Raw genomic sequence first — 54847 nt, 5'->3', positions numbered from 1 at the left:
GCCGATCCAGCAGGCGCATTACCTGATGGGGGCCGACCCGCTGCTGCTGAGCTTCATCGTGGTTATCATCGGGGGCTTGGGCAGCCTGCCCGGCACGGTGGTCGCCGCCATCTTCATCGGGCTCAGCGACGGGATCATCTCGGTCTTCTTCTCACCGACGCTGGCCAAGATCCTCGCCACGCTGCTGGTGGGCCTCGTGCTGGTCTTCCGCCCGCAGGGCCTGTTCGGGACGCGCGCGGCATGAGCGCCACGGCGAAGTCCCTCACCCTGCATCTCGGCCTTCTGGCGGTGCTCTTCGCGCTGCAATTCGTGCTGCCCGCCTATCACCACGGCAACCTTGCCCGGATCATGGTGCTGGCAAGCTATGCGGTGGGGTACAATATCCTCTTCGGCTATACCGGCCTGCTGAGCCTCGGCCACGCGCTGTTCTTCGCCGCCGGCATGTACGGCATGGGGCTGACCATCCAGCACGCGGGGTTCACCCCGGCGCCCGCCCTGATCGTCGGTATCCTTGCCGGGGCAGTGGTGGCGGCGGCGCTGGCCCTGCTGGCGCTGCGGACGACCGGCGTGGCTTTCCTCATCGTGACGCTGATGTTCGCGCAGGCCGGGTACCTGACGATCCTCTATTTCGGCGAGTACACCCGCGGCGACGAGGGCTTCGTCATCCAGGCCTTCGACCGGATGCTCTGGGGCATCGACCTCAGCAACCCCGAGAACCGGTATTTCGCCGCCTGGGGCCTCTTCGCCGTCTGCCTGCTGCTTTGCCTGCGCCTTGTCCGCGCGCCCTTCGGCAAGACGCTGGTGGCGATCCGCGAGAACGAGGAGCGGGTCCGGATGCTGGGTTACAACACCTTCGCCCACAAGCTGGGCGCGATGGTGATCTCCGGCACGATCTCGGCCGCGGCGGGGGCGTTCTATGGCCTGCTCTTCGGCTATGCCGGGGCGAGTTTCGCCAGCGTGCAGTATTCGATCTTCCCGCTGCTCTGGGTGCTCTTGGGCGGCGCGGGCACCGTGCTTGGACCCTTCGTCGGCACGCTCTTCATGTTCTACCTGATCGACCTGAGTTCAGGCGTCACCACCGCCTACCTGCTGATCGTTGGCGTGGCGCTTGTGCTGCTGACCCTCTTCGCGCCGCAGGGCCTGACGGGCGAGCTGCGCCGCCGGGTCTGGAGGTGGCTGCCATGACGCTGCTGTCCACGCGCGGCCTGTCGAAGCATTTCGACGGGCTGAAGGCCGTGACGGATGTGGATTTCGACCTCGAGGAGGGCGAGGTGCGGGCGCTGATCGGCCCGAACGGGGCGGGCAAGACGACGCTGGTGGGCATGATCTGCGGCCGCATCCCGCCCTCTTCCGGCACCGTGCAGTTCGACAATGCCGACATCACCGCGCTGCCCGCGCACAAGCGCATCCTGCGCGGCATGGCCTATACGTTCCAGATCACCTCGGTCTTCGCCCGCCTGCCCGCCGCCGAGAACGTGGCGCTGGCCGCCCGCCGCCGGTTGCAGGGTGAGGCGGTCGACGAGGCCGTCGATGACGCCCTCAACCGCGTCGGCCTGCTGGACCGCCGCGACGAGGAGGCGGGCAACCTCAGCTACGGCCACCAGCGCCTGCTGGAGATCGCCATGGGGCTGGTGCAGCGTCCGCGCCTCCTGATCCTCGACGAGCCGACCCAAGGTTTGGCCGACAGCGAGATCGACGCCTTCAAGGCGCTCATCCGCGAGTTGTCCGCCGAGGCCACGATCCTGCTGATCGAGCACAACATGAGCGTGGTGATGGAGACCGCCGACCGGGTGACGGTGCTCAATTTCGGCGAGGTGCTGGCCGAGGGGACGCCGCAGCAGATCCATGAAAACGATGCCGTGCAGGCGGCCTACCTGGGGACCGGATGATGCTGGAGCTGGACGCCGTCAACGCGGGCTATGGCCGGGCACAGGTGCTGCGGGACCTGTCGCTCAAGGTCGAGGCCGGTGAAATCCTCTGTCTTCTCGGCCGCAACGGCGCGGGCAAGACGACGACGATGCAGGCGATCATGGGCCTTCTGCCGCTCATGTCGGGCCGCGTGATGCTCGACGGCACCGACGTCAGCAAACTGCCCCCGCACGAGGTGCCGCGCCACGGGATCGGGTATATCCCGCAGGGCCGCCGCCTCTTCTCCGGGCTGACGGTGGCGCAGAACCTCGAGATCGGCCTGCGCGTGCGCGGCTCGGGCAAGGAGGTGCTGGAAGAGGTGCTCGACCTCTTCCCCCGCCTGCGCGAGCGCATGGACCAGAAGGCGCAGACCCTGTCGGGCGGCGAGCAGCAGATGCTGGCCACCGCCCGCGCGCTCTGCCTGCGGCCCAAGGCGCTGCTGCTGGACGAGCCGACCGAGGGGCTGCAACCCTCGATGATCGAGGCGATCCGGCAGGTGATCGTCAAGATGCGCGCGGCGGGCGTGGCGATCCTGCTGGTGGAACAGCGGGTCGATGCGGTGCTGTCGGTGGCCGACCGGGTGGCCTTCATCGAGAACGGCCGCAACGGCGAGGTGATGCCGGCCGAGGCGCTGCGCCGCGATCACAGCATCGTCGACCGTTACGTGGGCGTCTGAGGGCGGGCCGCGCGTTGTTGCAAGACTTCGGTTAATCTTTCGGCAGATGGTGCGCGCCACGGCGCAATCCTGTCTTTGTGTTGACTGTCTATCGCGGGTGCCGCACCATCCCCGCCAGCAAGACGAACAGGGAGAGACACGTGGCCGCCTATCACCGGCCCGACACGCTGCAGGGCGCGCTCGACGTGCTGGCGGAAAGGCCGGTCACGATCGCTGCGGGCTGCACCGACCTGTTCCCGGCCACGCAGGGGCGCACGCTGACCGGGCCGGTGCTGGACATCACCGGCATCCCCGCGCTGCGCGGTGTCACGCGCGAGGAGGGCGCATACCGGATCGGCGCCGCGACGAGCTGGACCGACGTGATCCGGGCCGAGTTGCCACCTGCGTTCGACATGCTGAAACAGGCTGCGCGCGAGGTGGGATCGGTCCAGATTCAGAATTCCGGCACCGTCGCCGGAAATATCTGCAACGCCTCTCCGGCCGCCGACGGGATGCCCTGCCTGGCGGCACTGGATGCGCAGGTGGAGATCGCCACCACGAAAAACACGCGCACGCTCCCCCTTTTACACTTTGTTAACGGTCCGCGCCGAACGGCGCTGGAGCCGGGGGAGCTGGTCACCGCCATCCTCATCCCCGAGGCGGCCACCCGCGGCACCTCCCGCTTTCTCAAGCTGGGCGCGCGGAAGTACCTGGTGATCTCGGTCGCCATGGTCGCGGTGCGGCTGGATATCGACGGCGGCACCGTCCAAGATGCCGCCCTCTCGGTCGGCGCCTGCAGCGCCGTCGCCACGCGCCTGACCGACCTCGAGGCCACCCTCACCGGTCAGCCCGCCGAGGCGCTGGCCGACCGGATCACCGACGCCGCCGTCGCCGCCGCCCTGTCGCCCATTGACGACATCCGCGCCGATGGCCCCTACCGCGCCCATGCCGCCGCCGAACTGCTGCGCCGGGCCGTGGATGACCTCACCCAACCCGCACGGGCCGCCGCATGAACCGCGCCACCGCCACCATATCCCTCACCGTCAACGGCGATCCGGTCACGCTGCCCGCCGACCCCTCCCGCCGCCTGTCCGAGGTGCTGCGCGAAGGGCTGGGCCTGCGCGGCACCAAGGTGGGCTGCGACGCGGGCGATTGCGGGGCCTGCACCGTGCTCATCGACGGCGCGCCGGTCTGCGCCTGCCTGACGCCCCTGGCCCAGGCGGGCGGGCGCGAGGTGCAGACGGTGGAAGGGCTGCACGCCACGGCGCTGCAACAGGCCTTCCTGCGCCACGGGGCGGCGCAATGCGGCATCTGCACGCCGGGGATGCTGATGACCGCCACGGCCTTCCTCCAAGACCGCCCCAATCCCACGCGCGCCGAGGCCGAGGAAGCCCTCGGCGGCGTGCTCTGCCGCTGCACCGGCTATGCCAAGATCATCGACGCCGTGCTCGACGCGGCCCCCGGAACGCCCGCGCAAATGCCCGAGGCGGGCCATGCGGTCGGCGCCCGGGTCGAACGGCTCGACGGCGGCCCGAAGGTGGCCGGCACCGAAATCTACGGCGCCGATGCCTGCCCCGAGCACACGCTGCTGGTCCGCGCCGTCCGGGCGCCCTCGGCCCCCGCGACGTTCACCCTTGGCGACATCGACACGTGGCGCGCCGCCCAGCCCGGTGAGGTGCATGTCTTCACCGCAAGGGACATCCCCGGCGCCAACATCTTCGGCACCATCCCGCCCTTCGCCGACCAGCCCGCCCTGGCCGAAACCCGCGCCCGCCTGCGGGGCGAGGCGGTGGCCATCGTGGCGGGCGAGGCGGGGGTGATCGAGGCGCTGGACCTCACCTCTTTCCCGATCACCTGGCAGGAGGCCGATGCCGGCGCGCTCGTCCACGACAACCGCCCCGACAACCTGCTCATCGCCGGCGTGGTCAGGCGTGGCGATGCCGAGGCGGCGCTGGCCGGGGCCGTTCACGTGGCCGAGGCGCAGGCCGAGACCCCCTATATCGAGCACGCCTATATCGAACCCGAGGCAGGCGTGGCATGGCTCGAAGGCGACACGCTGGTCATCCAGGCCTGCACCCAGGCCCCGGTGATGGACCGCGACGACACCGCCCGCATCCTCGGCCTCGACCCGCAGAAACTGCGGATCATCCCCGCGGCGGCCGGCGGCGGTTTCGGCTCGAAGCTGGATATTTCCCTGCAGCCGCTCATCGGCCTGGTCGCGCTCAAGACCGGCCGCCCGGCCCGCATGATCTACACCCGCGCCGAATCCATGGCCTCCACCACCAAGCGCCACCCGGCAAAGATGACCGGCCGTGCGGGGGCGGATGCCGAGGGGCGGATCACCGGCATGATCTTCGACGGCGATTTCAACACCGGCGCCTATGCAAGCTGGGGACCCACCGTCGCCGGCCGCGTGCCGGTGCACGCCTCCGGGCCCTATTACACGCCCAACTATGCCGCCGAGGCGCGGGCGATCCATTCCTACCAGCCGATCTCCGGCGCCTTCCGCGGCTTCGGCGTGCCGCAGGCGGCGATCCTGCAGGAGGCGCTCTACGACGATCTCGCGCAGAAGGCGGGGATGGACCGGCTGGCCTTCCGCCGCCTCAACGCCCTGCAGGACGGGCAGGCGACCGTCTGCGGGCAGGTGCTGCAGGGCGTCGGCATCGCGGCCTGCCTCGATGCGCTCAAGGCGCCGTGGGAGGCAGCGCTGGCCAGTGCCGACAGGGCCAACGCGGAAGGCGGCCGCTACCGTCACGGCGTCGGCATAGCGTCATGCTGGTACGGCTGCGGCAATACCGGCCTGCCCAACCCCTCGACCATCCGGGTGGGGATCACCGCGAAGGGCGAGCTCACCCTCCACCAGGGCGCCACGGATATCGGGCAGGGCTCCAACACCGTCATCACCCAGATCTGTGCCGATGCGCTGGGCCTGCCGGTGGGGCAGTTCCGGCTGATCGGGCCGGATACCGGCCTGACGCCCGATTGCGGCAAGACCTCCGCCTCGCGCCAGACCTACGTTACCGGTAAGGCGGCGCTGCTGGCGGGACAGGCGTTGCGGGCCCGCATCCTCGCGCTGAGCAACATGGCCGAGGACGCCCGTATCACCCTGACGGGCGACACCCTCACCGTCACCGACGACCGTGGCGAGCGGCATGTGGCGCTGGGGGATCTGGAGGCTGACGGGCACGGCTACGTCCTCGCCGCCGAGGAGACCTACGACCCGCCCACCAGCCCGCTGGACGAGAACGGGCAGGGCAGCCCCTATGCCGTATACGGCTTCGGGGCGCAGATGGCGGAACTGACGGTCGACATGCAACTCGGGACCGTGAAGGTCACCCGCATCACCGCCGCCCATGACCTTGGCCGCGTGGTGAACCCGCTGCTGGCCGAGGGGCAGGTGGAGGGCGGCGTGGCGCAGGGCCTCGGCCTCGCGCTGATGGAGGAATACATCCCCGGCCGCACCGAGAACCTGCACGATTACCTGATCCCCACCACCGGCGACATGCCCGAGGTGAAATCGATCTTCGTCGAGGTGCCCGACCCGGAAGGGCCGATGGGGCTGAAGGGGCTGGGGGAGCATGTGCTGATCCCCACCGCGCCCGCCATCCTCAACGCCATCCGCCATGCCACGGGGGCAAGGGTCACGAAACTGCCCGCCCTGCCGCACCGAGTGCTGGCCGCGATCCGCGAGGCGCGGGGATGACCGAGAAGCGCCGGGAGACACAGGAGAAGATCCGCTGCGATGCCTGTCCGGTGATGTGTTACATCGCCGAGGGCAAGGTGGGCGCCTGTGACCGCTATGCCAACGAGGACGGGCGGATCGTGCGCTGCGATCCGATTACCATACTGCACCGTAGGGTCGAGCAGGGCGGCGAGATCCGCCCCTTCCTTGCGACCGAGTGGGACGGGCAGGTTCTGGCGGGGGACGACGTGTTCGTCTCGGGCGTGGGCTCGGGCACGACCTATCCGGATTACAAGCCCGCGCCGTTCATCGTCAGCCGCGAGGTCGAGGGCGCCGATTTCATCACCGTGGTGACCGAGGCGATCTTTTCCTATTGCGGGGTGAAGGTGAAGATCGACACCGACCGCCACCTGGGCCACGAGGCCGCCATCGTGCGGGCCGAGGGCGAGGCGATCGGGCATGTCACCACGTCGGAATACGGCTCGCAGATGCTGTCGCTGGGCGGGGTCGAACACCTGACGGGGGGCAGCAAGGCGGAGGGGCGCGTGACCTGCGATGCGCTGCTGCGGCTGTGCAATCGCGAGGCGGTGGAGCTGACCATCGACGGGGGCGCCACGGTCGAGGTGCAGGCGGGGCAGCCGCCGGTGGTCGACGGCCACCGGGAAGAGCGGATGCGCGTCGGCTGCGGCTCGGCCACGATCGGGATGTTCGCCTCGCAATGGCAGGGGCTGGTCGACGAGGTGGTGGTGGTCGACGACCACATCACCGGCGTGGTCAGCGAGCACCTGGCGGGCAAGGTTCTGGGCTGGCCCGATACCGGCATCCGCATCAAGGGCCGGCGGTCGACGCCGGGGCGGTATTTCCAGGTGGCGCAGCCGGGACGCGGCTGGGGCGGGACGGATATCGAGGACCCGCTGACCATCCTGAACCCCTGGCTGGAGAAGAAGGGTGCGCAGCCGGGGCTGACACTTTTGATGGTGTCCACGACGGGCGAGCAGTACGGGTATTACGTGCTCGACGACGCTCTCGAACCACAGGCCGCGCCGTTGCCGGAGGCGCTTCGGCCCTCGGTCGACCTGATCGCCGAGAACTGCGAGCCGGCGCTCTGCACGGTGATGTTCCAGGCGGGGGCCGGCGGATCGCTGCGGTCGGGCGTGACGAAGAACCCGGTGCAGCTGACCCGTTCCGTACAGGCGCTGAAGACGCATGTGACCTGTGGCGGCGCGCCGGTCTATGTCTGGCCGGGCGGGGGGATCACGCTGATGGTGGACGTGACGAAAATGCCCGACGGCTCGTTCGGCTACGTGCCGACCCCGGCGCTGGTGGCGCCGCTGGAATTCACGCTGGAGCGTGAGCATTACCGCGCGCTGGGCGGGCATGACGCGCAGGTGCGCAGCGTGGCCGACGTGCTGGCGAAGGGTGGCGAATACGGCGCGGCGTTCCGGGCGGTGGGCGACACGCGGGGGCGCGGCTGATGTCCGGCGCCCAGATCACCTTCCTGCCGGACGAGCGACGGCTGCACCTGCATCACGGGCCGATCGACATGATCGCCGATGTGACCGGGCCGGGGAGGGAATCGGCGCTGGAGCGCGCGGCGAAACGGTTCGAGACGCTGCTCGAGGAGCTGGCCGCCGAACTGCCGCGGCTGCGGTCGCGCTGGGGCAAGATGCCGGAGGGGGAGACCGCCCGGCGCATGGTGCAGGCGACCTTTCCCTTCGCCTCGATGTTCATCACGCCGATGGCGGCGGTGGCGGGCGCGGGGGCGGAGACCATCCTCGCCGCCATCTGCGACGGCGAAGGGGTGGACAAGGCCTATGTCAACAATGGCGGCGACGTGGCCTTCTACCTTGCCAAGGGACAGCAGATGCAGGCAGCCGTGGCCTCGCCCACCGGCGGCTCGATCAATATCCGGCGGCGCGACCCAATCCGGGGCATCGCCACCTCGGGACGGGGCGGGCGGAGCTATTCGCTGGGCATCGCCGACAGCGTCACGGTGCTGGCCCGCTCCGCCGCGCTGGCGGATGCGGCGGCGACGCTGCTGGCCAACGCGGTCGACCTGCCGGGGCATCCGGCGGTGACCCGCGCGCCGGCCAGCGAGTTGTCGCCCGACAGCGACCTCGGCGATACGCCCGTCACCACCGACGTTGGGCCGCTGACCGACAGCGAGATCACCGCGGCCCTTGCCGCCGGCGCCGCGCTGGCCGATACCTTCCACGCCCGCGGCCTGATCCAGGGCGCGCTGCTCAGCCTCAGCGGCGTCGTCCGCGGCCTCGGGCCGCAATTGCTTCCCCATATGAAAGACCCTGCCCATGCCTGAATTCACCCTGCGCAAGACCGCGCTTTTCGTCGAGGACATCCACCACGACGGCGGCCCGGCCCCGGACCAGCCGCGCCGCCGAGCGGCCATCGCGGCGCTGGTCGCCAATCCCTTCGCAGGCGGCTACACCGCCGATCTGCAGCCGGCGATGGAGGACCTCAAGCCGCTGGGCCTGATGATGACCGAGCGGCTGATCGAGGCGATGGGCGGGCCGGACGGCATCGACGGCTATGGCAAGGCCGCCATGGCGGGCGAGGGCGGCGAGCTGGAGCATACCGCGCTGTGGCACGTGCCGGGCGGCTATGCGATGCGCGCGCGGCTGGGCGAGGCGAAGGCGATCGTGCCCTCGGCGATGAAACAGGGCGGCCCCGGCACCCGGATCGACGTGCCGCTGGGCCATATCAACGCGGCTTACGTGCGCAGCCATTTCGACGCGATGGAGGTGGGCCTGCCCGACGGGCCGCGGGCGGGGGAGCTGCTGTTCGTTCTCGCCATGTCGCGCGGCGGGCGGGTGCATGACCGGATGGGCGGGCTGACCGTGGCAGAGGTGAAGGGCGAGGACGGGTTGCGCTGATTGGGGGCCAGCCCCCTTCCCGGGACTTCGCCCGTTCACAGGCGAAACGCTCCACTGGAGCGTTTCCGGGAAGCCTGTGAACCCCCCGGGATATTGTCGCCAAGAAGAAGTTCGGGCGCCCCGGGCTTCTTCTGATGGCGGGCGTCGCCTTCGGGTGCGTGCCTCCGCTGGCACTGAAATCTTGGGCTGACCTTTCCGCCGGAACCCACTATAGGCGGGCCGAACCACATTGAAGGCCGTGCATGACCGATAAAGCCAAGACCAAGCGCCAGCCGATGTTCTCGCCCCAGGACCGGGTGAACCTGCGCTGGCTCTGGCGGACCTATCTCAGGCAGCGCGCGCCGTGGCTGGTGCTGGTGCTGGTGATGATCCTGTTCCAGGGGCTGGTCTACCAGCAGTTCCTGTCGATGACCGAGAGCGGCCTTCGGGTGATTTTCGAGAGCGGTGAGGTCGGCCGGCTGGTGATGGTCTGTGTCGGCGTGTTCTTCCTGTTCACCGTGCGCGGGCTGATGTCCTACCTCGTGCCGCTGGTGACGGTGCGGCTGTCGAACGACGCGATCTACGAGATGCGGCGCGACCTGATCGGGCACCTGATGTCGCTCGACCTGGCCTATTTCGAACGGACCAAATCGGGCGAGATCATTCACCGGCTGGTCTCGCAGACGCAGCAGCTTGGCTTGTTCTTCGGCCTGGCCACGGCAGGGGCCGTGCGGGACGCGGTGACCGTGGTGATCGTGTCGGGCTACCTGATCTGGAAGAACCCGATCCTGTTCACCACCGCCGTGGTGGTGCTGCCCTTCATCATCTGGGTGATGAATTTCGTGTCGGACCGGGTGAAGGTGGCGCAAGGGCAGGCCCAGCATGCGCTGGCCGATTACATGAACGGGATCGAGGAGACGGTGAACGGCATGCGCACCGTCAAGATTTCCAGCCAGGAGCAGGTCGAGGCCGGGCGGCTGATGAAGGGGACGGGCGCGATCCGCGACCTGATGAAACGGGTGCAGATCACGCAGGCGCTGGTGATGCCGTCGATCGACCTGAGCTCCGCCTTCGTCTACGTGCTGGTGATCGGCGGCGGCGGCTACATGGTGCTGTCGCCCGATTTCGACGTCGATGGCGCCGGGATCATCACCTTCCTGCTGGGCATGGTGATGGTGTTCGACCCGGCGCGCCTGCTGGCGCAGTATTTCGGGACGCTGCAATCAAATCTCGTGCTGCTCGACCGGGTGCGGAACCTCTATGACGAGAAGCCCGGCATCAACAATGCCGAGGGCGCCGTGACCGAGTTCGACACCGGCGGGGATATCGTGCTGGATGACGTGACCTTCTCCTATTCCGACGATCAGCCGCTGTTCGAGGGGCTCGACATGACGTTCCGCGGCGGGCAGGTCTCGGCCATCGTCGGCGCGACCGGGTCGGGCAAGACGACCATCCTGTCGCTGCTGTCGCGGCTTTACGACGTGAAGGGCGGGCAGATCCGAATCGGCGGGCAGCCGATCGAGAACCTGAAGGTCAGCCGCCTGCGTGGCGCGTTTTCCGTGGTGGCGCAGGATATCGTGATCTTCAACAACTCGATCTGGGAGAACATCCGTTACGTGAACCCCGATGCCAGTGACGAGGATGTCTGGCGCGCCGCCGAGGATGCCGAGATCGCCGACCTGATCCGCCGCCGGGGCGATGCGCCGGTGGGGCCGAAGGGGGCGCAGCTTTCGGGTGGGCAGAAGCAGCGGATCGCCATCGCTCGCGCCTTCCTGCGCGACGCGCCGATCCTGCTTCTGGACGAGGCGACGAGCGCATTGGATCAGGCGACGGAGGAGCGGATCAAGTCGGCGCTGGCGCGGCTGACCAAGGGCAAGACGACGATCGTGGTGGCGCACCGCCTGTCTTCGGTGGCCGATGCCGACCGGATCTTCGTGCTGGAGGCCGGGCAGCTCGTGGAGCAGGGCCGCCATGCGGAGCTGCTGGAAGGCGGGGGGCTTTATTCCCAGCTCTACCGGGCGCAAAAGAAGGGCTATGACGGGCGCTGAGGCCTCAGCCCGCGAGATAGAGCCCGGCATATAGAGCGATGGCCCCGGCCGCGATGGTCAGCAGCACGTTGCGGGTCCAGAGCCCGACGGCGACGGTGACCAGCGCCGCCGCAAGGCGGGGCGCATCCGTGTGCCCCTCGGTCGCCGGGGGCCAGACCACCAGCGGCGCCACAAGCCCGGGTAGGACGGCCACGGCAGTATAGCGCAGGTGCCGCAGGACCCACGCCGGCAGTTGCCGGTCGCCGATCAGCCCGATGAAGACGAAGCGGAAGAAATAGCTGCCGATGCCGAGCGCGGCGATGACGATCCAGATGGTTGCGGTGTCGATCATGCTGCAGCCTCCACCGAGGTGCGCCGTTCGACCTCGGCCCCGGTGATCATCCCGGCGATGCCGGCCACCAGAAGCCCGAGATTGTAGGGCAGGAAGGCAAGGCACAGCGCGACGGTGACCGAGACCAGAGCCGCCGCCACATGCGCCCGTGTCCGCAGGGCCGGCGCGATCAAGGCGATGAAGGTGATCGGCATGGCGAAGTCGAGCGCCAGCCATTCCGGCACCGAGCTGCCGATCAGCGCGCCGGCCAGCGTGGCGAGGTACCAGAACGGGCAGACCGGGGCGATGGTGCCGAAGAAATAGGCCATGCGCTGTGGCACGGTCCAGGCCGGCCGGGCTTCGTACTTCAGCACCGAGAGGCCATAGCTCTGGTCGACGAGGAAATAGGCGGCGCAGGCGCGTTGCCACAGCGGCGCGGGCCCGATGTACGGGGCGAGCGAGGCGGAATACATCGCCATCCGCAGGTTCACCGCCAGCGCCGAGATGATGACGATGATCGTGGGCGCGTTGTCGGTCATCAGCTGCAGGGCGGTGAGCTGGGCCGCGCCGGCGATGACGAGGATCGAAAACGTCATGGTTTCCAGCAGGTTGAGCCCGGCCTCGGTCGCCACCACGCCGAAGAGCAGGCCGAACGGGCCCACCACCAGAATGAAGGGTGAGGCATCGCGCGCACCCTGCGCGAAGATCGATTTCGTGGTTTCCGTCGGCACCTGAAAATCCTAGATTGCCCTCGATACGCTTGCCCTATCGCCAAGCGGGAGGAGTTGCAATTGCCCGTCACCGACGATCTTCCGGCCTACATCATCGCGCCAGACCCGGGCGCGCCACGGCTCACGCGCAAGGTGGAGGGGGTCGACCATGACGGTCGCCCGACGGAGATTTCCGTGGTCGAGGAGCGGCCGCTGACCATCTTTCTCAACGGGCAGGAGATCGTCACCGCGATGACGATCGGGGATTATCCAGAGTACCTTGCGCTGGGTTTCCTGCGGAACCAGGGGATGCTGGGGGCGGACGAGACGGTGACGGGCGTCGATTTCGACGAGGATCTCGAAACCGTCGTGGTGCGGACCGGGGGACAGACGAATTACGAGGAAAAGCTGAAGAAGAAGACGCGCACCAGCGGCTGTGCCGTGGGCACCGTGTTCGGCGACATGATGGAGGGGCTGGAACAGGTGCGGCTGCCCGACCTGAAGGTGAAGACCTCGGACCTCTACCGGCTGGCCTCGGTCATCAACCGGACGCCGTCGCTCTACCTCGAGGCCGGCGCCATTCATGGCACGGTGCTGTGCCGGGGCGACGAGCCGCTGGTCTACATGGAGGATGTCGGGCGGCACAACGCGGTCGACAAGATCGCCGGCTGGATGTTCTCGGAGGGGGTGAGCCCTGACGACAAGCTGCTCTACACCACCGGGCGGCTGACCTCGGAGATGGTGATCAAGACGGCGCTGATGGGCATTCCGGCGCTGGCCTCGCGGTCGGGGTTTACCGCCTGGGGGGTGGAGATCGCCCGCGAGGTGGGCCTGACGCTGGTGGGCCGGATGCGCGGCAAGCGGTTCGTGTGTCTGGCCGGTGAAGAGCGGTTGGAGCGGGATGTCGACCCCGAGAGCGTGCCGGAAGAGGACAAGAAGCACCGCCGCAAGAGTGCGGGCGCATGAAGCAGCCGCTGGGCGTGATACTGGCCGGGGGCAAGGCTACCCGGATGGGCGGGGGCGACAAGGGGCTCTTGCCGCTGGGGGAGGGCACGATCCTGGACCACGTGATGGCCCGACTGTCGCCGCAGGTGGCGGGCATGGCGCTCAATGCCAATGGCGATGCATCGCGGTTCGCGGCGCTGGGGGTGCCGGTGCTGACTGACAGCATCGAAGGGCATCCCGGCCCGTTGGCGGGGGTACTGGCCGGGCTTGACTGGGCCGCCGGGGAAGGGGCCGAGACCATCGTGACAGTGGCCGCCGACACGCCGTTTTTCCCATGCGATCTGGTGCCGCGCCTGCAACTGGCAGCGGAGGGGATGGCGCAGCCGCTGGCGCTGGCCGCGACGCCGGACGGGCGACAGCCCACCTTCGGCCTCTGGCCCGTGGCGCTGCGCGATGACCTGCGGGCGGCGTTGCAGGAGGGGCTGCGCAAGGTGGTGATGTGGACCGACCGGCATGGCGGGCGCGAGGCGCTGTTCGACGAGGCGGGCGAGCCGTTCTTCAACGTCAACACGCCCGGGGATCTCGAAAAGGCACAGGCAATGGCCGGGGGCGGGGCATGAGGCTTTACGGCGTGGTCGGCTGGAAGAACGCGGGCAAGACCGGGTTGATGGAGCGGCTGGTGTCGGAGATCATCGGGCGGGGGATCAGCGTCTCGACGGTCAAGCACGCACATCACACGTTCGACGTGGACCACCCCGGCAAGGACAGCCACCGTCACCGGGTCGCCGGGGCAAGGGAGGTGCTGCTGGCCTCGCGCAAGCGGATCGCCCTGATGCACGAGCTGCGCGACGAGGAGGAGCCGACGCTGGAGGTGCTGTTGCAGCGGCTGGGGCCGGTCGATCTGGTGCTGGTCGAGGGCTACAAGCGCGATGCGCACCCCAAGGTCGAGGCGCACCGGGCCGAGACGGGCAACCCGTTGATTGCCACCGATGACCCGACGGTGCGGGCGGTGGCCTCGGACACGCCGCTGGAGCTGGATCGGCCCGTCTTCGATCTGAACGACACCAAGGCGATTGCCGATTTCATCCTGCGCGAGGTCGGCTTGTGAACCAGTTCGATACTGTCGCCATGGTCGACTGGTCAGGTGGCAACGACACCGGCCCGCGCCCGCGCAAGGACGCGATCTGGATGGGGGTGACGCGCGACGGGGTGGATGAGGAGCCGGTCTACATTCGCAATCGTATGGAGGCGGAGCGGATCGTTGCCGGGCTGATCGAGCAGGAGCTTGCGGCGGGGCGGCGGCTGTTCGTGGGGTTCGATTTCCCGTTCGGTTTTCCGGCGGGGTTTGCCGAGCGGCTCACGGGGCGAGCCGATCCATTTGCCGTTTGGGACTGGCTGGAAAAGCGGATCGAGGACGGCCCGAAGACGAACAACCGGTTTGACCTTGCCGCGGAGATCAACGCCCGGTTTCCCGGGACCGGCCCGTTCTGGTTCAACGGTTTGAAGCGGGACATTCCCGGCCTGCCGCGGAAGAACAGCCGGGAGGGGCATGGCCTGCCCGAGCGGCGCGTGGCGGAGGAACGCACGCCGGGGGCGTTCACCTGCTGGCAGACGGGCGGCGCCGGCGCCGTGGGCGGGCAGGTGTTGACCGGGTTGCCGGTGCTCAACCGGTTGCGGCGGCGGTTTTCCGGGCAGGTGGCGGTCTGGCCGTTCGAGCCGTTGGACAGGCCTGTGGCCTTCGTCGAAATCTGGCCGGGGTTGATCAACCGGGCCGTCAAGCGCGCCGAGTCGGCGGGCGGCATCCGGGATGCCCACCAGGTGCGGCTTTTGGCGCGGGCGGTGGCGGGTTTGCACCCGGACGACCGCGATGCCATGCTGACCATCGACGCGCCGGAAGAGGGCTGGATCATGGGACTGGGCCACGAAGACAAGCTGAACCGCGCGGCGGGCGAGACGCTGAAACCGCCGCCGCTGCGCGACGATTGCTTTGCCCTGCCGGCGGGGGTGGACTGGACACCGGTGGACGAGGCGCTGGCGCTGCTGCGCGACCGGTTGCAGCCGGTGGTGGGCGTCACGCGCCGGGCGCTGGGCGAGGCGCGCGGCCAGGTGCTGGCCGAGAAGGTGGTGGCGCAGCGCGCCAACCCGCCGCAGGCGAATACGGCGGTCGATGGGTACGGGTTTGCGCATGCGTCGCTTGGCGATGGCGACCAGGTGCTGCCGCTGGTCAAGGGCCGCGCCGCGGCGGGCAAGCCGTTTCCGGGGCAGGTGCCGGAGGGGTCTGCCGTGCGGGTCCTGACCGGTGCGGCGCTGCCCCAAGGGGTCGATACGGTGATCCTGCAGGAAGACGTGCGGGTGGGCGAGCGCGAGATTGCCTTTCGCGCCGGGATCAGGCCGGGCGCCAACACGCGCAAGGCGGGCGAGGACGTGGCGGCAGGCGAGACGATCCTGACGCCGGGGCGGGTGCTGACGCCGGCCGACCTTGCGCTCTGCGCAGCGGTGGGGGTGGCGGCGTTGGCCACCTACGAGCCGCTGCGGGTGGCCGTGATCTCGACCGGGGATGAGCTGGTGGAAGCGGGCGGAAAGGCCGGCGAGGGGCAGATATACGACGCCAACCGCCCGATGCTGACCGCGCTGGTGGAGGAGTTCGGCTATCGCGCGGTCGATCTGGGCCGGGTGCCGGATGATCGCGCCGCGCTGCGAAAGGCGCTCGACCGGGGGGCGGCGGAGGCCGACGTGATACTGACGTCGGGCGGCGCGTCGTCGGGGGACGAAGACCATGTCTCGGCCCTGCTGAACGAGGCCGGCGCAATGGCGGAATGGCGGATCGCGCTGAAGCCCGGCCGCCCGCTGGCGCTCGGCGTCTGGGGCGGCACCCCGGTCTTCGGCCTGCCGGGCAACCCGGTGGCGGCGATGGTCTGCACGCTGGTTTTCGCGCGGCCCGCGATGGCGTTGATGGCCGGGCAGGGCTGGGTCGAACCGCAGGGGTTCGAGGTGCCGGCGGGGTTTTCCAAGGCGAAGAAACCGGGGCGGCGGGAATACCTGCGCGCCCGGATGCGCGAGGGGCGGGCGGAGGCGTTCAAATCCGAAGGCTCGGGCCGGATCAGCGGGCTGAGCTGGGCCGAGGGGTTGGTGGAACTGCCGGACGGCGCCGCGCAGATCGAGCCCGGCGATCCGGTGCGTTACATCCCCTTCGGCAGCTTCCGTTAGGGTTTGCGCAGGACGGCGATGTAGAACCCGTCCATCCCGCCAAGCTCGGGCCAGTAATCGGGGCGCAGGCGCAGGCCGCCTTCCTCGGTGATCCATTTCGGGTCGATGCCGGGGTGGTCGAGCGCGGCGCGGTCGACGGTCAGGCCATCGTGGCGCTGGAGCGCCTCTTCCACCTGGCATTCGCCCTCGTCGGGGAGAAGGGAGCAGGTGCAGAAGAGCAGACGCCCGCCGGGTTTCAGGAGGGTCATGGCGTGGTCGATCATCTGCGCCTGAAGGCCGATGAGTTCGCCGAATTCCGAGCCATCCTTGGCAAAGGGCAGGTCGGGGTGGCGGCGGATCGTGCCGGTGGCGGAACAGGGGGCGTCGAGCAGGATGGCGTAGTAGGGCTCGGCCTGATGTTCCAGCGCATCGCCGGTGATGAGCGAGGCGGTCAGGTCGGTGCGGTCGAGGTTCTCCTGCACGCGGGCCATGCGGCGTTCGGAAATGTCGAGCGCCGTGACCTCGGCACCCGTGGCGGCGAGTTGCAGGGTCTTGCCACCCGGCGCGGCGCAGAGGTCGAGCACACGCTCGCCCGGTTGGGCGGCAAGGAGTTTCGCGGGCAGGGCGGCGGCGGCATCCTGCACCCACCAGTCGCCTTGCTCGTAGCCTTCCAAGCGCGAGACCTGCCCGGCATTTTCGATCCGGACGGAGCCGGTCGGTAGCACTGTGCCGCCGAGCTTCTCCGCGACTTCGGCGGCATTGCCCTTGACCGTCAAATCCAGCGGCGCGCCCGCGAAATGCGCCTTCTCCATCGCGTTGACCGCGCCCTTGCCCCAGGCCTGCACCAGCGGATCGCGGAGCCAGCCCGGCAGGCGCGGGATGCGCAGATCGTTCCAGCGCCGCACATCCTCTTCCGCCACCTTGCGCAGCACCGCGTTGATCAGCCCGCGATAGTTGCTGCGCCCTTTCGGCGGAGGCGCCAGCGCCACCAACTCGTTCACCACGCCATGCGCATCGCCGCCGAGGCACAGCTCGACGGTGCCCAGCCGCAGGATGTTCTTGATGCCGAGCGGCAGGCGCTTGCGCAGGTGCCGGTCGAGAATGCGGTCGGCCCGTTCCAGCCCGCGCAGGGTTTGCGTGGCCAAACGCTGGGCCGCCGCCCGGTCCTGAACCGCCAGGCGCTGGAAGCCCTTACGCTCGGTCAGGTCCGACATGAGCTGGCCCTCGCCCGTGATCTCGTCAAGCAGGCTGACCGCGGCGGCGCGGGGGGAGCTGGGTTTCGGTGACATCGGGGCGGTCCTTGGCCTTTGCACAGGCGGGGGCTATATCAGGGGGGACAAGCCGAAGGAAGCCAAACCATGGATCCCGAAAAGAAAGACCTGCCGCCCGAAGCGCAGCGCGCGCTGGCCGAGGCCGAGGAGCGGCGGCGGCTCGCCGGAGAGCTGGAACTGGCCAAGGAACTTGGCGGACGCAAGGGGCCCGAGCCCGTGCGCTACGGCGACTGGGAGAAGAAGGGGCTGGCGATCGACTTCTGACCTGGCTCAGCGCAGGGTGAGGTCGGCGTATTCTCCGGTGCCCTGATCGGAGATGAAGCGGACGGTCTGGCCCTGCACCTTGACCGCCTGGCAATTGGGGCCGAGGCTCTTCGAGCCCCAATAGAGGTCGCGGCAGAAATAGCCCGATTGCCAGCGCCACGCGCCGCTGACATCCCGCCCGAAGGCGCGGCCGTCGATCTTTCCATCAGGCGTGACGATCAGGTTGATTCCGAACCGGGTCAGTTCGCGGTTCTGCATCAACGAGACGAAGCTGTCGCGGCTGGTCACCGGCTTGAAGCTTTCGGCAAGGGCCGGGGTGGTCAGGAATAGGGCGGAAGCGAGGGCAATCATACGCTGCATGGTTCGGGTCCATTGTTGCAATGTACCCCGGTTTACGCAGCGTCCGCCCACCCGGATCAGTTTTCGCGCAATCCCAGCACGTCGAGCATGTCGTATTCCCCCGGTTTCCGGCCCTGCCCCCACAGCGCGGCCTTGAGCGCGCCGCGGGCAAAGACCGCCCGGTCGGAGGCCACGTGGCGCAGGGTGATCCGCTCGCCCGCCGCGGCGAAAAGCACGTCATGCTCGCCCACGATGTCGCCGCCGCGGATGGCGTGAAAGCCGATATGCCCGCGCTCGCGCTTGCCGGTCATGCCGTCGCGGCCCCGGTCGGAGACGGCGTCGAGCGAGACACCCCGCCCCTCGGCCGCGGCCTCGCCCAGCATCAGGGCGGTGCCGGAAGGCGCGTCGACCTTCTGGTTGTGGTGCGACTCGATCACCTCGATGTCGAAATCCTCGTCCAGCGCGGCAGCCACCTGTTTCGTGAGCTGGACCAGCAGGTTGACGCCAAGGCTCATGTTCCCGGCCCGGATGATGGTGGCGTGGCGCGCGGCGGGTTTGAGCTTGGCGAGGTCCTCGTCGGTCAGGCCGGTGGTGCCGATCACGTGGACGCAACGCGCCTGTGCCGCCAGACCGGCGAATGCGACCGTCGCGGCCGGCGCGGTGAAGTCGATCACCGCGTGGGCCTTGGCGATCACTTCGAGCGGATCGTCGCTGACGGACACGTCGAGCGGCGCGCCGCCCATCGCGGTGCCCACGTCCTGCCCGATCCAGTCATGCCCCTCGCGCTCGATCGCGCCGACCAGCCTGGCCCGGTCGCTTTCGGCCACGGTGCGGATCAGCATCCGGCCCATCCGCCCCGAGGCGCCCGTCACCACTATGCCCGGCACATCGCTCATCTTTGTTTTCTCCCGCTTGCGTCGATGCCCTCCCTAGCGCACGGATCATCGCTTGGCAAAGCATCCCCGAAGGCTTAGATGCAGGGCATGGCAAAGAACAAGTTTCATGATGGTCCCGGCCCGTCGCAGCGCCAGCTGCGGGTTGGCGAGCTGATCCGGCGGACGCTGTCGGACGTGCTGATGCGCGGCGATATCCATGACCCCGAGCTCAACCGCCTGTCGGTGACCGTGGGCGAAGTGCGCACCTCGCCCGACCTGAAGGTCGCGACCGCCTATGTCCTGCCGCTGGGCGGCGAGGGGCAGGAGGACGTGATCGGCCTTCTGGCGCGCAACAAGGGCGAGCTTCGGCGGATCATCGGCAAGAAGCTCGAGCTGAAATACGCGCCCGACCTGCGGTTCCGCATCGACGAGATCTTTGACAAGATGGATGAAACCCGCCGGTTGTTCGAGCAGGACAATGTGCGCCGCGACGTCGAAGGGTAGCAGAATGCGCTGGCTGTTCGCGCTGTTCATGATGGCGTCCCCCGCCGCCGCGCTCGATTGCGGCAGTGTCGAGCATGGCGGGCAGGATTACACGGTTTGCCGGTTCGACGCCTCCAAGGCCGACCTGCGGCTGTTTCTCAACGATCCCGGCAGCGGCAAGCCGCTGGGCAGTTTCCGGAACGTCGAAAATTTGCTGGCCGACGAGGGGCTGCGCCTCGAATTCGCGATGAACGCGGGGATGTATCACCAGGACCGAAGCCCGGTGGGCCATTACGTCGAGAAGGGGGACGAGGCGCGCGGCGTCATCACCTCGGACGGGCCGGGGAATTTCGGGCTTCTGCCCAACGGGGTCTTCTGTATCGGCGATGGCTGGGCCGACGTGGTGGAGACCCGCCGGTTCCAGGCGGACCCGCCGGCCTGTATCTATGCCACTCAGTCGGGGCCGATGCTGGTGATCGACGGGGAGCTGCACCCGAAGTTCCTGGAGGACAGCGACAGCACCTATATCCGCAACGGGGTAGGTGTGTCGGGGGATGGCAAGACCGTCTGGTTCGCTATTTCCGAGGACGCGGTCAACTTCCACAGCTTCGGCTCGCTTTTCCGCGACAAGCTGGGCACGCCGCAGGCGCTGTATTTCGACGGCAACATCTCGCGCCTCTACGTGCCGGGGCTGAAGCGGCATGACGGCGGGTTCCCGATGGGCCCGATCGTGGGCGTGGTGGCGCCGGCCGGCAATTGACGCCGGGCGCGGGCCTTGGTAGCTCGCGTGTCTCAATCGGACGCAACGGGGCGCAGGGCGCATGGCACGCAAACGCAAGGGTCGCGACATTTCCGGCTGGCTGGTGGTCGACAAGCCCGCGGGCATGACCTCGACCGCCGTGGTCAACAAGGTGCGCTGGGCGCTGCAGGCGAAAAAGGCGGGCCATGCCGGCACGCTGGACCCGGCGGCGACCGGGGTATTGGCCGTGGCGCTGGGGGAGGCGACCAAGACGGTGCCGTATATCACCGACGCGCTGAAGGCCTACGAGTTTTCCGTGCGCCTCGGGCAGGCGACCAATACCGATGACGAGGAGGGCGAGGTGATCGCCACCTCCGACACGCGCCCCGACGACGACGCCATCAAGGCGGCGCTGGGCGCCTTCATCGGCGAGATCATGCAGGTGCCGCCGAAATATTCCGCCGTGAAGATCGACGGCCAGCGCGCCTACAAGCTGGCGCGCGAGGGCGAGGAGGTCGAGATCGAGGCCCGCCCACTCTGGGTCGAGGAGCTGGTGATGACCGACCGGCCCGATGCCGATCACGTGACGCTGGAGATGGTCTGCGGCAAGGGCGGTTACGTGCGCGCCATCGCCCGCGACCTGGGCGAGGCCTTGGGGTGTTACGGGCATGTCGCCTGGCTGCGGCGGATCTGGTCGGGGCCGTTCGAGGCGGAGGAAGGGATCAGCCTCGAGGAGATCGACAGGCTGGCCCATACGCCCGAGCTCGACGCCCGGCTGCGGCCGCTGGAAGACGGGCTGGAGGGGCTTCCGCAGGTTTCGTGTACCGAGGAGGGCGCCGTGCGCCTGCGCAACGGCAACCCCGGCATGGTGATCGCCCGCGACGTGGAATATGGCGACGAATGCTGGGCCGCGCACAAGGGGCGGGCCGTCGCGGTGGGCCGTTTCAAGGGGGGCGAGCTGCACCCCTCGCGCGTGTTCAACACCGGGCCGCTGGAGGGGTAGCCATGGCCGAGGCGCCCCACGATCCCGGCGGCAAGGTCCGCCTTCGGCTGCCCGACGGGGTGATCGGCGGGGCGACGTTTTCGGACTGCGGGCGCTATCGGCAGGCGCTGACGCGGGACTGGACGCCGGAAGGGGCGGCGCCGCGCACGGTGCTGTTCATCGGCATGAACCCCTCGGTGGCGGATGCCGAGGCATCGGATCCGACCTGCCACCGTGAACTGATGTTCGCGCAGGATTGGGGATTTACCCGTTACTTGAAGGGCAACGTGCTGGACTGGCGGGCGACGTCGCCCAAGGATATCCCGGCCGACCCGGCGCTGGCCTGCAGCCCGGCGAATATCCCGGCGCTGGTGGAAATGGCGCGGGACTCGGATCTCGTGGTGATGGCCTATGGCAAGCTGCACAAGCGGTTCGCGGGGCTGGTGGCCGAGATGATCGCCGAGGTGGCGGCGGTGGGGCGGCCGGTCAAGTGCCTGGGGCTGAACCTGGACGGATCGGCGAAGCATCCGCTTTATTTGCGGAAGGATACGCCGTTGAGGGATTTTCCGCTGCCGGGTGTGTGAGGCGTGTGTTGGATTGGGGGCCAGCCCCCGTCCCGGGGCTTCGCCCGTTCACAGGCGAAACGCTCCGCCGGAGCGTTTCCGGGAAGCCTGTGAACCCCCCGGGATATTTCCAGCCAGAAGAAGCTTGGGGGTGGCACAATTGTGCCCCGTCAGTTCGAAGGCTCGATAAGGATCGCGCGGAAGTCGTTCACGTTGGTGAGCGTGGGGCCGGTGACGACCTGATCGGCGATCTTTTCGAAGTAGCTGTGGGCGTCGTTGCGGTTGAGGGCTTTGGCGGCGTCGGGGCCCCTGGTGAGCGTGTCGGGGCCGATCACGGCGCCGGCGACCTCGGCGGCGCCATCGACGCCGTCGGTGTCGCATGCGATGGCGTGGATGCCCGGCGCGCCGTCGAGCGCGAGGGCCAGGGCGAGGGCGTATTCGGCGTTGGGGCCGCCCACGCCGTCGCCGCGGCGGGTGACGGTGAGTTCGCCGCCGGAAAGCAGGAGGAGCGGGGTGGCGTTCCTGGAGAGCTTCGCCTGCGCGGCGAGGGCCTGACGGGCGTGATCGGCGGCCACGTCGCGGGCTTCGCCTTCCAGGGCGTCGCCGAGGATTTCCACCTCGCAGCCTTCGGCGCGGGCCAACTCGGCCGCCGCGTCGAGCGACTGCGAGGGGGCCGCGTAGATCACGTTTTCCACGCGGGAGAGGCGTTCGTCGTCGGGCGCCAGCGGGTTGCCGCCCCGTTCGAGATAGGCGGTGATCGAGGCGGGGGCCGTGACCTTCCAGCGGGCGAGCGTGTCCAGCGCACGCCGGGCGTCGCCGGTGTCGCCCACGGTCGGGCCGCTGGCGATGTCGGCGGGGTTGTCGCCGGGTACGTCGGAGATCATCAGCGCCAAAATCCGGGCGGGGTAGGCGGCGGCGGCGAGCTTGCCGCCCTTCACGTCGGAGATCTGCTTGCGGATGCCGTTGATGTCGCCGATGGGCGCGCCGCTGGAGAGCAGCGCGTCGGTGAGCTGGCGTTTCTCGTCCAGCGTGATGCCGCCGGCGGGGGCGTTGAGCAGGGCCGAGCCGCCGCCGGAGATGAGCGCCAGCACGGTGTCGCCTTCGCCCAGCCCGTCGAGCAGGTCGAGCATGCGGCGCGTGGCGCGGGTTCCGGCCTCGTCGGGGACCGGGTGGGCGGCCTCGACGATCTCGATCCCCTGGCAGGGGCGGGCATAGCCGTAGCGGGTGATGACCAGCCCCTCGCAGGGGCCGTAGACCGCCTCGACCGCCTCGGCCATCCGGGCGCTGGCCTTGCCGGCGCCGACCACCACGAGCCGCCCCTCGGGCTTCGGCGGCAGGCAGGCGGCGAGGCTTTGCATCGGGTCGGCCACCTCGACCGCCCGGTCGAACAGGCGGCGCAGGAAGGGGAGGGGGTCTTGCATCGGCGGGGTCTCCTCGGGCTTGCGTTGGCGCACCCTAACGTGGCGGCGGTGGCGCTAACAGCGCAAAGCCGACAGGATGGAGGCCGGTCTCGGCAAAAAGGGGGCGCTGCCCCCTCGGCCTGCGGCCTCACCCCCGGAGTATTTCCGGAACGGTGAAATGGCAGGGGGCGCCCCCGGCCGGCGTTGGGCTCTCCGCCAGCTTGACAATTGCAGGGTGGCAAGCGACAGACGCGGCCATGATGACGACCCTTCTGCACGTGGCCCTGGGCGGCGCGATCGGCGCCTCCGCCCGCTACCTGACCTCGGTGGCGGCGATGCGGCTGATCGGGCCGGGCTTTCCGTGGGCGACGCTGTTCGTGAACGTGGCGGGGTCATTCCTGATGGGGGTGATCGTCGTGCTGCTGGCCCGCGAGGGCGGGACCAAGGCGGCGGGGCCGTTCCTGATGACCGGGCTGCTGGGCGGGTTCACCACCTTCTCGGCCTTCTCGCTGGATGCGCTGACGCTCTACGAGCGCGGGCAGGTGGCGCTGGCGGGGGCCTACGTGCTGGGCTCGGTGATCCTGTCGCTGGCGGCGATCGTGCTGGGCATGGCGCTGATGCGGGCGGTGTGGGCATGAGCGGCGTGCAGACCCTGAGCGTGGCGGAGGGCGATGCCGGGCAGCGGCTGGATCGCTGGCTGAGGCGGCAGTTTCCGCATGTGCCGCAGGGGCGGATCGAGAAGATGTGCCGCAAGGGCGAGCTGCGGGTCGATGGCGGGCGGGTCAAGGCCTCGACCCGGCTCGAGGCGGGGCAGCAGGTGCGTATCCCGCCGCTGCCGGAGCCGGGGGAGGCGCGGGTCGCCGAGAAACCCGCGGTGTCCGAGGCGGATGCGAAGATGATCCGCGCGGCGGTGATCTATCGCGACGACCACGTGATCGCGCTGAACAAGCCGCCGGGCCTGCCGGTGCAGGGGGGCAGCAAGCTGACCCGCCATGTAGATCGGATGGCCGAGGCGCTGCGCTTCGGGCTGGAGGAAAAGCCGCGGCTGGTGCATCGGCTGGACAAGGACACCTCGGGCGTTCTGATCATGGCGCGGACGCGGGCCGTGGCCGCCAGCCTGACGGAGGCGTTCCGGCATCGGGATACGCGCAAGATCTACTGGGCCGCCATTGCCGGCGTGCCGACGCCGCGGGCGGGTACGATCAGGTTCGGGCTGGTGAAGGCGCCGGGCCATGGCAAGGGCGGCGAGGGAGAGAAGATGCTCTGCCTCCACCCCGGCGAGGTGGAGCGGACGGAGGGCGCCAAGCACGCCACGACCGATTACATCGTGATCGAGCCCGCCGGCACGCGCACCGCCTGGGTCGGCCTTGTGCCGGTCACTGGGCGGACCCATCAGCTGCGGGCGCATATGGCCGAGCTCGGGCATCCGATCGTCGGCGACGGCAAGTATGGCGGGTCGGGGCAGGAGAACCTGGGCGACGGCTGGGGCGCGCAGCTGGGCGGGGAGGTGAGCCGCAAGCTGCACCTGCATGCCCGGTCGCTGACGCTGAGCCATCCGGTGACGGGGGCGCGGCTGCACCTGACGGCGCCCTTGCCGGAGCACATGGCCAGGACGTGGGAGATGTTCCAGTGGCAGCCCTCCGAGGCGCCCGAGGACCCGTTCGAGGAGATCGCATGACGACGGCGTTGAAACTGGTGGTCTTCGATGTCGACGGCACGCTGGTCGACAGCCAGGGCGATATCGTGGCGGCGATGGCCCATGCTTTCGACCGGGCCGGGCACCCGGCGCCGGCGCGGGAGGAGACGCTGGGGATCGTGGGTCTGTCGCTCGACGCGGCCTTCCCGCGGCTGGTGCCGGAGCTGCCCGCCGAGATGCATGACGCGATGGTCGAGTGGTACAAGGAGGCCTATGTGGAGCTGCGGAGCCGTGCCGGAGCAGCGGCGTCTTCGCCGCTTTACCCGTATGCGCTGGACACGCTGACGGCCCTGCACGCGCAGCCCGAGACGCTTCTGGGCGTGGCGACGGGCAAGTCGCGCCGGGGGCTCGACAAGCTGTTCGAGGCGCATGACCTAGGCCGGTTCTTCGTGACCTCGCAGGTGGCCGACCATCACCCGTCGAAGCCGCACCCCGCGATGCTGCAGGCCGCGCTGGCCGAAACCGGCGTCGAGGCGCGCGACGCGGTGATGATCGGCGATACGACCTATGACCGCGACATGGCGCTGGCGGCCGGGGTGTCGTTCATCGGCGTGTCATGGGGCTATCACGACGCGGACGACTTGACCGGCGCCGCGGCCATCCTGCGGGATTTCCGCGAGTTGCCGGAGGTTCTGACCACCATCCGGGAGGCGGCGGCATGAGCGAATGGAAGGCCAAGCGGTTCTGGAAGGAGGCGCAGGTCGTCGAGGCGGATGGCGGCTTTGCCGTCGAGCTGGACGGCCGGCCGGTGCGGACGCCGCTGAAATCGGCGATGACCCTGCCCTCGCGCGCCATGGCCGAGGCGGTGGCCGCGGAATGGGATGCGCAGGAGGGCGAGATCCGGCCGCTGAGCATGCCGGTCACCCGCGCGGCCAACGCGGCGATCGACAAGGTGACGGCGCAGCGCGAGGAGGTGGCCGAGATGCTGGCCGGCTACGGCGACAGCGACCTGCTGTGCTATCGCGCCGACAGCCCGCAGGAGCTGGTCGCGCGTCAGGCCGAGGCGTGGGACCCGCTGCTCGACTGGGCCGGCGAGACCTTCGGCGCGCGGCTGATCCCGGTGCAGGGGGTCATGCATGCCCCGCAGAACCCGAAGGCGCTGGCAAGGCTGGCGGGGCCCGTTCACGCCATGGAGCCGTTCCGCCTGACCGCGTTTCACGACCTTGTGGGGATCTCCGGCTCGCTGGTTCTCGGCCTTGCGGCGATCCACGAGGCGCGGGATATCGGCGAGCTTTGGCGCCTCTCGCGCATCGACGAAACCTGGCAGGAAGAGCAGTGGGGCATCGACGACGAAGCCCGCGCCCAGGCGGCGGTGAAAGAAAGTGATTTCTTCGCGGCGAAGCGGTTTCATGATCTTGCGCAGGCGGCATGAGTTGACGCAACCCGTTGGGTGACGCGTCGGAAACTCCATGATATGTCCATCGTTTTTCGTGATCCGGGGCTTGACGTGCGTCGATGAATCCACACAAACTTGCGGGCACTGATGGGGACTCTCCCCAAATACAGTATCGCTCCGGCCTCCGAGGGGCCGTTTAAACCGTTCTGGATAGAGCGGACAATCAGGAAGAGGTAAAAATGAAAAAATCCGTATTTCTTGGTGCGCTGACTGTCGCCGGCCTTGCGGCTGGCGCTGCTGCTGCCGGCACGTTGGATGACGTAAAGGCCCGCGGCACGCTGAACTGCGGCGTCACCACCGGCCTGGTCGGTTTTGCGGCGCCCGACGCCAACGGCGTCTGGGAAGGGTTCGATGTCGGTGTTTGCCGCGCCGTCGCTGCGGCCGTTCTCGGGGATTCGATGGCCGTGGAATTCGTTCCGACCACCGGCAAGACGCGGTTCACCGCCCTCGCTTCGGGCGAGATCGACATGCTGGCCCGGAATACCACCTGGACCTTCTCGCGCGATGTCGACCTGAAGTTCGAATTCACCGGCATCAACTACTATGACGGCCAGGGCTTCATGGTTCCCTCCGCGCTGGGCGTGAGCTCGGCCAAGGAACTCGACGGCGCCACGGTCTGCATCCAGACCGGCACCACCACCGAGCTCAACCTTGCGGACTACTTCCGCTCGAACAACATGAACTACGAGCCGGTGCCGATCGAAACCAACGCCGAAGCGCAGCAGCAGTACCTTGCCGGTGCCTGCGACGTCTACACCACCGACCGGTCCGGCCTGGCGGCCACCCGTGCCGCGTTCGAGGCGCCGGGCGACCACACCATCCTGCCCGAGACCATCTCGAAAGAGCCGCTCGGCCCGCTGGTGCGTCACGGCGATCATGAATGGGGTGACGTTGTCCGCTGGACCCTGAACGCGCTGATCGCGGCCGAGGAAATGGGCGTCACCAGCGCCAACATTTCCGACATGGCCAGCGCCGCCGGCGACAACCCGGAAATCAACCGTCTGCTCGGCACCGAGGGCAACCTCGGCGAGATGCTGGGCCTCGACGCCGACTGGGCCGTGAAGGCCATCTCGGCCGGCGGCAACTACGGCGAGCTGTTCGAGCGCCACATCGGCGAGAGCACCCCGATCGGGCTGGCCCGCGGGCTGAACGCCCAGTGGAAAGACGGCGGCCTGCTCTACGCACCGCCCTTCCGCTAAGACAGACCTTCGAAAGGGCGCGGAACATTCCGCGCCCTTTCACCACGTTCCTTCGGGATAAGAACATCGGCCCACGGCGCAGCAAGCCGCCGAAAAAAACAAACCGGGCTGAACAACGGGGACTTCCAGATGACATCAACGACCGACCCGCATACGGAGTCGTTCCGACTGTCCATGCTGATTTACGATACCCGGTATCGTTCGACCACGATCCAGGTGGTCGCGCTTATCGGGTTCCTGATCCTGATCGGCTGGCTCATTTCCAACACCGCCCAAAATCTTCAGGAGCTAGGAAAGGAACCCTCCTTCAGCTTCCTGTTCGAACCGGCCGGCTATGACATCAATCAGCGCCTGATCGAGTACACCTCGCGCAGTTCGCACCTTCGGGCCGCCTTCGTGGGGGTTCTGAACACGCTGTTGATCGCGGTGATGGGCTGTGCACTGGCGACGGTGCTGGGGGTGCTGATCGGGGTTCTCCGGCTGAGCAAGAACTGGCTCGTCGCCAAGATCATGACGGTCTATGTCGAGATGTTCCGCAACGTGCCGGTGCTGCTCTGGATCGTGCTGTTCATGGCGATCCTGATCGAGACGCTGCCCCCGCCAAGCGCTTTCCGCGGGGACGATCCGGACTCGACCATGAAGCTGTTCGAGACCGTCGCGCTGACCAATCGCGGCATCTATGTTCCCGAGCCGCTGTTCTCGCGCAGCCTGGGCGAGGTGCATCTCTTTGGCCAGTCGGCGCTGAACTTCGATGTCAGCCTCAATCTGCTGGCCATCGTTGCCGTGCTAGTCGCGGGCCTGTTCGTCTCGGGCCGCATCCGTGACCGGGCCGACGCCATCCAGAACCGGACGGGCGTGCGGCCGACGACATGGTACCTGCGGCTGGGCGTGGTGTTCGTGCCGCTGATCATCCTGTTTGTCGCGCTGGGCTTCCACCTCGGTTACCCCGAGTTGAAGGGCTTCAACTTCGGCGGCGGGACGCATATGCGCAACTCGCTGATCGCTTTGTGGCTGGCGCTGGGGCTGTATACGGCGGCCTTCGTGGCCGAGATCGTGCGCGCCGGGATCATGGCCGTCAGCCACGGCCAGACCGAGGCCGCCGCCGCGCTCGGCCTTCGCCCGCGCCGGATCATGGGGCTGGTGGTACTGCCGCAGGCGCTGCGGGTGATCATCCCGCCGCTGATTTCGCAATACCTGAACCTGACCAAGAACTCGTCGCTCGCCATTGCCGTGGGCTACATGGACATCACCGGCACGCTGATGGGGATCACCCTCAACCAGACGGGACGCGAGCTCGAGACGGTGCTGCTGGGCATGCTCATCTACCTCACGATCTCGCTGATCATTTCGATGGTGATGAACTGGTACAACAATCGCGTCAGACTGGTGGAGCGGTGATATGAGCGAGATGCATGCAGAAACCGTGGGCTACGTCCGCGACACGATGCTGCCCGAACAGGACCCGCCGGCCACGTCGGTGGGGGCCATCGGCTGGCTGAGGGAAAACCTGTTCTCGGGGTGGTTCAACGCCATCCTGACCGTGCTGGCGCTGGTCTTCATCTACTGGGTGCTGGCCGCGATCCTGCCGTGGCTCTTCTCGCCCACATGGGAGGCGACGTCGCTCAACGAGTGCCGCGAGATCCTCAGGGACATGGGCCGCGAGGGTCATTTTAGCGGCGCGTGCTGGGGCGTCATCCGCGACAGGTGGGTGCAGCTTCTGTTCGGGTTCTACCCGAGCGGCCTCTACTGGCGGCCGATCCTGGCCTTCGTCCTGCTCTTCGTGGCGCTGGGACCGGTGCTGTTCAGCGACTATTTCCCGAGCAGGATGATCTGGTTCTCGGCGCTCTATCCGTTCCTGATGCCCTGGCTGCTGTGGGGCGGGTCGATCTGGACGCCGATCCTCGTCGTCGTCGGGCTCGGCATCGGGTATGGCGTGTTCCGGGTGGTCGCTGCGGCCACCGGCAACCTGGCCGGGCTGATCGCGGCGGTGGTCGCGGCGCTGGTCTGGTGGGTCTTCATTGTCGGACCGCTCTCGGGGCTGATCCATTCGGTGATTTCCCTCGGCATCAACCAGGTCGACAGCCGCAACTTCGGCGGCTTCATGCTGTCGCTGACCATCGGGGTGGTGGCCATCGCCATCTCGCTGCCGCTGGGGATCGTGCTGGCGCTGGGCCGGCGGTCGGACCTGTTGATCGTCAAGGCGCTGTGCGTGGGCTTCATCGAGTTCATCCGGGGTGTGCCGCTGATCACGCTGCTGTTCGTGGCCTCGACGCTGCTGAACATCTTCATGCCGCCGGGCACGAATTTCGACATCATCCTGCGAGTCATCATCATGGCGACCCTGTTCGCCTCGGCCTACATGGCGGAGGTAATCCGGGGCGGCCTGGCCGCGCTGCCGAAGGGCCAGTACGAGGGCGCCGACAGCCTTGGCCTCGACTACTGGCAGTCGCAGCGGCTGATCATCATGCCGCAGGCGCTGAAAATCTCGATCCCCGGGATCGTCAGCACCTTCATCGGGTTGTTCAAGGACACGACGCTGGTGTCGATCATCGGCCTTCTGGACCCGCTGGGCCTGTCGAATGCCATCCGGGCCGATTCGGACTGGAACGGTATCGTGTGGGAGCTTTACGGCTTCATCGCGCTGCTGTTCTTCATCTTCTGCTTCGGCATGTCCCGCTATTCCATGTACCTGGAGCGCAAGCTTCAGACTGGCCATAAATAAGAAAGGATCACGCCTATGTCTGACTTGGCCGTAGATACCGAAATCGACCGCTCGCAAATGACGGTGTCCGACGACGTCGCCATCGAGATCAGCAACATGAACAAGTGGTACGGCGCGTTTCACGTGCTGCGCGACATCGACCTGACCGTCAACCAGGGGGAGCGGATCGTGATCTGCGGGCCCTCGGGGTCGGGCAAGTCGACGCTGATCCGCTGCATCAACGCGCTGGAGGAGCACCAGCAGGGCAAGATCGTGGTGGATGGCACGGTGCTGTCGAACGATCTGAAGAACATCGACAAGATCCGCCGCGAGGTGGGGATGGTGTTCCAGCACTTCAACCTGTTCCCGCACCTGACCATTCTCGAGAACTGCACGCTGGCCCCGATCTGGGTGCGCAAGGTGCCCAAGAAGGAAGCCGTGGATACCGCCATGCACTTCCTCGAGAAGGTGAAGATCCCCGAGCAGGCCCACAAGTATCCCGGCCAGCTGTCGGGCGGTCAGCAGCAGCGGGTGGCGATTGCCCGGTCGCTGTGCATGAAGCCGCGGATCATGCTGTTCGACGAGCCGACCTCGGCGCTCGACCCCGAGATGATCAAGGAGGTGCTCGACACCATGATCGAGCTGGCGCAGGAAGGGATGACCATGCTCTGCGTCACGCACGAGATGGGCTTTGCCCGGCAGGTGGCGAACCGCGTGATCTTCATGGACCAGGGCCAGATCGTGGAACAGAACGAGCCGGAAGAGTTCTTCAACAACCCGCGGAGTGACCGGACCAAGCTGTTCCTCAGCCAGATCCTCGGGCACTGAAGCGATCGAGATTTGTTGCGAAGCCCCGACCGATGTGCCGGGGCTTTTGCCGTTCGGGGGTCAGCCGGTCAGTTCGCGGGGGATGACGAAATCCACCGCCTTGCCCATGCCGGTGCCGACCTCCTCCCAACGCTCGATATCGAATTCCGCCACCAGCGTGGCGCAGGTGGGATAGTCGAAGAAGCGCGGATGCGGGGGCGGCACGGCGACGAGGGTCTGGGCGAACCAGCCGATGCCCGGATTGTGGCCCAGCATCAGGACCGTGTCGCCCCTGGCCTTGCGCAGCACGCGCAGCATGTCCTCGGGGCCGGCATGGTAGAGCTTGCCAAGGAACTCGGTATCGCAGGCGATCTTGAGCCGGGCGAAGGTTTCCCGCGTGCGGACCGAATCGGAGCTGAGCGCCTGGTCGGGCAGGTAGCCCTTTTGACGCAGCCAGTCACCCAGCACGCGGGCCGAGACCTTGCCACGGCCGTTGAGCGGGCGCGCGTGGTCGTCCTGGCCGGGGGTGGCCCAGCTGGATTTAGCGTGCCGCATCAGGATCAGCCGTTTCATCGGAAAGCCCTCATGTGAAAGGCGGATTGCGCCTCGAGCCTGCCATGGCCACGGCTGACGGGGCAAGCGCGACGCACGGCGCAGCCGCGTGTCATGCAGTCGTTTCCGGGCCGGTCGAGATCGGCCTTGCAGGCGGCGACGTCATAGCTGCCGCTGGCGAAGGCGTCGACCGGGCAGGCGGTGAGGCAGGGGCGGGTCTCGCATCTCTCGCAGGGGCTGGGGGGCGGCGCGGGGGCGTCGATGTGCCGGGCGAATCCGAGGGCGCCGCGGTAGGAGATCATCAGCCCCGCCGTGTCATGGACGAGCAGACCCACCGGGGAGGAATGCGCCCGGCCGCTGGCCTTGGCCCAGGCGATGAAGGGCTGGTAGGGCGGGCCGCCGAAGGGGAAGAACGGGGTGGCGTTGAGCGCCTCTGCCATACCGGTGATCACCCGGTGCGACCAACGGTCGAGCGGGTGGGACGCGCCGTCGCGGTATTCCGGCGAGGCGGTGAAGGCAGGCCAGAAGCCGGGCTCGAGCGGGCCGAGCAGGACGAGCGACGCGACGCCCTCCGGCAGGTCGTCCTGTACCACACCCATCACGCCGAGTTGTCGCCCGGCGGCGGCGATTTCTATGTCGGCCAACCTCATTTGCGCTGAAACGGCAGGCCGAGCGACCAGCCCAGCTTCGACGGCCGGTCGTCCTGCCATTCCAGCCCCACGGTCATCCCGTCATGCCCCTTGTCGGGCTGCGGGATATAGGTGCCGAACAGCCTGTCCCAGACCGACAGGGCGAAGCCGTAATTGGCGTCATGCTCGCGCCGGTGGATCGAGTGATGCACGCGGTGCATGTCGGGCGTGACCAGCAGCTTGCGCAGGACAGCGTCGAGGCCCAGCGGCAGGCGCATGTTGGCATGGTTGAACATGGCGGTGCCGTTCAGCATGATCTCGAACAGGATCACCCCCAGCGCGGGCGGGCCGAGGAGGTAGACAAGGCCGATCTTGAGCAGCATCGACAGGGCAATCTCGACCGGGTGAAAGCGGATGGCGGTGCTGACGTCGATATCGCGGTCGGCGTGGTGGACCCGGTGAAACCGCCAGAGGAGCGGCACCTTGTGGGTGACGAGGTGCTGTGCCCAGATGGCGAAATCGAAGATCAGCACCGTCAGGGCGACCTTGACCCAGTAGGGCCAGCCAACCCCGTTCATCAGTCCCCAGCCCTGTGCCTCGGCATCGAGCGCCGCACCCACCGCCAGAAGCGGCAGTGCCAGCGCCAGCGCCCTGAGCGCCAGCGTGTCGAGAATCACGATGCCCCAGTTGGTCAGCCACCGCGTGCCGCGCGGCTGAAGCCGGGGGCGCCGGGGCGCCAGCGTCTCGATCCCCGCGAAGAGGAGGAAGAGGCCGAGGAACACCGCCAGCCGGATGAGGGTTTCGTTTTCCATGGGCCGGAGCCTAAGCCAAATCCGGGCGCTGGCAAGCATCCCCGGATGGCATTCGCGTGATCAGCCCTTGCGGATGAGAGAGCCGGCGCCGTGCTCGGTGAAAAGCTCCAGCAGCACGGCGTTGGGCGCCCGCCCGTCGATGATCACCACCGCCCGCACACCGCCCTCGATGGCGTTGAGGGCCGTTTCCGTCTTGGGGATCATGCCGCCGCCAATGATGCCCTCGCGGATCATGTCGTGGATCTGGCTGGCGGTGAGCTCGGTCAGCACGTTGCCCTCGGTATCCTTCACCCCGTCCACATCCGTCAGCAGCAGCAGGCGATCGGCCTTGAGCGCCGCGGCGATGGCGCCTGCGGCGGTGTCGCCGTTGATGTTGTAGGTCTCGCCGTTGCGGCCCCCGCCCAGCGGCGCGATGACCGGGATCGTGTCGTCGCCGAAGAGCGTGCGCAGGATCGACGGGTCGACATCGGTCGGGTCACCCACCAGACCCAGCGCCGGGTCGGCCGGGTCGCAGGTGATCAGGTTGGCATCCTTGCCCGACAGGCCCACGGCCTTGCCGCCCTGCCGGTTGATCGCCTGCACGATCCGCTTGTTGACGCGGCCGGAGAGGACCATCTCGACCACTTCCATCGTGGCCTCGTCGGTCACGCGCTTGCCGCCGACGAAATCTGACTTGATCTGGAGCTTTTCCAGCATCTCGTTGATCATCGGCCCGCCGCCATGGACGATCACCGGGTTCACCCCCACCTGCCGCATCAGCACGACGTCGCGGGCGAAGGTTTCCATGGCCTCGTCGCTGCCCATGGCATGGCCGCCCAACTTGATGACGACGATGGCGCCGTCGTAGCGCTGCAGGTAGGGCAACGCCTCGCTGAGGGTTCTGGCGGTGGCGATCCAGTCGCGGTTCATCTCTCGTGTCTTCATCCCGTGGTCCCTTGCTGGGGCCGGGTTATCCCCGCATCGGGGCCCGGTATCAAGAGATTATCCGCGCGCGGGGGTGTCTACTGCACGGGCGTGCAGCCCTCGCCCTTCATGCAGCCGATCACCTGGTCAAGCATCTGCTCGCTCGGGTCCGGGATGGTCACGCTGGAACAAGGGTCGAGCGTCAGGACCGGGCCGCTTTCGCGCAGTTCGACGAAACCCAGCACCTCGATCCCCGAGCTTCCGCCGGCGCACCACGGGCCGAAACACCGCACGTCGAGCGTGACGGGCCTGTCGAAGGGCGTGGTAAACCCTTCGGCCGACAGCGACATACCGGTAAGCTGCGCCGGAAGCGGGGTGCTTTCCGGGATCGACCCCTGATCCTGCAGGTCGGTCTTGGGCAGCTTCGTTTCGTCGAAGGCCAGCGTACCGTGAACGACGATGTACCGCTCCGCGGCCTCGTCGGCCCGCTGGTAGCTGCGGGCGGCGTCCGGGGCCATGCAGCTCAGCGCCAGCGCGGGGCCGGCAAGCAGCGCCGCGAGTGCGGCGGGGGCAAGGGTGCGGTAGAGTGTCATAGCCGGTCTCCGAATTCTTCCAGAACCTGTTGATAGACCTCGCGCTTGAAGGGCACGATCGCGTCGACCAGCTCTTCCGGCGGAAGCCAGCGCCACTCGGAAAACTCCGGGTGTTGCGTGGCGATGTTGATGTCGCTGTCGCTGCCCTGGAAGCGCAGCAGGAACCATTTCTGCGACTGGCCGCGGAACTTGCCGCCCCAGATGCGCCCGGCGATCTCGGGCGGCAGGTCGTAGGATATCCAGTCCTTCGTCTCCGCCTCGACCTTGACCAGAGAGGGTAGCACGCCGGTTTCCTCCCACAGCTCGCGCAGGGCGGCGCGCTGGGGGTCCTCGTCTTCATCGACACCGCCCTGCGGCATCTGCCAGGCGGGGCCTTCGTTGTCGATCCGCTGGCCGACGAAGACATCTCCGGCGGTGTTGGCGAGCATCACGCCGACGCAGGGGCGATAGGGCAGGTCGTCTTTCGTGTCCTCCGTCATGCCGCAAGCCCCCGCCCCTTGAGCAGCGCTTCGACGCCGGGCATTCGGCCCCGGAAGGAGGTGTAGAGCGCCTCGGCCTCGCGCGAGCCGCCGGTCGAGAGGATGTTCTCCTCCAGCGATTTCGCCGTGCCGGCGTCGAAGGCGTCGCCCGCCTCGCGGAACGCCTCGAAGGCGTCGGCATCCATCACCTCGGACCACATGTAGCTGTAATAGCCGCTGGAATAGCCGTCGCCGGCGAAGACATGGGCGAAATGCGGCGTGGCGTGGCGCATGGTGATGGCGTGGGGCATCCCCAGTTCCGCCAGCACCTCGGCCTGTTTTGCCATCGGATCGGCGGGGGCGGCGCCCTCGTGAAACGCGAGGTCGACCATGGCCGAGGCCACGTATTCCACCGTCTGGAACCCCATGTCGAAATTCGCGGCCTCGAGTACCTTGTCGAGCATCTCCTTGGGCATCGCCTCGCCCGTGTCGGCATGGGTGGCGAATTCCTCGAGCACGCGGGGCACCTCGAGCCAGTGCTCGTAAAGCTGGCTGGGCAGCTCGACGAAATCGCGGGCGACATTGGTGCCGGACAGCGATTCGTAGGTCACGTTCGAGAGCATCTGGTGCAGGGCGTGGCCGAACTCGTGAAACAGCGTGCGGGCGTCGTCGTAGCTCAGGAGCGCGGGGTTGCCCTTGGCAAAGTTGCAGACGTTGATGACGACGGTGCCCTGCTCCTCGGGGAATTTTGCCTGCCCGCGCATGGCGCTGCACCAAGCGCCCGAGCGCTTGGAGGCGCGGGCGAAGTAATCGCCGATGAACACGGCCACGTGGCGGCCGTTGCGGGTGACCTCCCACGCGCGGCAGTCGGGGTGGTAAAGCGGCACGTCGAGCCGCGCGAATTCCAGCCCGAACAGGCGGTTGGCGCAGGCGAAGGCCGCCTCGATCATGCGGTCGAGCTGCAGGTAGGGTTTCAGCGCGGCCTCGTCGAGGTCATGCTCGGCCTTGCGCCGCTTCTCGGCGTAGTAGCGCCAGTCCCACGGCTCGAGCGGGCCGTTCACGCCGTCGCGCTGCATCATGTCGGTCAGCACGGCGGCATCCGCCTCGGCCTGCGCCTTGGCCGGGGTCCAGACGTCGTTCAGCAGGGTTTTCACCGCCTCCGGCGTCTTGGCCATCTCGGTTTCGAGCTTGTAGGCGGCGAAGCTGTCATAGCCCAGCAGGCGGGCGCGTTCCTCGCGCAGCTGCAGGATTTCGGCGGCGATGGCCCGGTTGTCGGTCTCGCCGCCGTTGGCGCCGCGCGCCTCCCACGCGCGGAACGCCTTTTCCCGCAGGTCGCGGCGGGGCGAGAATTGCAGGAACGGCACGATCAGCGAGCGTGACAGGGTGATCACCGGACCGTCTTCGCCCTTCTCTTGGCCCGCCTCGCGGGCGGCGGGGATCAGGAAATCGGGCAGGCCCTCAAGCTCGTCCTCGGCCAGCACCATGTGCCAGCCCGCCTCGTCGGCCAGCAGGTTCTGGGTAAAGGCGGTGCCGAGCTCGGCCAGCCGCGACATGATATCCCGCATCCGGGCCTCCTCGGTCCCTTCGAGCGCGGCGCCGGCGCGGATGAACCGGCGGCGGGTGAGGTAGAGCAGGCGCTCCTGCTCGGGCGTGAGGTCGAGCGTGTCGCGGTTTTCCCAGAGGGTCTCGATGCGCTGGAAGAGGGGCTTGTTGGCATAGACCTCGGAGGAATAGGCGGCGAGCTTGGGGCTGAAGGCGCGCTGCAATTCCTGCCGCTTGGGGTTTGTGTCGGCGCCGGCCACGCTGAAGAACACCGACAGCACCCGGCTGAGCGGTTTGCCGGCGATTTCCAGCGCCTCGATCGTGTTGGCGAAGTCGGGCTGGGCGGGATTGTCGGCAATGGCCGCGATCTCGGCGCGCGCCTCGGTCAGGGCGGTCTCGAAGGCGGGGGCGAAATGCGCGTCCTCGATACGGTCGAAGGGGGCGATCTCGTGGGGGGTGGACCAGTCGTCCAGCAACGGATTCGTCATGGGACATCTCTCCTTTGAGGGGAAGCTAGGCAGTTCGACCCGGTTCGGCAATGGCACGTGGCGCAGAAGTGAGGGCGTCAGGCGCCTTTCGCCGGGCTGCCGCAGACCGGGCAGTCGGCACGCCGCGACAGGCCGATCTTGCGGGTTTCGCCGAAGAGCGCGTCGTGGATCAGCATCTCGCCCCGCAAGGGCGCGCCCGCCCCGGTTATGACCTTCACCGCCTCGGCCGCCATCATCGTGCCCAGCACGCCGGGCAGGGGCCCAAGCACCCCGGCCTCGGCACAGCTGGGCGCCAGTTCGGCAGCGGGCGCCTCGGGGAAGATGCACTGGTAGCAGGGGGTGCCTTTTACCGTGTCGAACACGCTCAGTTGCCCTTCCCATTGCGACAGGGCGCCGGAGATCAGCGGCTTGCCGGTGGCGTGGGCGGTGGCGTTCGACAGGTAGCGCGTTTCGAAATTGTCGGTGCCGTCGAGGATCAGGTCATAATCGGCAAAGAGCTCTGCCGCGATGTCTTCGGTCAGCTTGCGGTGATAGGGGCGCACCACCACGTTGGGGTTCTGCGCGCGCATCGCGTCGGCGGCGGAATGGGCCTTGGGCCGGCCGATATCGGCGTCGCGGTGGATCACCTGCCGCTGCAGGTTGGAGTTCTCGACGAGGTCATCGTCGATCACCCCGATGGTGCCGACGCCCCCGGCGGCGAGGTAGAGGAGCGCCGGGGAGCCGAGGCCGCCCGCGCCGATCACCAGCACGCGCGCCTCTTTGAGCCGCTTCTGCCCCGGCCCGCCGATTTCCCGCAGGACGATATGGCGGGCGTAACGGTCAAGCTCGGCCTCGGAAAAGAGGCCCTTGCGCTCGGGCTCCGGCGTACCTTCCGCCCTTTGCCGCAGGGCGCGCAGCCCCTTGCGATAAACCAGCACCAGCGCCACGAAGCCGGCCAGCAGCAGCCACAGCGCCGGGCTTTCCCCCGTCGCCATCCGCAGCGGGTGGCCACCGGGCAGGACGAGGTGCAGCAGCACCACCCCGAGCCACAGCATCAGGATCATGCCCCAGCGCAGCCGGTGCGGCGTGCCGAGCATCGCGCCCAATCCCCAGAGCGCCGCCGCGATGACCAGCACCAGCAGCATCAGCCGGCCCCGGTCGAGCCGAACCCGCCCGCCCCGCGGGAGGTGTCGTCGAGCCTGTCGGCCAGTTCGAACGTCGCCGAAACCACCGGCGCCACCACCATCTGGGCGATGCGCATGCCGTGCTCGATGCGGAACGGCTCCTGCCCCGCGTTCATCACGATCACCCCCAGCGGCCCGCGATAGTCGGCGTCGATGGTGCCGGGGCTGTTGGGCAGGGTGATCCCGTGCTTGAGCGCCAGCCCCGAGCGCGGGCGGAGTTGCACCTCGTAGCCTTCGGGGATCGCCAGCCGCAGCCCGGTGGGCACCAGCACGCGCGCGCCCGGGGCAAGGTCGACGGCGCCGCGTTCGGGGAAGTTGGCGCGCAGGTCGGCCCCTGCCGCGCCCGCGCTCTCGTAGGACGGCAGACCAAGGGACCGGTCCGCCCCTTCCTCCCAGACAAACCTGACTGTCACCATGCCCGCTCTTTCATTGTTCCGAAAATACTCCCGCCGGAGGCGTCCTGCCGGTCAGGCCAGCGCATCGGCGATCTTCTGTGCCAGCCGGTCGGCGACCTGCGCCTTGGTCATGCGCGGCCAGGTCTCGGCCCCGTCGGCGGTGATCAGGGTCACGGCGTTCTCCTGCCCGCCCATGATGCCGGTGGCGGGGCTCACGTCGTTGGCGAGGATCCAGTCGCAGCCCTTGCGCTGGCGCTTGGCGGTGGCGTTGTCGATCACGTCGTCGGTCTCTGCCGCGAAGCCCACGACAAGCGTGGGGCGTCCGCTTTCCATGCCCGAGACGGTGGCGAGAATGTCGGGGTTCTCCTCGAACTCGAGCGGGGGCATGCCGCCCCTGGTCTTCTTCAGCTTCCTGTCCGAGGCGCTTTTGACGCGCCAGTCGGCCACCGCGGCGGCGAAGACGGCCGCATCCGCGGGAAGCGCGGCCTGTGTCGCCTCGAGCATCTCGCGGGCGGAGCCCACGCGCACCACCTCGAACCCTTCGGGCGGCGGAATGTCGGCCGGGCCGGTCACGAACACCACCTCGGCGCCGAGACCGGAAAGTGCGCGGGCGATGGCGGTTCCCTGGGCGCCCGAGGAGCGGTTGGCGATGTAGCGCACCGGGTCGATCGGCTCGTGCGTGGGGCCGGAGGTGACGAGCACCCGCTTGCCCGCCAGCGGCCCGGCGCCAAGGCGGGCCTGCGCGGCCGCCACGATCTCCAGCGGTTCGGCCATCCGCCCCGGCCCGTATTCACCACAGGCCATGCCGCCGTCATTGGGGCCGACGAAGGCGATGCCGTCGTCCTTCAGCGTGACGATGTTGCGCTGGGTCGCGGCATGTTCCCACATCCGCACGTTCATCGCCGGGGCGATCAGCACGGGCGTGTCGGTGGCCAGAAGCAGGGTCGAGGCAAGGTCGTCCGCCTGCCCGGACGCCATCTTCGCCATCAGGTCGGCGGTGGCGGGTGCCACGACGATCAGGTCGGCGCTGCGGCTGAGTTCGATATGGCCCATCTCGGCCTCGGCGGTGAGGTCGAAGAGGTCGCGAAAGACCTTTCGGCCCGCCAGCGCCGACACCGACAGGGGCGTCACGAATTCCTCGGCCGCGCGGGTCAGCACCGGTGTGACCGATGCGCCGCGTTCGCGCAGGCGCCGGGTCAGGTCGAGCGCCTTGTAGGCGGCGATGCCGCCGCCGATGATCAGCAGAATGCGTTTTCCAGCGAGCATCCGAACCCCCGGTGTTCCTGTCTGCCCGACAGTAGGGTCTGCCCCATGGCGATACAAGAGCGCCCTACCGGAAGGCCGCGCAGGGGTCGTCGCGCTGGGCCGGCGGGGCCGAGAGCACCTCGTCGAACCCGCCCACAAGCGGCATCTCGTTCTCGGTCTGGCCCACCACGTGCAGATCGAGCTCCGGCGCGGCCAGCGCCAGGGCGGCGGGCATCCCCCAGTCGCGCCGCGCATGGCCATTGCCGGTGATCACCACGACCGGGCCGCCGGTCTCTTCGTGCGCCCGAAGGGCGGTGCGGGCCAGCATGGCGTCGCGCAGGCGCTGGATCCGGACCATGCCGGGCAGCATATCCTCGGGGATGGCGTTGCAATGCGCTTCCATCTGCAGGGCTTCACGGGCCTCCTGCTGATCCTCGGGAAGGGGCCGGTCGAGGCCGAAGCGCGCGGCCTCTCCGCCCATCGGGCCGTCGAAGCCGCCCTCCATCGCCGCGCGCGCCTCTTCCCGGCCGACGCCAGCGCCGTAGATGCGGGCGTCGGGCGCGGCGGCGAAGATCGGGTAGTACATCGCGAAATCGGGCCAGCCGCTGTTGTCCCAGTCGAGCGCCTTGGCCAGCGTCTCGGCGTCACCGCGCAGCTCGGGTGTGACGCGCGCCGCCTGTTCCGGGGTCAGCATCTCGAAGACGAGGGCCGCGGGGGCGATGGCGGTCACCCGTTCAGCCTGGGCCGCGTGGTGGGCCGGGTTGTCGTGCACCTCGCCCAGAACGGAAATGTCCTGTGCCGATGCGGCACAGGACAGCGTCGAAAATATCGCGAATGCAAGGCTTCTCATACGAGAAGGTTCTGCACCTCCGAACCGTGACGTTCAAGGTGCTTGCGCATTTTCTGGAACGCCGCCGCCTCGAGCTGGCGGACGCGCTCCTTGCTGAGGCTCAGCTCGGTGCCGAGGCTTTCCAGCGTGCGCGGGTCGTCGCGCAGCTTGCGCTCGCGGACGATGAAGCGTTCGCGGTCGTTGAGGCGTGCCATCGCATCGCCGAGCCACAGGCGCAGCGCAACGTTGTCATGATCCTTCTCGACCAGTTCGTCGCCGCGGGCGCCGTCATCCTCGATCGTGTCGATCCATTCGCGGCCTTCCTCTTCGGTCGACTGGGTCGCGTTGAGCGAGAAGTCGGTGCCCGACAGCCGGCCCTCCATCATCTCGACATCGCGCAGGGGCACGCCGACCTCGTGCGCGATCATCTCGCGCAGCTGGTGGCCGTCAAGCTCTTCTCCCCGGGCCATCGCCTCGCGTTCGATCCGGGCCTGCACCCGGCGCATGTTGAAGAACAGGGATTTCTGGCTGCTGGTCGAACCGGTACGCACCATCGACCAGTTGCGCATCACGTAATCCTGGATCGAGGCCTTGATCCACCAGACGGCATAGGTGGAGAAACGGACGCCGCGATCAGGGTCGAACTTGTCGGCGGCCTTCATCAGGCCCAGCCCGGCTTCCTGGATCAGGTCGTTCATCGACGCGCCGTAACGGCGGTACTTGGCGGCCATCGAAATCGCGAGGCGCATATAGGCGGTGATCAATCGGTGTAGCGCGGCTTCGTCGCGCTGGTCGCGCCATGCGTAGGCAAGGCTCAGCTCGGTTTCCGCGTCCAGCAGCTCGGCTTTCATCGCGGCCCGTGACATGTCTGTGGGTTGGTCTGCGTCAAGCGGCATAATATTCCCCCTGTAGGGCAGACCTCGGTGATCTGCTCTTTTGTCGACATTCACCCGGTGGTACGGACATAGGAACGGTTCGGATCAATAAAAAGAGGCAGGGGTAAGATGCTTCCGGGGTTGAGCCTTGTACTGGGCGGCGCTGCATCGGGAAAATCCGTTTTTGCAGAAGGGCTTGTCAAGGGTACAGGCCGGAACCTAATTTATTTTGCGACGGCCCGTGCGCATGACGATGAGATGCGCGCCAAGATCGAGCGGCACCAGCGGCTGCGCGGCGCCGGGTGGCGCACGATCGAGGAACCGCTCGATGTCGGCCGCACGCTGGCGGGGCTCAGCGGTGACACGGCGATCCTGCTCGATTGCGCGACGATGTGGCTGAGCAATCACCTGTTGGCGGAGAACGACATCGAAGAGGCCGAGGCGGGGTTGATGGCCGGGCTGTCGCTCTGTGCCGCGCCGGTGGTGATCGTGTCGAACGAGGTGGGCATGTCGGTTGTGCCCGAGAACACCCTGGCCCGCCGGTTCCGCGAGGAGCAGGGGAGGTTGAACCAGAAGCTGGCGGCGAAGGCCGGTTTGGTGGTGAACGTGGTCGCGGGCCTGCCGCAGGTGCTGAAGGGCGAATTGCCGTGAGCCGCCTGCATTGGGTACGGCATGGGCCGACCAATGCGAAATCCATGGTCGGCTGGTCCGACCTGCCGGCCGACCTGAGCGATACGGCGCGGCTGGAGCGCCTGTCGCGGCATTTGCCGGCAGAGGCGGTTGTCGTCTCTTCCGACCTCATGCGCGCGGTGCAGACGGCGGACGCGATTGCCGGCAGCCGGGCGCGGCTCGACCCTGATCCGGAGCTTCGGGAAATCCATTTCGGCGCGTGGGAGCTGCAGGGCTTCGACGGTGTCGAGGACCAGACCCTGCTGCGCGCCTTCTGGGAAACGCCGGGGGATATCTGTCCGCCGGGCGGGGAAAGCTGGAACCAGGTCTCCGCCCGGGTCGACCGGGCCATCGGCCGGGTGCTGAAGGCCTATCCCGGGCGCGACGTGATCGTCGTGGCGCATATGGGCACGATCCTGACGCAGGTGCAGCGGGCGCTTGGCCTGTCGGGCTATGACACATTTGCGCACAGGATCGACAACCTCTCCGTCACCGAGTTGCACTGGCAGGGCAATGGCTGGGAGGCGGTGAGGATCAATCACTGTCCGTGATGAACCACCCCACGAAATAGCGTTTCTTGACGGGTCCGGCGCGGGGTAGCGTGGACGCCATGACATATGACCTTTTCATCGGCGATCGCGCCTTTTCCAGCTGGTCCCTGCGGGGCTGGCTGATGTTCGAGAAATTCGGCCTTCCGGTGCGGACGCACATGGTGGGCCTCTACGACGGGACCATGCAGGCGGACCTGGCCGAGCTGGCGCCCGCGCGGCTGGTGCCGGTGATGCGCGACGCTGATGGCGTGGTGGTGGGCGATACGCTGGCCATGGCCGAGACCCTGGCCGAGCGGCACCCCGAGGCGGGGCTCTGGCCCGCCGATGCGGCGGCGCGGGGGCTGGCCCGCTGGATGGTGGCGGAGATGCATTCGGGCTTCGGCGCTTTGCGCGGTGAGTGTCCGATGCAGTTGTTGCACCGGGTCGAGGGGTTCGCGCCGTCCGAGGCGGTCAGGGCCGATGTGGCGCGGATCGAAGAGCTTTGGGACACGGCGCGGACCCGGCACGGGCACGATGGGCCCTGGCTGTTCGGGATGTATTCGCTGGCGGATGTCTTCTATGCGCCCGTGGCGGCACGGATCGCGGGCTACGGCCTGCCGGTGGGCAAGGCGGCGCAGGCATATGTCGACCTGACGCTGGCGGAGGGGGCATTCCGGCGGTGGCGGGCGCTGGGGCTGACCAAGAGCTACGATCCGGTGCCCTACGACATGGACCTGCCGAAGGCGCCATGGCCCGGCCCGACGCCACGGCCGGCCCGGCCCGTCGAGAGCGGACAGCCGGAGAACGACGCCTGCCCCTATTCCGGCGGGACGGTGACGCATCTGATGGAGACGGAGGGCCGCATCTTCGGGTTCTGCAACGCCACCTGCCGCGACAAGACGGTGAACGATCCGAACGCATGGCCGGCCTTCGTGGCGCTCAGGGATGCCGCGCTGCGGCATGAAATTTAGGTTGAAATTTTCACGGAATCACCGCAGCGTGAAATTATTAACAAATATTTCACAAGAGGTGTTTCCTTGGATCACAGCGACCCCAGCCGCTTGCGCACCCTCGGGGCCGACCTGCGCGCCCTGCGCAAGGCGCGCGGGCGGACGCTGACGGACCTGGCCGAGACGCTGGGCCGCTCGGTCGGCTGGCTGAGCCAGGTCGAGCGCGACCTGTCGGAGCCCTCCATCTCCGACCTGCGCCAGATCGCCGAGGCGCTGGGCGTGCCGATGTCGCTTCTGTTCGGCCATGCCAGCGCCCCGGCGGACGAGCAGGGCTATGTCGTGCGCGCCGGCGCAAGGCGGCCCATGGGCTCGGGCGAGGAAGGGCTGATCGAGGAATTGCTGTCGCCCGACCTGACCGACGATTTCGAGGTCATCCATTCCACCTTCCGCCCCCGCTCGCGCATGCAGACCCCGGCCAAGCGCCCGACGCAGGAGGTGGGCTATGTGATTTCCGGCAAGCTCGACCTCACACTTGGCGGGCGGCAGTTCACGGTGGGCCCCGGCGACAGTTTCCGCTTTCGCGGCGAGGCGTATTCCTGGGCCAACCCCTACGACGAACCGGTGGTTGCGATCTGGGTGATCGCGCCGCCGGTGTATTAGGAGGCGAGATGGTTAACGGCGGGTGTCTCTGCGGTGCGGTGCGGTTTCGGGTGGCGTCGGAGTTGCATGATCCCATTGCCTGTCACTGCAAGCAATGCCGCCAGCAGTCGGGGCATTTCTTCTCGGCGGTCCCCGCGCCCAAGGCGGCGGTGCAATTCGAGCGCGACGAGGGACTGCGCTGGTACCGTCACACCGATATTGCCGAACGGGGCTTCTGCGGGCGGTGCGGCTCGACGCTGTTCTGGCGTGGCGACGAGGGCCCGGACGTGATGGTCGCTATGGGGTCGCTTGACGACACCGGCGGGCTGAAACTGTCCGGGCATTACTGGGTCGATTTCATGGGCGACTATTACGACATCGACGATGGTCTTCCACAGCATGAAGGGGTGGAAACATGACGACGGGACGCTGCCTTTGCGGCGATATCACCTTCACGGTGAACACCAAGCTTACCGATGCCTCGGTTTGCCATTGCGGGCAATGCCGCAAGCAGTCGGGGCATCTCTGGGCCTCGGCGGTGGCACCACTGGCCGAGGTCGAGATCGAGGGCCCGGTGCACTGGTACGAGGCGAGCGGCAGGGCCAAGCGCGGCTTCTGTCCGCGCTGCGGGTCGTTCCTGTTCTGGAAGGCGCATGACGAGGACACGATCGGTATTGCCCTGGGCGCGCTGCACGAGCCGACGGGCATCACGCTGGAGCGGCATATCTTCACCGCCGACAAGGGCGACTATTACGAGATCACGGACGGGCTGCCGCAGAGATGATCACCGGGGCCTGCCACTGCGGCGCCAACGCCTTCGAACTGGCGGCCGGGCCGGGCCCAGTGACCGCCTGCCATTGCGGGCAATGCCGGCGCTACTCGGGGTTTCATGCGGCCAGCATCGACTACGATGCCAAAGACATGCGCTGGCTGCGACAGGGGCATGTGACCCGGTTCACCCATCCGGGCGGCAGCACGCGGGTGTTCTGCGGCCAGTGCGGCACCAAGCTGTGGTTCGAGTATGCCGATGGCGGCCTGAGCCTCGAGGCCGGGGTGATGGACGCCCCCACCGGCGCGCGGCTGGCCGGGCATATCTTCGTCGCCGACAAGGGCGACTTCTACGACATCGCGGACGGGTTGCCGCAACAGCAGGGATGGGAAGCTTAGAATGGCGGATTTTCCGAACACGGCCCGGGTGGTCATCATCGGCGGCGGCGCGGTGGGGGCCTCGGCGCTCTATCACCTCGCCAAGGCGGGCTGGACCGATTGCGTGCTGCTCGAGAAGAACGAGCTGACGGCGGGCAGCACGTGGCACGCGGCGGGCAACGTGCCGACCTTCTCGACCAGCTGGTCGATCATGAACATGCAGCGCTATTCGACCGAGCTTTACGCGCGGCTGGGGGCCGAGGTCGATTATCCGATGAACTATCACCAGACCGGCTCGATCCGGCTGGCGCATTCGAAGGAGCGGATGCAGGAATTTGAGCGCGCCAGGGGGATGGGGCACTACCAGGGGATGGACCTCGACATTCTCGGGCTGGACGAGATCAAGGACAGGTATCCGTTCATCGAGACGCATGATCTGCAGGGCGCGCTCTATGATCCCAACGATGGCGATATCGACCCCGCGCAGCTGACCCAGGCGCTGGCCAAGGGCGCGCGGGACATGGGCGCGCGGGTGCTGCGGTTTACGCCGGCCACCGGCGTCAGCCGCGAGGGTGACGAGTGGATCGTGCAGACGGAGAAGGGCGATATCCGCTGCGACTACGTGGTGAATGCCGCCGGGTATTATGCACAGCGCGTGGGTGAGTGGTTCAAGCCCTATGGCGGGCGGACCGTGCCGATGATGGTGATGAGCCACCAATACATGCTGACCGACGAGATCCCGGAGCTGGAGGCATGGAGCAAGGAGGCCGGCCACAAGCTGCCGCTGTTGCGCGACGTCGACAGCTCCTATTACCTGCGGCAGGAGAAGTACGGCCTGAACCTCGGGCCCTACGAGCGGAACTGCAAGGCGCACTGGCTGCAGCCGGATGACCCGATGCCGGAGGATTTCAGCTTCCAGCTTTATCCCGACGATCTCGAGCGGCTGGAATGGTATGTCGAGGATGCGATGGCGCGGGTGCCGTTGCTGGGTACCGGGGGTGTGAACAAGGTGATCAACGGTCCGATCCCCTATGCGCCCGACGGCCTGCCGCTTCTGGGGCCGATGCCGGGGGTGCCGAACGCGTTCGAGGCCTGTGTCTTCACCTTCGGCATCGCGCAGGCCGGGGGTGCGGGCAAGGTGCTGGCCGAATGGATCACGGAAGGGGCCACCGAGTGGGACATGTGGGCCGTCGATCCGCGGCGCTACACCGATTACACCGACCGCGATTACTGCATCGCCAAGGGCATGGAGGTGTATGGCCACGAATACGCTATGCATTTCCCGTGGCACGAATGGCCGGCGGGCCGTGACCGGAAGCTGTCGCCGGTGCATGACCGGGTGAAGGCTCTGGGCGGCGTGATGGGTGCCTATAACGGGTGGGAACGGGCCAACTGGTTCGCCAAGCCCGGCGACGATACCTCGGACGAGGCCACCCAGACGTGGAACCGCGCGGGCCCGTGGGAGCAGCGGATCCGCGAGGAATGCGAGGCGGTGCGCGACGGCTGCGGCGTGCTCGACCTGCCGGGGTTCACCCGGCTGTGGGTGTCGGGCGAGGGGGCCGATGACTGGCTGCGCGGGTTCGTGACCGGTGGGCTGCCCAAGGTGGGGCGGATGAACCTGGTTTACGTGGCCGATAGGCGCGGGCGGATCGCGACCGAGTTTTCCTGTGTCCGGCTGGCCGAGGACAGCTTCGTGCTGATCACCGCCGCCACGGCGCAGTGGCATGACGGCGAGCTGGTCCGCAACGCGCTGGCCGAGGGGTTGAACGTGCGCGAGACCACGACCGAGCGCGACGCGCTGCTGCTGGCCGGGCCGAAAAGCCGCGAGGTGCTGGAGGGGCTGACCGATGCCGACCTGTCGCTGCCGTGGCTGAGCCACCAGCATTGCACCGTGGCCGGGCAGAAGGCGTTCCTGATCCGGGTGAGCTTTACCGGCGAGCTGGGCTGGGAAATCCATGGCGAGTTCGACGCGATCCCGGCGATCTATGACGCGCTGATCGGGAAGGGGGTGAAGCCCTTCGGGATGTACGCGTTGAACAGCCTGCGGGTCGAGAAGGGGTATCGGGCGTGGAAGGGTGACCTGTCGACGGATTACTCGATGCTCGAGGCCGGGCTGGAGAGGTTCGTGAAGTTCGACAAGCCGCAGGATTTCACCGGCAAGGCGGCGCTTCTGGCCGAGAAGCAGCAGGGTCGGAAGAAGGCCTTCGTGACGCTCAAGGTCGACGCGGGGGAGGCGGACGCGCCCTACATGTCGACCGTCTGGCATGATGGCCAGATCGTGGGCGAGACCACCTCGGGCGCCTGGGGCTATCGCGTTGGCGCGAGCGTGGCGCTGGCGATGATCCGGCCGGAGCTGGCGGAAGCGGGCACGGAGGTGGAGGTCGAGATCTATGGCGAGCGCCGCCGCGCCGAGGTCCAGCCGGACGGCCCGCTGTGGGATCCTGAAAACGAAAGGCTGCGGGCATGAGTATCGAGACCTACCTTCTGTATCTCGGTGTATTGGCGGCCTTCTTCGCGACGCCGCCGGATACCAGCCAGTTGCTGATCATCTCCAACAGCCTGCGCCACGGCATGCGGCGAAGCATGGCGACGATGGCGGGCGATTTGTCGGCCAACGCTTTGCAGATGACGCTGGCGGCCTTCGGCCTGACGGCATTGATCGCCGCATCGGCCGATGCCCTCTGGGTCGTGAAGTGGCTCGGCGTGGCCTATCTCGTGTGGATCGGGCTGAAGCTGATGCTGTCGAAGGGCGGGGCCGAGACCCCGGCGGAGGCAAGGCACGGGCGGCTTTTCCGGCAGGGATTCGTCACCTCCTCGGCTAACCCCTACGCGGTGGTGTTCTTCGGCGCGCTCTTCCCGCAGTTCATCGATCCGGCGCTGCCGGTCTGGCCGCAACTCTTGATCCTCGGGGTGACCTACCTCGTCGTCGACGGGCTGATTTTGCTGCTTTGGGGCTGGGCGGCCACGCATACGCTGGGCCGAGTGAGGCAACTGACCGGCGTCTGGCTCAACCGGGTGTCGGGTGCATTGATGCTGGGAGCGGCGGTGCTGCTGGGCCTGAAAGACCTCGACCGGACGGCGGAACGGTAGAGCCGTTGGAAAAAAACAGGATCGGGGAGAGAGACCCATGACGAAGATCACGTTGCTCGACGGTTCGATCGGGCAGGAACTGGTGAAACGCTCGGGTGATCGGGCCACGCCGCTTTGGTCGACCCAGGTGATGATCGACCACCCCCATATCGTGCGCGAGGTGCATGATGCCTATTTCGCAGCTGGCGCAACGGTGGCCACGACCAACACCTATGCCGTGCTGCGCGACAGGCTGATGCGGGTGGAGTTACACGAAGAGGTGGGGCGGCTGACCGAGACCGCCGTGACCATGGCGCGCGAGGCGCAGCGGCATGCCGGCAAGGGGCTGGTGGCGGGGGCGCTCGGGCCGCTGGGGGCCTCGTACCGGCCGGACTTGTGCCCGCCGGTGGCCGACGCGGTGCAGCTTTACGAGGAGCCGATTGCCAACCTGCGCGACCATGTCGACCTGTTGCTGTTCGAGACGATGGCCTCGGTCGAGCAGGCCGAGGGCGCACTGGTGGCGGCGGCGCAGCATGGCAACGGCCTGCCGGTCTGGCTGGCGGTGACGGTCGAGGACGAGGACGGCACGCGCCTGCGCTCGGGCGAGAAGCTGGACCTGATCGCGCCGCTGGTGGAGCGGCACAAGCCGGCGGCGGTATTGATCAACTGTTCGCCACCCGAGGTGATCGCGGCGGGGCTGGAGATCATCGGGACCTTCGGCCTGCCTTATGGCGCCTACGGCAACGGGTTCACCCGGATCAGCGAGGGGTTCCTGAAGGATGCCCCGACGGTTGACGCGCTGGAGCAGCGGACCGATCTGACGCCTGACGCCTATGCCGGGTTTGCCATGGGCTGGGTCGAGCAGGGCGCCACCATCGTCGGCGGCTGCTGCGAGGTGGGGCCGGATCACATCTCGGAACTGGCAGGGCGGCTTCGGTCGGCCGGGCACGAGATCGTTTGAATTGGACAGAGGCGGCGCGGCTCTTCGAGCCTTGCGGCCCGCCTCGCGAAGGAGAGTGAAAGATGGAGCTTCCCGACAAGGCCCGCGTGGTGATCGTGGGCGGTGGCGTGATCGGTTGTTCGGTGGCCTATCACCTGACCAAGCTGGGCTGGAAGGACGTGGTTCTGCTGGAGCGCAAGCAGCTGACCAGCGGGACGACGTGGCACGCCGCCGGGCTGATCGGCCAGTTGCGGGCCACCGCCAACATGACCAGGCTGGCGCGCTATTCGGCCGAGCTGTACCTCGGGCTGGAAGAGGAGACGGGCGTCGCCACCGGCATGCGGCAGGGCGGCTCGGTCTCGGTCGCGCTGACGAAAGAGCGACTGGAGGAGCTCTATCGCAGCGCCGCCATGGCGCGGGCCTTCGGCGTGCCGGTCGAGGAGTTGAGCCCCGACGAGGTGAAGGCGCGGTACGAGCATATCAACCTCGACGGCGTGACCGGCGGCGTCTGGCTGCCCACGGACGGACAGGCCGACCCGGCGAACATTGCGCTGGCGTTGGCCAAGGGCGCGCGGCAGCGGGGCGCGCTGGTGAAGGAGCGGGTGAAGGTTACCGGCATGTCGCGCGATGGCCGGCGCATCACCGGCGTTGACTGGCAGAGTGATGACGGCGAGGCGCAGGGCCACATTGCCTGCGACATGGTCGTGAATTGCGCGGGCATGTGGGGCCGTGAAGTGGGCCGGATGGCCGGCGTCAATGTACCGCTGCATGCCTGCGAGCATTTCTACATCGTGACCGAAGGCATCGAGGGGCTGGGACAGATGCCGGTGCTGCGGGTGCCGGACGAGTGCGCCTATTACAAGGAGGATGCCGGGAAGATCCTGCTGGGCGCCTTCGAGCCGAATGCCAAGCCGTGGGGGATGAACGGCATTCCGGAAAGCTTCGAGTTCGACCAGCTTCCGGAAGATTTCGACCATTTCGAGCCGATCCTCGAGGCCGCCTGTCACCGGATGCCGATGCTGGCCGAGGCAGGCATTCACACCTTCTTCAACGGGCCGGAAAGCTTCACACCCGACGATGCCTATCACCTCGGGCTGGCGCCGGAGATGGACAATGTCTGGGTCGCCGCCGGATTTAACTCGATCGGTATCCAGAGCGCGGGCGGCGCCGGCGTGACGCTGGCGCAGTGGATGGAGGATGGCGAGAAGCCCTATGATATCGGCGATGTGGATATCTCCCGGATGCACCCGTTCCAGGGCAACCGGCATTACCTGTTCGAGCGCTCGAAGGAGACGCTGGGCCTGCTTTACGCCGACCATTTCCCCTATCGCCAGAAGGCCACAGCGCGGGGTGTGCGGCGCTCTCCCTTCCATGCGCAACTGGTGGAGCAGGGGGCCGTCATGGGCGAGGCCGGGGGCTGGGAACGGGCGAACTGGTTTGCGAAGGACGGGCAGACGCCCGAGTATGAGTATAGCTGGAAGCGGCAGAACTGGTTCGACAACGCGGCGGCCGAGCACAAGGCGGTGCGAGAAAACGTCGGGATGTACGACATGTCCTCCTTCGGCAAGCTGCGGGTCGAGGGGCCGGATGCGGAAGCCTTCCTGAACCATGTCTGCGGCGCGAACCTGTCGGTGCCTGTGGGCAAGATCGTCTATACGCAGTTCCTCAATACCCGCGGCGGGATCGAGGCGGATGTGACGGTGACGCGACTGTCGGAAACCGCTTACCTCGTGGTCACCCCGGCGATGACGCGGCTGGCCGACGAGACGCGGCTGCGGCGGCACGTGGGCGACCGGCGGGTCGTGATCACCGATGTGACCGCCGGTGAGGGTGTGTTGGCGGTGATGGGGCCGAAATCGCGGGAACTGCTGAAGAAGGTGTCTCCCAACGATTTCTCCAACGCGGTCAACCCGTTCGGAACCGCGCAGGAGATCGAGATCGGCATGGGCCTCGCCCGGGCGCACCGGGTGTCCTACGTGGGCGAGCTGGGTTGGGAGATCTATGTCTCGGCCGACATGGCCGGCCACGTGTTCGAGACGTTGATGGAGGCCGGGCAGGATGTGGGGCTCAAGCTTTGCGGGATGCACATGATGGATTCATGCCGCATCGAGAAGGCGTTCCGGCATTTCGGGCATGACATCACCAGCGAGGATAACGTGATCGATGCCGGGTTGGGCTTTGCCGTGGAGTTGTCGAAGGACGACTTCATCGGCAAAGCGGCGGTGGCGGCGCGGAAGGAGAGCGGGCCGGAGAGCCGCATGGTGCAGTTCCTGCTGGAGGATCCCGAGCCACTTCTGTTCCACAACGAACCGGTGATCCGGGATGGGGAGTACGTGGGCTACCTCAGCTCGGGCAATTACGGCCACCACCTCGGCGCGGCGGTCGGCATGGGCTACGTGCCCTGCAAGGGCGAGAGCGCGCAGGATGTGCTGGGGTCCACCTACGAGATCGACGTGATGGGCACCAAGGTCAAGGCCAAGGCTAGCCTGAAGCCGATGTACGACCCGAAATCGGAGCGGGTGAAGGCCTAGCTCAGCCGAGCAGCGCCGCCACCGCCTCGGCGGCGCGGAGGCCTTCCTTGTGCGCGCCGGAGACGGTGCCGGGTTCGGCGTCGTGGGTGGCTTCGCCGGCGAAGAAGACCCGCTCGACATGGGGCTGGCGCAGCAGGGGGCGCTTGTGGGCCTGGCCGGGCAGGGCGCCGGAATAGGAACCCTTGAAGAGCGGGTCGCGGCCCCAGGCGGTGGCGGCGCCCTTGAGGAAGGCGGATTTCAGGTCGGTGCCGAAGATCTCGGTGAGGCGCGCGAGGGCGTAGTCGATGGCCGCCTCGGGGCCGGCGTTTTCCAGTTCGGTGGCGAAATCTCCTGCGTTTTCAAAGGCGCAGAGGCCGGTTCCGGAGATGTTGCAGAGCGCCCCGCCGCCGCGGAGGACGCCGTCTTCTGACGGCTCGACCTTGTAGGTGACCCAGGTGTCGGGCTGAACCGGCAGGGCCTCGGGCCGGAAGTGCAGGGCGACGTGGTTGTAGGCGCCGAGGGTGATGGCGCCGATGGCGTCGAGATGGGCGGTGTCGAGCGGTGGGTCGAAGCGGATGTCGCCGGCGGCGAGGATGCCTTGCGAGACGGTGACGATGGCGGCCTTTGCGGTCAGGATGCCCTTGTTTGTAAGGACTTCTACCCCGTTGGCCGTCGTGGTGACCTGCTGGGCGCTGGTGTTCAGGGTTACTGGAATGTCGGCGGCGGTCATCGCGACGAGCGTGCCGTAACCCTGGCGGCAGAACCAGTCGGGGCTTTCTTGGTAGTCGGCGAAATCCTTGGTGGAGATCTCGTGCAGGTTCCGGCCCATGGGCAGGACATGCATCATCGCGGCCGTGAAGGACCAGTCTGTCAGAGGCTTGAAAAGGCTGGACAAAGCGATGTCGTTGCCGGCGTCGGCCTCGCGGCGCATGGCGTCGCTGATGGCGTCGACCTCGGCCCAGAGGGCGGTGCCGTCGGGGTCGTCGCCCGCGGTCAGGGTGTGGTCGGGCGCCGGGTAGAGGTCGAGCCCGAGGGCCTTGCCCTTGTCGATGAAGGCGTTGATGGCCCCGTTGTGGAGCCAGTGGGCACCGCGGTCGAAGGGGAGGCCGAAGGTCTCGGTGTCGGTGAAAACCCGCCCGCCGATGCGGTTCCCGGCCTCGATGCAGGTGACGGTTTTGCCAAGGGAAACAAGGGCTTCCGTGGCGGCCAGTCCGGCGGCGCCGGCGCCAATGACGATGACGTCCGTTGAGGGCATGGGCTTTCCTTTTGGGCGAACCATAGGGGAGAGGCCGGGAGGGTCCAGCGATTTTCGGGCGCGGTGTGGCCCTGCGGGCATGGCTGGTGTAAGCGGGCAGCATGGATGAATACGCCCCGCCGACCGAGCCGATCAAGGTGCTGCACGAGGATCACGAGATCGTCGTGGTGGACAAGCCGTCGGGTCTTTTGTCGGTGCCGGGGAAGGGCGAGCACCTGGCGGATTGCCTGCTGTCACGGGTGCAGGAGGCCTATCCGATGGCGCTTTTGGTGCACCGGCTGGACCGGGATACATCGGGCGTGATGATCTTCGCGCTGAGCCCCCATGCGCAGCGGCACCTTGGCCTGCAGTTCGAGAAGCGGCAGGTGAAAAAGACTTATGTTGCAAGGGTTTGGGGAAAGCTGGAGCCGCGGAAGGGGACGGTCGACCTGCCGCTGATCGTGGACTGGCCGAACCGGCCGAAGCAGATGGTGTGCCACGAGACGGGCAAGCCTGCGGTGACGGATTGGCGGGTGCAGCGGTATGGCGAGGGGGAGACGCGGGTGCGACTGATGCCGAAGACGGGGCGGAGCCATCAGCTGCGGGTGCATATGCTGGCTTTGGGCCATCCGATCCTGGGCGATCCGTTCTATGCGGAGGGGCCGGCGCGGGATTTTGAGCGGCTGATGCTGCATTCGGAGGAGCTTCGGCTGCGGCATCCGGACGGGGGGGCTGGGATGACATTTCGGTCGAAAGCCCCGTTCTGAAAAGCCCTTTGTTTGCTGGAAATCCAACGTCGGTATTACGTCGGTATTTTGTCGGTATTACGTCGGTGCGTCAGCGCGACCTGTCCGTGAGATTCAGGCGGGCGGTCACGATCGGTTTCAGGGTGGCCGCGAGGGCGGGGTCGGGTTTCTGCATCTCTTCGAGTTCGTCGAGCCGGTTGGTGGCGACGAGGCTGAGCGCGTCCATGCGGGGCGTGCCGTCGGGATGGCGGGGAAGGGCCGCGACGGGCTGGATGTGCTCGGGCTTCGGCTCGGGGGCGAGGGCGCGGAGCTCGGGTTCGGACAGGTCGGTTTCGACGAAGGCGTAGAGGCCCACGCCCTTGGCCGGGAGGGCGAAGGTGCAGAGGGCGACGTCTGAGACACGGTCATGGGCGAGGAGGGCGGCGCGGAGGGCGGGGCCGTCGCGCTCTATCCGGTCCTCGGTGCCTTCGCCGTCGGACCAGTTCATCAGGCGGCGGGTGATGAAGTTGTAGGCCTTCTTGCCGGTGGCCATCCAGAGGCGGGAGGGGAGCGCCTTCTGGGCGAGCATGGCCTTCTCGGAGGGCGTCAGCAGGTCGGGCGCGTAGGCACGTTTCTGTTTCAGCAGGTGGCGGAGGTCTTCGCGGGCCATGGTGCGGAAGAGCGGGCCGCGGCGGCGGTGGACGGAGGCGAGCTGAAAGTCGATGACGGCGGCGCGGCCTTCGGGCGTCATCAGCCAGTTCTGCGGCTTGGCGATGTCGTTATGGGTGACGCCCGCGCGGCGCATGTCGCGGAGGAGGCGCTTGGCATCCTTGTACCATGCGGCGTCGGCGGGTTTGGCGAGGTGGAGGGGCGTGCCCTTGGTCCAGCTGCGAAGCAGGCCGGTGCGGTCGACGCGGACGAG

At 67.8% G+C, this 54847-nt stretch carries 59 protein-coding genes (2 of these 59 cut by a window edge); 39 read left to right on the top strand and 20 right to left on the bottom strand.

What is annotated here, in order from left to right:
* From RLN94_RS02525 to RLN94_RS02480, 10 genes are all read left to right on the top strand, one after another.
* A protein-coding gene (locus tag RLN94_RS02525) for a branched-chain amino acid ABC transporter permease (RefSeq protein ID WP_350130576.1) crosses the window boundary here: on the top strand, window positions 1–244 show its 3' portion. It extends 683 nt beyond the left edge of the window; only the last 244 of its 927 coding nucleotides appear in the window; its start codon lies off the left edge, out of view; its stop codon occupies window positions 242–244.
* Window positions 241–1185, top strand: a complete 945-nt coding sequence (locus RLN94_RS02520) for a branched-chain amino acid ABC transporter permease (RefSeq protein ID WP_350130575.1) — start codon at window positions 241–243, stop codon at window positions 1183–1185. The genes RLN94_RS02525 and RLN94_RS02520 overlap by 4 nt, the downstream gene beginning before the upstream one ends.
* Window positions 1182–1889: an ABC transporter ATP-binding protein gene (locus tag RLN94_RS02515; RefSeq protein ID WP_350130574.1), complete on the top strand. Its 708-nt coding sequence runs from the start codon at window positions 1182–1184 to the stop codon at window positions 1887–1889. The genes RLN94_RS02520 and RLN94_RS02515 overlap by 4 nt, the downstream gene beginning before the upstream one ends.
* On the top strand, window positions 1889–2584 hold the full coding sequence (locus tag RLN94_RS02510; RefSeq protein ID WP_350130573.1) for an ABC transporter ATP-binding protein: 696 nt from the start codon (window positions 1889–1891) through the stop codon (window positions 2582–2584). The genes RLN94_RS02515 and RLN94_RS02510 overlap by 1 nt, the downstream gene beginning before the upstream one ends.
* Before the next feature lie 140 nt (window positions 2585–2724).
* Complete coding sequence (locus RLN94_RS02505) at window positions 2725–3576, top strand: FAD binding domain-containing protein (RefSeq protein WP_350130572.1); 852 nt, start codon at window positions 2725–2727, stop codon at window positions 3574–3576.
* Window positions 3573–6266, top strand: a complete 2694-nt coding sequence (locus tag RLN94_RS02500; protein ID WP_350130571.1) for a molybdopterin-dependent oxidoreductase — start codon at window positions 3573–3575, stop codon at window positions 6264–6266. Before RLN94_RS02505 ends, RLN94_RS02500 begins: the two co-directional genes overlap by 4 nt.
* Window positions 6263–7720, top strand: a complete 1458-nt coding sequence (locus RLN94_RS02495; protein WP_350130570.1) for a 6-hydroxynicotinate reductase — start codon at window positions 6263–6265, stop codon at window positions 7718–7720. The genes RLN94_RS02500 and RLN94_RS02495 overlap by 4 nt, the downstream gene beginning before the upstream one ends.
* The gene (locus tag RLN94_RS02490) at window positions 7720–8562 is read left to right on the top strand and encodes a UPF0280 family protein (protein WP_350130569.1); all 843 of its coding nucleotides are present in this window, start codon (window positions 7720–7722) and stop codon (window positions 8560–8562) included. Before RLN94_RS02495 ends, RLN94_RS02490 begins: the two co-directional genes overlap by 1 nt.
* On the top strand, window positions 8555–9136 hold the full coding sequence (locus RLN94_RS02485; protein ID WP_350130568.1) for an amino acid synthesis family protein: 582 nt from the start codon (window positions 8555–8557) through the stop codon (window positions 9134–9136). Before RLN94_RS02490 ends, RLN94_RS02485 begins: the two co-directional genes overlap by 8 nt.
* A 242-nt stretch (window positions 9137–9378) precedes the next feature.
* Complete coding sequence (locus RLN94_RS02480) at window positions 9379–11163, top strand: ABC transporter ATP-binding protein (RefSeq protein ID WP_350130567.1); 1785 nt, start codon at window positions 9379–9381, stop codon at window positions 11161–11163.
* Between the two features lie 4 nt (window positions 11164–11167).
* On the opposite strand, the gene RLN94_RS02475 is transcribed toward RLN94_RS02480, so the two are convergent.
* Both RLN94_RS02475 and RLN94_RS02470 read right to left on the bottom strand, forming a co-directional pair.
* Window positions 11168–11494, bottom strand: coding sequence for an AzlD domain-containing protein (locus tag RLN94_RS02475; protein ID WP_350130566.1), 327 nt, complete (start codon window positions 11492–11494; stop codon window positions 11168–11170).
* Window positions 11491–12204: an AzlC family ABC transporter permease gene (locus tag RLN94_RS02470; RefSeq protein WP_350130565.1), complete on the bottom strand. Its 714-nt coding sequence runs from the start codon at window positions 12202–12204 to the stop codon at window positions 11491–11493. The genes RLN94_RS02475 and RLN94_RS02470 overlap by 4 nt, the downstream gene beginning before the upstream one ends.
* 54 nt (window positions 12205–12258) lie before the next feature.
* Here RLN94_RS02470 and RLN94_RS02465 point away from each other — a divergent pair, with 54 nt between their 5' ends.
* From RLN94_RS02465 to RLN94_RS02450, 4 genes are read left to right on the top strand one after another with little or no spacing between them, the layout of a single operon-like run.
* Window positions 12259–13149 (top strand): formate dehydrogenase accessory sulfurtransferase FdhD, encoded by an 891-nt coding sequence (locus tag RLN94_RS02465; protein WP_350130564.1) that lies wholly within the window; start codon window positions 12259–12261, stop codon window positions 13147–13149.
* Window positions 13146–13748, top strand: a complete 603-nt coding sequence (gene mobA / locus RLN94_RS02460) for a molybdenum cofactor guanylyltransferase MobA (RefSeq protein ID WP_350130563.1) — start codon at window positions 13146–13148, stop codon at window positions 13746–13748. The genes RLN94_RS02465 and mobA overlap by 4 nt, the downstream gene beginning before the upstream one ends.
* Window positions 13745–14236, top strand: coding sequence for a molybdopterin-guanine dinucleotide biosynthesis protein B (mobB, locus tag RLN94_RS02455; protein WP_350130562.1), 492 nt, complete (start codon window positions 13745–13747; stop codon window positions 14234–14236). Before mobA ends, mobB begins: the two co-directional genes overlap by 4 nt.
* Window positions 14233–16335 (top strand): molybdopterin-binding protein, encoded by a 2103-nt coding sequence (locus RLN94_RS02450; RefSeq protein ID WP_350130561.1) that lies wholly within the window; start codon window positions 14233–14235, stop codon window positions 16333–16335. Before mobB ends, RLN94_RS02450 begins: the two co-directional genes overlap by 4 nt.
* On the opposite strand, the gene RLN94_RS02445 is transcribed toward RLN94_RS02450, so the two are convergent.
* The gene (locus tag RLN94_RS02445; protein ID WP_350130560.1) at window positions 16332–17603 is read right to left on the bottom strand and encodes an RsmB/NOP family class I SAM-dependent RNA methyltransferase; all 1272 of its coding nucleotides are present in this window, start codon (window positions 17601–17603) and stop codon (window positions 16332–16334) included. The genes RLN94_RS02450 and RLN94_RS02445 overlap by 4 nt on opposite strands.
* A gap of 69 nt (window positions 17604–17672) precedes the next feature.
* Here RLN94_RS02445 and RLN94_RS02440 point away from each other — a divergent pair, with 69 nt between their 5' ends.
* Window positions 17673–17849, top strand: coding sequence for a DUF1674 domain-containing protein (locus RLN94_RS02440; RefSeq protein WP_350130559.1), 177 nt, complete (start codon window positions 17673–17675; stop codon window positions 17847–17849).
* Between the two features lie 6 nt (window positions 17850–17855).
* On the opposite strand, the gene RLN94_RS02435 is transcribed toward RLN94_RS02440, so the two are convergent.
* Window positions 17856–18209 carry a dihydrodipicolinate reductase gene (locus tag RLN94_RS02435; protein ID WP_350130558.1) on the bottom strand — a complete coding sequence of 118 codons (354 nt, stop codon included), beginning with the start codon at window positions 18207–18209 and terminating at the stop codon, window positions 17856–17858.
* Between the two features lie 56 nt (window positions 18210–18265).
* The gene (gene dapB, locus RLN94_RS02430; protein ID WP_350130557.1) at window positions 18266–19084 is read right to left on the bottom strand and encodes a 4-hydroxy-tetrahydrodipicolinate reductase; all 819 of its coding nucleotides are present in this window, start codon (window positions 19082–19084) and stop codon (window positions 18266–18268) included.
* A gap of 87 nt (window positions 19085–19171) precedes the next feature.
* Between dapB and rbfA the strand changes: the two genes are divergently transcribed.
* From rbfA to RLN94_RS02410, 4 genes are all read left to right on the top strand, one after another.
* Window positions 19172–19567 carry a 30S ribosome-binding factor RbfA gene (gene rbfA, locus RLN94_RS02425; protein WP_350130556.1) on the top strand — a complete coding sequence of 132 codons (396 nt, stop codon included), beginning with the start codon at window positions 19172–19174 and terminating at the stop codon, window positions 19565–19567.
* Window positions 19568–19571: 4 nt separating this feature from the next.
* Complete coding sequence (locus RLN94_RS02420) at window positions 19572–20306, top strand: phosphodiester glycosidase family protein (protein WP_350130555.1); 735 nt, start codon at window positions 19572–19574, stop codon at window positions 20304–20306.
* Window positions 20307–20367: 61 nt separating this feature from the next.
* Window positions 20368–21288, top strand: a complete 921-nt coding sequence (gene truB / locus RLN94_RS02415) for a tRNA pseudouridine(55) synthase TruB (RefSeq protein WP_350130554.1) — start codon at window positions 20368–20370, stop codon at window positions 21286–21288.
* A gap of 2 nt (window positions 21289–21290) precedes the next feature.
* Window positions 21291–21851: a DUF1643 domain-containing protein gene (locus RLN94_RS02410; protein WP_350130553.1), complete on the top strand. Its 561-nt coding sequence runs from the start codon at window positions 21291–21293 to the stop codon at window positions 21849–21851.
* Window positions 21852–22000: 149 nt separating this feature from the next.
* Here the strand turns inward: RLN94_RS02410 and RLN94_RS02405 are convergent, their stop codons facing one another.
* Window positions 22001–23251, bottom strand: coding sequence for a glycerate kinase type-2 family protein (locus RLN94_RS02405; RefSeq protein ID WP_350130552.1), 1251 nt, complete (start codon window positions 23249–23251; stop codon window positions 22001–22003).
* Between the two features lie 236 nt (window positions 23252–23487).
* Here RLN94_RS02405 and crcB point away from each other — a divergent pair, with 236 nt between their 5' ends.
* From crcB to RLN94_RS02365, 8 genes are all read left to right on the top strand, one after another.
* The gene (gene crcB / locus RLN94_RS02400; protein WP_350130551.1) at window positions 23488–23868 is read left to right on the top strand and encodes a fluoride efflux transporter CrcB; all 381 of its coding nucleotides are present in this window, start codon (window positions 23488–23490) and stop codon (window positions 23866–23868) included.
* Window positions 23865–24908, top strand: coding sequence for an RluA family pseudouridine synthase (locus RLN94_RS02395; protein WP_350130550.1), 1044 nt, complete (start codon window positions 23865–23867; stop codon window positions 24906–24908). The genes crcB and RLN94_RS02395 overlap by 4 nt, the downstream gene beginning before the upstream one ends.
* Entirely contained in the window at window positions 24905–25588 is a 684-nt protein-coding gene (locus RLN94_RS02390; protein ID WP_350130549.1) for an HAD-IA family hydrolase, read from the top strand. The genes RLN94_RS02395 and RLN94_RS02390 overlap by 4 nt, the downstream gene beginning before the upstream one ends.
* Window positions 25585–26298 (top strand): ATP12 family chaperone protein, encoded by a 714-nt coding sequence (locus RLN94_RS02385; protein ID WP_350130548.1) that lies wholly within the window; start codon window positions 25585–25587, stop codon window positions 26296–26298. Before RLN94_RS02390 ends, RLN94_RS02385 begins: the two co-directional genes overlap by 4 nt.
* Window positions 26299–26501: 203 nt before the next feature.
* Window positions 26502–27521: an amino acid ABC transporter substrate-binding protein gene (locus tag RLN94_RS02380; RefSeq protein WP_350130547.1), complete on the top strand. Its 1020-nt coding sequence runs from the start codon at window positions 26502–26504 to the stop codon at window positions 27519–27521.
* Window positions 27522–27650: 129 nt separating this feature from the next.
* Window positions 27651–28919, top strand: a complete 1269-nt coding sequence (locus RLN94_RS02375) for an amino acid ABC transporter permease (RefSeq protein WP_350130546.1) — start codon at window positions 27651–27653, stop codon at window positions 28917–28919.
* A 1-nt stretch (window position 28920) separates the two neighbouring features.
* Window positions 28921–30243, top strand: a complete 1323-nt coding sequence (locus tag RLN94_RS02370; protein WP_350130545.1) for an amino acid ABC transporter permease — start codon at window positions 28921–28923, stop codon at window positions 30241–30243.
* A 15-nt stretch (window positions 30244–30258) separates the two neighbouring features.
* Window positions 30259–31050: an amino acid ABC transporter ATP-binding protein gene (locus RLN94_RS02365; RefSeq protein ID WP_350130544.1), complete on the top strand. Its 792-nt coding sequence runs from the start codon at window positions 30259–30261 to the stop codon at window positions 31048–31050.
* Window positions 31051–31110: 60 nt separating this feature from the next.
* Here RLN94_RS02365 and RLN94_RS02360 read toward each other — a convergent pair whose 3' ends face one another.
* The 12 genes from RLN94_RS02360 to RLN94_RS02305 form a co-directional block, all read right to left on the bottom strand.
* Window positions 31111–31602 carry a SixA phosphatase family protein gene (locus tag RLN94_RS02360; protein WP_350130543.1) on the bottom strand — a complete coding sequence of 164 codons (492 nt, stop codon included), beginning with the start codon at window positions 31600–31602 and terminating at the stop codon, window positions 31111–31113.
* A complete protein-coding gene (locus RLN94_RS02355) occupies window positions 31599–32231 on the bottom strand; it encodes a ferredoxin (protein ID WP_350158567.1) in 633 nt (210 codons plus the stop codon). The genes RLN94_RS02360 and RLN94_RS02355 overlap by 4 nt, the downstream gene beginning before the upstream one ends.
* Window positions 32228–33022 carry a sterol desaturase family protein gene (locus RLN94_RS02350; RefSeq protein WP_350168485.1) on the bottom strand — a complete coding sequence of 265 codons (795 nt, stop codon included), beginning with the start codon at window positions 33020–33022 and terminating at the stop codon, window positions 32228–32230. The genes RLN94_RS02355 and RLN94_RS02350 overlap by 4 nt, the downstream gene beginning before the upstream one ends.
* Before the next feature lie 60 nt (window positions 33023–33082).
* A complete protein-coding gene (argB, locus tag RLN94_RS02345; protein WP_350130540.1) occupies window positions 33083–33946 on the bottom strand; it encodes an acetylglutamate kinase in 864 nt (287 codons plus the stop codon).
* 77 nt (window positions 33947–34023) lie between these two features.
* On the bottom strand, window positions 34024–34518 hold the full coding sequence (locus RLN94_RS02340; RefSeq protein ID WP_350130539.1) for a hypothetical protein: 495 nt from the start codon (window positions 34516–34518) through the stop codon (window positions 34024–34026).
* Entirely contained in the window at window positions 34515–34997 is a 483-nt protein-coding gene (locus tag RLN94_RS02335; protein ID WP_350130538.1) for an RNA pyrophosphohydrolase, read from the bottom strand. The genes RLN94_RS02340 and RLN94_RS02335 overlap by 4 nt, the downstream gene beginning before the upstream one ends.
* Window positions 34994–37006 carry a M3 family metallopeptidase gene (locus tag RLN94_RS02330; RefSeq protein WP_350130537.1) on the bottom strand — a complete coding sequence of 671 codons (2013 nt, stop codon included), beginning with the start codon at window positions 37004–37006 and terminating at the stop codon, window positions 34994–34996. Before RLN94_RS02330 ends, RLN94_RS02335 begins: the two co-directional genes overlap by 4 nt.
* Window positions 37007–37083: 77 nt before the next feature.
* Window positions 37084–38130 (bottom strand): HesA/MoeB/ThiF family protein, encoded by a 1047-nt coding sequence (locus RLN94_RS02325; RefSeq protein WP_350130536.1) that lies wholly within the window; start codon window positions 38128–38130, stop codon window positions 37084–37086.
* Complete coding sequence (dut, locus tag RLN94_RS02320) at window positions 38130–38585, bottom strand: dUTP diphosphatase (RefSeq protein ID WP_350130535.1); 456 nt, start codon at window positions 38583–38585, stop codon at window positions 38130–38132. Before dut ends, RLN94_RS02325 begins: the two co-directional genes overlap by 1 nt.
* A gap of 51 nt (window positions 38586–38636) precedes the next feature.
* Window positions 38637–39830 (bottom strand): bifunctional phosphopantothenoylcysteine decarboxylase/phosphopantothenate--cysteine ligase CoaBC, encoded by a 1194-nt coding sequence (coaBC, locus tag RLN94_RS02315; RefSeq protein WP_350130534.1) that lies wholly within the window; start codon window positions 39828–39830, stop codon window positions 38637–38639.
* A gap of 64 nt (window positions 39831–39894) precedes the next feature.
* Window positions 39895–40659 carry a ChaN family lipoprotein gene (locus tag RLN94_RS02310; protein ID WP_350130533.1) on the bottom strand — a complete coding sequence of 255 codons (765 nt, stop codon included), beginning with the start codon at window positions 40657–40659 and terminating at the stop codon, window positions 39895–39897.
* A complete protein-coding gene (locus RLN94_RS02305; protein ID WP_422030893.1) occupies window positions 40656–41489 on the bottom strand; it encodes an RNA polymerase factor sigma-32 in 834 nt (277 codons plus the stop codon). Before RLN94_RS02305 ends, RLN94_RS02310 begins: the two co-directional genes overlap by 4 nt.
* 153 nt (window positions 41490–41642) lie before the next feature.
* Here RLN94_RS02305 and cobU point away from each other — a divergent pair, with 153 nt between their 5' ends.
* The 11 genes from cobU (at window position 41643) to RLN94_RS02250 (ending at window position 51987) form a co-directional block, all read left to right on the top strand.
* The gene (cobU, locus tag RLN94_RS02300) at window positions 41643–42164 is read left to right on the top strand and encodes a bifunctional adenosylcobinamide kinase/adenosylcobinamide-phosphate guanylyltransferase (protein WP_350130531.1); all 522 of its coding nucleotides are present in this window, start codon (window positions 41643–41645) and stop codon (window positions 42162–42164) included.
* Window positions 42161–42733: a histidine phosphatase family protein gene (locus tag RLN94_RS02295; RefSeq protein WP_350130530.1), complete on the top strand. Its 573-nt coding sequence runs from the start codon at window positions 42161–42163 to the stop codon at window positions 42731–42733. Before cobU ends, RLN94_RS02295 begins: the two co-directional genes overlap by 4 nt.
* A 59-nt stretch (window positions 42734–42792) precedes the next feature.
* Window positions 42793–43683 (top strand): glutathione S-transferase, encoded by an 891-nt coding sequence (locus RLN94_RS02290; RefSeq protein ID WP_350130529.1) that lies wholly within the window; start codon window positions 42793–42795, stop codon window positions 43681–43683.
* Window positions 43684–43749: 66 nt separating this feature from the next.
* Complete coding sequence (locus tag RLN94_RS02285) at window positions 43750–44322, top strand: helix-turn-helix domain-containing protein (RefSeq protein WP_350130528.1); 573 nt, start codon at window positions 43750–43752, stop codon at window positions 44320–44322.
* A gap of 8 nt (window positions 44323–44330) precedes the next feature.
* Complete coding sequence (locus RLN94_RS02280) at window positions 44331–44720, top strand: GFA family protein (RefSeq protein WP_350130527.1); 390 nt, start codon at window positions 44331–44333, stop codon at window positions 44718–44720.
* A complete protein-coding gene (locus tag RLN94_RS02275) occupies window positions 44717–45085 on the top strand; it encodes a GFA family protein (protein WP_350130526.1) in 369 nt (122 codons plus the stop codon). Before RLN94_RS02280 ends, RLN94_RS02275 begins: the two co-directional genes overlap by 4 nt.
* A complete protein-coding gene (locus RLN94_RS02270; RefSeq protein WP_350130525.1) occupies window positions 45082–45468 on the top strand; it encodes a GFA family protein in 387 nt (128 codons plus the stop codon). The genes RLN94_RS02275 and RLN94_RS02270 overlap by 4 nt, the downstream gene beginning before the upstream one ends.
* Window position 45469: 1 nt before the next feature.
* Entirely contained in the window at window positions 45470–47914 is a 2445-nt protein-coding gene (locus RLN94_RS02265) for a GcvT family protein (RefSeq protein ID WP_350130524.1), read from the top strand.
* Window positions 47911–48537, top strand: coding sequence for a LysE family translocator (locus RLN94_RS02260; RefSeq protein ID WP_350130523.1), 627 nt, complete (start codon window positions 47911–47913; stop codon window positions 48535–48537). Before RLN94_RS02265 ends, RLN94_RS02260 begins: the two co-directional genes overlap by 4 nt.
* 37 nt (window positions 48538–48574) lie before the next feature.
* The gene (locus RLN94_RS02255) at window positions 48575–49477 is read left to right on the top strand and encodes a homocysteine S-methyltransferase family protein (protein ID WP_350130522.1); all 903 of its coding nucleotides are present in this window, start codon (window positions 48575–48577) and stop codon (window positions 49475–49477) included.
* A 62-nt stretch (window positions 49478–49539) separates the two neighbouring features.
* A complete protein-coding gene (locus tag RLN94_RS02250; protein WP_350130521.1) occupies window positions 49540–51987 on the top strand; it encodes a GcvT family protein in 2448 nt (815 codons plus the stop codon).
* A 1-nt stretch (window position 51988) separates the two neighbouring features.
* Here the strand turns inward: RLN94_RS02250 and RLN94_RS02245 are convergent, their stop codons facing one another.
* On the bottom strand, window positions 51989–53221 hold the full coding sequence (locus tag RLN94_RS02245; protein WP_350130520.1) for a flavin monoamine oxidase family protein: 1233 nt from the start codon (window positions 53219–53221) through the stop codon (window positions 51989–51991).
* Window positions 53222–53322: 101 nt separating this feature from the next.
* Here RLN94_RS02245 and RLN94_RS02240 point away from each other — a divergent pair, with 101 nt between their 5' ends.
* Window positions 53323–53967: an RluA family pseudouridine synthase gene (locus RLN94_RS02240; RefSeq protein WP_350130519.1), complete on the top strand. Its 645-nt coding sequence runs from the start codon at window positions 53323–53325 to the stop codon at window positions 53965–53967.
* 70 nt (window positions 53968–54037) lie between these two features.
* On the opposite strand, the gene RLN94_RS02235 is transcribed toward RLN94_RS02240, so the two are convergent.
* On the bottom strand, window positions 54038–54847 hold the 3' portion of the coding sequence (locus RLN94_RS02235; protein ID WP_350130518.1) for a serine/threonine protein kinase. It continues 231 nt past the right edge of the window; only the last 810 of its 1041 coding nucleotides appear in the window; its start codon lies beyond the right edge, outside the window — the gene reads right to left on this strand; the stop codon is at window positions 54038–54040.

Source organism: Roseovarius sp. (assembly GCF_040223625.1).
Lineage (GTDB): Bacteria > Pseudomonadota > Alphaproteobacteria > Rhodobacterales > Rhodobacteraceae > Roseovarius.
The sequence above is the reverse complement of the archived record's forward strand: the minus strand, read 5'-3'. Positions and strand labels throughout refer to the sequence as shown.

Coding starts and splice junctions, on each gene's coding strand:
- RLN94_RS02520 (WP_350130575.1), top strand. CDS start 241: ATGAGCGCCACGGCGAAGTCCCTCACCCTGCATCTCGGCCTTCTGGCG.
- RLN94_RS02515 (WP_350130574.1), top strand. CDS start 1,182: ATGACGCTGCTGTCCACGCGCGGCCTGTCGAAGCATTTCGACGGGCTG.
- RLN94_RS02510 (WP_350130573.1), top strand. CDS start 1,889: ATGCTGGAGCTGGACGCCGTCAACGCGGGCTATGGCCGGGCACAGGTG.
- RLN94_RS02500 (WP_350130571.1), top strand. CDS start 3,573: ATGAACCGCGCCACCGCCACCATATCCCTCACCGTCAACGGCGATCCG.
- RLN94_RS02495 (WP_350130570.1), top strand. CDS start 6,263: ATGACCGAGAAGCGCCGGGAGACACAGGAGAAGATCCGCTGCGATGCC.
- RLN94_RS02490 (WP_350130569.1), top strand. CDS start 7,720: ATGTCCGGCGCCCAGATCACCTTCCTGCCGGACGAGCGACGGCTGCAC.
- RLN94_RS02485 (WP_350130568.1), top strand. CDS start 8,555: ATGCCTGAATTCACCCTGCGCAAGACCGCGCTTTTCGTCGAGGACATC.
- RLN94_RS02480 (WP_350130567.1), top strand. CDS start 9,379: ATGACCGATAAAGCCAAGACCAAGCGCCAGCCGATGTTCTCGCCCCAG.
- RLN94_RS02475 (WP_350130566.1), bottom strand. CDS start 11,494: ATGATCGACACCGCAACCATCTGGATCGTCATCGCCGCGCTCGGCATC.
- mobA (WP_350130563.1), top strand. CDS start 13,146: ATGAAGCAGCCGCTGGGCGTGATACTGGCCGGGGGCAAGGCTACCCGG.
- mobB (WP_350130562.1), top strand. CDS start 13,745: ATGAGGCTTTACGGCGTGGTCGGCTGGAAGAACGCGGGCAAGACCGGG.
- RLN94_RS02445 (WP_350130560.1), bottom strand. CDS start 17,603: ATGTCACCGAAACCCAGCTCCCCCCGCGCCGCCGCGGTCAGCCTGCTT.
- RLN94_RS02440 (WP_350130559.1), top strand. CDS start 17,673: ATGGATCCCGAAAAGAAAGACCTGCCGCCCGAAGCGCAGCGCGCGCTG.
- RLN94_RS02435 (WP_350130558.1), bottom strand. CDS start 18,209: ATGCAGCGTATGATTGCCCTCGCTTCCGCCCTATTCCTGACCACCCCG.
- dapB (WP_350130557.1), bottom strand. CDS start 19,084: ATGAGCGATGTGCCGGGCATAGTGGTGACGGGCGCCTCGGGGCGGATG.
- rbfA (WP_350130556.1), top strand. CDS start 19,172: ATGGCAAAGAACAAGTTTCATGATGGTCCCGGCCCGTCGCAGCGCCAG.
- RLN94_RS02420 (WP_350130555.1), top strand. CDS start 19,572: ATGCGCTGGCTGTTCGCGCTGTTCATGATGGCGTCCCCCGCCGCCGCG.
- truB (WP_350130554.1), top strand. CDS start 20,368: ATGGCACGCAAACGCAAGGGTCGCGACATTTCCGGCTGGCTGGTGGTC.
- RLN94_RS02410 (WP_350130553.1), top strand. CDS start 21,291: ATGGCCGAGGCGCCCCACGATCCCGGCGGCAAGGTCCGCCTTCGGCTG.
- RLN94_RS02405 (WP_350130552.1), bottom strand. CDS start 23,251: ATGCAAGACCCCCTCCCCTTCCTGCGCCGCCTGTTCGACCGGGCGGTC.
- crcB (WP_350130551.1), top strand. CDS start 23,488: ATGATGACGACCCTTCTGCACGTGGCCCTGGGCGGCGCGATCGGCGCC.
- RLN94_RS02395 (WP_350130550.1), top strand. CDS start 23,865: ATGAGCGGCGTGCAGACCCTGAGCGTGGCGGAGGGCGATGCCGGGCAG.
- RLN94_RS02390 (WP_350130549.1), top strand. CDS start 24,905: ATGACGACGGCGTTGAAACTGGTGGTCTTCGATGTCGACGGCACGCTG.
- RLN94_RS02385 (WP_350130548.1), top strand. CDS start 25,585: ATGAGCGAATGGAAGGCCAAGCGGTTCTGGAAGGAGGCGCAGGTCGTC.
- RLN94_RS02380 (WP_350130547.1), top strand. CDS start 26,502: ATGAAAAAATCCGTATTTCTTGGTGCGCTGACTGTCGCCGGCCTTGCG.
- RLN94_RS02375 (WP_350130546.1), top strand. CDS start 27,651: ATGACATCAACGACCGACCCGCATACGGAGTCGTTCCGACTGTCCATG.
- RLN94_RS02370 (WP_350130545.1), top strand. CDS start 28,921: ATGAGCGAGATGCATGCAGAAACCGTGGGCTACGTCCGCGACACGATG.
- RLN94_RS02365 (WP_350130544.1), top strand. CDS start 30,259: ATGTCTGACTTGGCCGTAGATACCGAAATCGACCGCTCGCAAATGACG.
- RLN94_RS02360 (WP_350130543.1), bottom strand. CDS start 31,602: ATGAAACGGCTGATCCTGATGCGGCACGCTAAATCCAGCTGGGCCACC.
- RLN94_RS02355 (WP_350158567.1), bottom strand. CDS start 32,231: ATGAGGTTGGCCGACATAGAAATCGCCGCCGCCGGGCGACAACTCGGC.
- RLN94_RS02350 (WP_350168485.1), bottom strand. CDS start 33,022: ATGGAAAACGAAACCCTCATCCGGCTGGCGGTGTTCCTCGGCCTCTTC.
- argB (WP_350130540.1), bottom strand. CDS start 33,946: ATGAAGACACGAGAGATGAACCGCGACTGGATCGCCACCGCCAGAACC.
- RLN94_RS02340 (WP_350130539.1), bottom strand. CDS start 34,518: ATGACACTCTACCGCACCCTTGCCCCCGCCGCACTCGCGGCGCTGCTT.
- RLN94_RS02335 (WP_350130538.1), bottom strand. CDS start 34,997: ATGACGGAGGACACGAAAGACGACCTGCCCTATCGCCCCTGCGTCGGC.
- RLN94_RS02330 (WP_350130537.1), bottom strand. CDS start 37,006: ATGACGAATCCGTTGCTGGACGACTGGTCCACCCCCCACGAGATCGCC.
- RLN94_RS02325 (WP_350130536.1), bottom strand. CDS start 38,130: ATGCTGCTGGTGCTGGTCATCGCGGCGGCGCTCTGGGGATTGGGCGCG.
- dut (WP_350130535.1), bottom strand. CDS start 38,585: ATGGTGACAGTCAGGTTTGTCTGGGAGGAAGGGGCGGACCGGTCCCTT.
- coaBC (WP_350130534.1), bottom strand. CDS start 39,830: ATGCTCGCTGGAAAACGCATTCTGCTGATCATCGGCGGCGGCATCGCC.
- RLN94_RS02310 (WP_350130533.1), bottom strand. CDS start 40,659: ATGAGAAGCCTTGCATTCGCGATATTTTCGACGCTGTCCTGTGCCGCA.
- RLN94_RS02305 (WP_422030893.1), bottom strand. CDS start 41,489: ATGAAAGCCGAGCTGCTGGACGCGGAAACCGAGCTGAGCCTTGCCTAC.
- cobU (WP_350130531.1), top strand. CDS start 41,643: ATGCTTCCGGGGTTGAGCCTTGTACTGGGCGGCGCTGCATCGGGAAAA.
- RLN94_RS02290 (WP_350130529.1), top strand. CDS start 42,793: ATGACATATGACCTTTTCATCGGCGATCGCGCCTTTTCCAGCTGGTCC.
- RLN94_RS02280 (WP_350130527.1), top strand. CDS start 44,331: ATGGTTAACGGCGGGTGTCTCTGCGGTGCGGTGCGGTTTCGGGTGGCG.
- RLN94_RS02275 (WP_350130526.1), top strand. CDS start 44,717: ATGACGACGGGACGCTGCCTTTGCGGCGATATCACCTTCACGGTGAAC.
- RLN94_RS02270 (WP_350130525.1), top strand. CDS start 45,082: ATGATCACCGGGGCCTGCCACTGCGGCGCCAACGCCTTCGAACTGGCG.
- RLN94_RS02265 (WP_350130524.1), top strand. CDS start 45,470: ATGGCGGATTTTCCGAACACGGCCCGGGTGGTCATCATCGGCGGCGGC.
- RLN94_RS02260 (WP_350130523.1), top strand. CDS start 47,911: ATGAGTATCGAGACCTACCTTCTGTATCTCGGTGTATTGGCGGCCTTC.
- RLN94_RS02255 (WP_350130522.1), top strand. CDS start 48,575: ATGACGAAGATCACGTTGCTCGACGGTTCGATCGGGCAGGAACTGGTG.
- RLN94_RS02250 (WP_350130521.1), top strand. CDS start 49,540: ATGGAGCTTCCCGACAAGGCCCGCGTGGTGATCGTGGGCGGTGGCGTG.
- RLN94_RS02245 (WP_350130520.1), bottom strand. CDS start 53,221: ATGCCCTCAACGGACGTCATCGTCATTGGCGCCGGCGCCGCCGGACTG.
- RLN94_RS02240 (WP_350130519.1), top strand. CDS start 53,323: ATGGATGAATACGCCCCGCCGACCGAGCCGATCAAGGTGCTGCACGAG.